A 44,315-nucleotide genomic window follows, 5' to 3' on the forward strand; every position below is an offset into this window, starting at 1 on the left:
GCCGTCGCTCACACGCTCAACAACCGGCCCCGCAAGACCCTCGGATGGAAGACACCTGCTGAGGTCTTCGAGGAGCAACTACGCTCCCTACTACAGAACGGTGTTGCATCGACTGGTTGAACCTGCCCAGTTCGGCTCTTGGGCCTTCACCGATCGCGCGAGGGCCTCCGGGTTGGTGCCGTCGATGGGCAGCGTCGAGGACTGCTACGACAACTCGATGATCGAGTCATTCTGGTCCCGGATGCAGGTCGAACTGCTGGATCGGATGAAGTGGAAGACCCGCGTCGCACTCGCCAACGCGATGTTCGACTACCTCGAGATCTGGCATGACCGGCGCCGGCGACACAGCCAGCTCGGGCGGCTCACGCCGATAGCGTTCGAACGCGTCAGCACCATCACCGTGGCATGACAGTCCAAGAATCTCGACTCCGCGGAACCCAGGGCAGGTCGAGAGCCTGAAATATCACCTCGGTCGCAACCATCTCGGCCAACTCAACCACGGTCACTGTTTCAACAAGCCGTGCCGTCCCTCGGGCAGGCAGGCCGATCGCTCGGCTTGACGGTATGTAGCGACCCGGCCGCTACCTACCGCCGAGAGGCCGCGACGCGTCGTTCCATGCCCGATGTCGTCGCCGGTGCGAACTCGTTGACCTCAACGGCAGCCGCCACCACCGCAGCCACCACCGCCGCTACCGCAGCCACTGCCTCGGCGAGTCGCTGCCGGCTCCTCGTTCAGTCGCTCCCCGCTAGCGGAGGAGGAAAGCGCGTAGGCCAGAGCGATGTGCATCAGGGGCTCGACAGCATGTTGAGCCTGGTCGAAACCCTCCTCGGCCGTCGTCCCCGTCCGCCACCGGTAGTCGATGCCAGCGGCGATCACGGCGAGCTTGTACGCCGACAGGCCCATCCAGAACTCCCAGTTGGGGAGGTCCGACCCGCTACGGGTGGCATACCGCTCCGCGAGCTCCTCAGCTTGCGGCAGACGATCGCTGGTCCATGCGGCCTCGAAGCCGAGGATGGCGTTCAGCGGTCGCTCTCGGTAGACCCCCATCAAGGCGACGTCTGCGACTGGGTCGCCGAGCGTCGACAACTCCCAGTCGACGACAGCCAACACATCGCCGGTCGTGGGTTCCAGCAGGACGTTGTCGAGTCGGTAGTCGCCGTGGACAATGCTCGTCCTTGTCTGGCTCGGCAGACCCATTGCGAGACGACGGAGGGCCTCCTCGGCTGCGGACTTGGTGAACGGCGTTGCGTGACCGCCGACGATGTCCCACTGGCCCGACCACCGGAGAAGCTGACGGGTCGCGTAGCCGTCGGGACGTCCGAGATTCTCGAGACCCACCGAAGCCGGATCCACCGCGTGAAGTCGGGTGAGCGAGTCCACGAGCTGGTCGACGACGTGAACCAGCTTGAGGTCGTCCAGGGCAGCGAGGTCGGCCTCCGAGCGAACCGCCTCCCCGTCGACGAACTCGACAATCGTGAAGGGAGCGCCGATGACGGTCAGGTCGTTGCTCGCGGCGATCGCGCGTGCCATGGGGACGTCCGTCCCCCCCAAGGCTTGGGTGACCTGGTACTCGCGCTGGACGTCGTGTGCGGAAGGAGTGGCTCCGCCGGCGGGGGGCCGCCTCAGAACCCAGGTCTCGGGTCCGTTGTCGATCCGGTACGTCAGGTTCGAGCGTCCGCCGGCGATCTGCTCGGCCGACAGGTTCGCGTCGACCCGGAGGCCCTGGGTCTCGAGCCAGCTGCCGAGGCGACAAAGCTCGGCATCTCCGAGGACCCCCGGAGCGGCAGCACCCTCGAGGGGCGCTGACAGGGAAGAGCCGGTCTGGTTGCTGGACATCACTTGGCCTCCGTGATTCGGCGTACGGCGCGGTTGGCAATCGAGTAGCGGTGGACCTCTGAGGGACCGTCGTAGATCCGGAAGGGGCGCAGCTCGCGGGCGATGCGGGAGACGGGCAGCTCGGCGGAGACGCCGAGCCCACCGCACATCTGTTGGGCACGGTCCGCGATGCGGCACAGAGCCTCAGCCGCGAAGATCTTGGCGACCGACGTCTCCTCGGATCCTCGGCCTCCATCGTCGAGGACGACGCAAGCTTTGAGCAGCAGCGCCCGTGTGGCCGCGAGATCGATCTCGTTGTCCGCGATCATCTGCTGCACCATCCCGAGATCGACCAGGCGATCCCCGAATGCCCTTCGCTCGGAGGCGACCACCACGGCGGTTTCGTGGGCTCGACGTGCGGCGCCGAGCCAGCGCATCACGTGCGTCATTCGCGCGGGCCCCAAGCGGACCTGGGCGTAGCGGAAACCGAGGTCTCGCTCGCCGAGGATCGCGGAGTCCGGCACCAGGACGTTGGTGAAGGTCATCTCACAGTGACCGCCGACCATCGACTTGTCCTGGGTGTGCATGTGGCGCCCGACATCGAGACCCTCGGTGGTGGCGGGCACCAGGAACATGGTGGCTCCGTGTCCATGCTCGCCCGGGGTCCCGGACGTCCTCGCCATCACGATGAAGAAGCTGGCGCCGTCAGCGCCGGTGATGAACCGCTTCCGGCCGTTGATCAGCCAGCCGTCGGCGACGCGCGAGGCAACGGTGGTCAAGGCGCTCGGGTCGGATCCGGCTCCCGGGGACGGCTCCGTCATGGCGAAACCGGAGCGCACCTCTCCACGAACCAGCGGGGCGAGGAACTCCTCACGCTGCGCCGAGGTCCCGACGTGGTCGAGCAGGTGCATGTTGCCCTCGTCGGGAGCCGCGATGTTCAGCGCCAGCGGCCCGAACAGCGAGTAGCCGGCTTCTTCGAAGACCGCTGCGCGGTCCACCATGCTCAGGCCGCCACCGCCGAACTCGACTGGCGCATGCGGGGCGAAGATGCCGCGCTGCCTCGCGGCCGCCTGCAGCTCTATGCGGAGCCTGTCACCGCCAGCGGCCTCGATGTCACCGTCGTGCCGGTCGTCGAGGGGCAGGACAACTTCGCGCACGAAGTCCTCGGTCGCTGCCGCGGTGATCTTGGGGTCGTACATGAGATCTTCCTCGTCTCGCTCGGCGCCGTCAGGCGCAGTAGCCGCTTGTTCCAGAGCGCGACATGACAATCCGTCCGATGACGGAGCTACTGCCGAGCCCGAGCGGCATCTCTACGACATCCACGATGTCGCTGGTCGGGATCATGGATCCGGGCTCGATGACCTCGGACACCCACGCCGCTATGTCGGTGTCGACGAACGCCGGCGCGATGGCCGTCGCCGTCACGCCGTTGCCGGCCTCCTCAAAAGACTTGCCGAGACGACGCAGGTCTGTCTGCTCCAAGGCACCTGTGGTGCCCCCACCGGCATTGAGGACGAGCGCGTCCATTGCACCGAAGCGTGCACGGTGGGCTTCTGCCACCCCCGCCACCGCGTCGCGATCGGCTGAGTCCGCAGCGACGACTTCAACCTGTGGCGCACCGGCTGCGGCCAGTTCCTCAGCGACGGCCGCAAGCTCGCCGGCACCTCGGGCAGCGATGGTCACGCCATAGCCCTTGCGCGCGAGCCGGAGAGCGATCGACCGACCCATGCCTCGGGAAGCGCCGGTGATGAGAGCAGACCGCGGACCTGAGACGACCTCGCTCTCGTGCGCGAATCGACCAGCGGCGAGGAACGTCGGGGGAATCGAAGCAACCATGTCAGGACGCCTTGTGTACACCGGGGCGGACGGCGTCGCCGGGCGGCTGGTCGCTTGCCAGGTACCAGGCGAACTTGCGCCCCCACAGGCGGTGCGTCCAGGGCCAGACGCGGCCCGCCGGCGGGTGTTGCGAGACGAACTCACCGAAGGTGAGGGCGACCAGCAACTGGCCGACACCGACGAGGACAAAGCTTCAGACCATCGGCGGGCCTGCTGTCGCCACGGCGAACGCGAGCACTGTATATACGCCGACCAGGGCGACTGGTTGGCGAATCCCAGCGAGAAGTTGGCCCTCGGGCTCTTGTCGCGGGCGACCTCGGCCTCAAGACCGAGCTCTCTCATCTGTCGCGCATCGGCGTCCAAGGGCGTGGTTGCACCCAGCTGCGCCTGCTCGGGGTTCCTGAAGTCCGTCATCGAAGTTTCCTTGCTCGTGCCGCTGGACTCCGCAAAACATACAGTGCTGACGTATTTATGGCTAGACTGCTACCGTCCGAGTTTCCAACGGCGCGAAAGGACTGCGATGGGCACGGATCACTCCATCCTCATCGCGCCTCTGGGCGCCACCGGCCGGGCCGACGAGGTCGCGGTACGCATCTCCGAAGCCATCCAGCTCGGCCTTCTCACCGACGGCGAACGCCTGCCCCCGGAGGCCGAGTTCGCTCAGCAGTTCGGGGTCTCACCGGTGACCTTGCGGGAGGCGATCGCGACCTTGCGCGAGCGTGGCTTGATCGAGACACGCAGGGGGCGCACAGGTGGTTCCTTCGTGCGCCGGGCTGCTGAACCCGACGAGAAGCCCGACGTCGCCCGGCTCCGAGGGATGTCTGCGACCGCGCTGCGAGACCTCGCTGACGAGCACTTGGCGATCGCTACGACCGCCGCGACGTTGGCTGCTGAACGGGCATCCGAAGCGAGCGTCAAACGCATCCTCCAGTTCGCACAGCAGCTTGAGCAGGCGACCAGCCGGGGCGACCGCATGAAGGCGGACAGCCGATTTCACATCGAGGTCGCGATTGCGACGAGGTCGGAGCGACTGACGCGGCGCGAGGTTGCCCTTCAAGCCGAGACCATCGGCTTGCTGTGGACCTCACACCTTCCTGAGAGCGACGTCGTGGCCCAGCACGAGGAGCACTTGGCCATTGCCACCGCCATCTCCAAGGAGGACGGCGAGGTTGCCGGGGAACTGGCGCATAAGCACGTCACGAACAACCTGAAGCGTCTCACCGCGGCGTACCTTTCCCTGACGCGACCCACCAGGAGGCAGTCATGAGCCGCACCGGATCGGTCACGCCCGAGCGCGAGCTGACGCGCATCTCGACTTGGCTTGAGCAACAGATCGACGACCGGCTGACTCCACTGCTCTCGTACGCCGAGCAGCTCGCAGCGCTCTCGTCAGCGTCCAGCAGCGGTGGACTCACCGCAGGCGACGTCGAGTCCTTGAGCCAGCATGTCGAGGCGATCATCAAGGACTCACCGGCCATCATCGGCAGCGGCTACATCGCCGCGCCGGGTGCGGTCGACGATGCGATTCGCTACATGCTCTGGCTGCAGCAGCGCGGAGACGCCATCAAGCGACTCCAGCTCAACTTCGACACGACCGACCTCGAGGCGTACGACTACGTCGAGATGGATTGGTACCTGCGAACGCGCGACCGGCTGCGTCCCACGCTGATCGGGCCGTACCTCGACTACTCGGGCTCTGACGCCCTGGTCATCACGCTGGCCGTTCCGGTGCTGTCGGGCGCTGAGTTCCTCGGTGTCGTCGCGATCGACCTGATGGCGCAAGCTGCCGAGGAGCTCATCACGAACGAGCTCTGCCAGCTCCCCGGTGACGTCGTCGTCGTCAACCGGGACAGGACCGTCGTGGCAACGAACTCAGTCCGGTGGATGCCGGGCGAACGGCTGGCGTCCATGCCCGACGAGGATGAGGCCTGCTTCAAGACCGCTCTCCAGGTCGGCGACTGGTCGGACTGGCAGATCGCAGTCGCCAAGCCCTGATCCGGTCTCGGCGGCGCCCCGGGTTCGAGTCGCACCCAGCTGCGTACATCTCTCGCCAGCCCGAGGGCGGCGCAGCCCGCAATGCGGTGACGCCTGCCCCTCGCTGGTCGCGAGGGACAGGCGTCCGCTGTTCGGACCGGAAGCCGCCCTTGGGGTCAGGAGGTGGAGGCGTGGGCGGCAGGTACCTCTTCGGTTCGGGGGCCCCACCGCGCAGCGTCGATTCCGTTGATCTCGTCCTCAGGGCTGACGCGAAGCTGCATGAACGTGCCGAGCACCGTGACGAGCGCCAGCGCCGACACGACCCCGATTCCCACCGTGACGAGAATTCCCAGGATCTGCCACCAGAGGTTGATCTCGGCGTGCTGGAAACCGTAGTCACCCTCGAGGCCGAAGTAGCCTCCGGTCGCAGTGCCCCATGCGAGCACGCCGACGATGAGGTCGCCGACGATCGCGGCACATGCCAGCGGGAACACCTTGGCGTCGTCGATGCCTCGCTTGTTCACCCAGGTGTAGGCCACTGCCACGACCACGGGGCCCGAGATCGAGACGAGCACGGTCTCCCAAGGCTTGAGGACATCGAACGCCGTGGTGTTGGCAACGTAGGCTGAGATGGGTCCGAGGATCGCATGCACGGGATTGTGCGTCTTGTAGGCGATCGCGCCACCGACGAGGCCGCCGACGGCGAACGACACAAAGACGTTGGTGTAGACGAGCCCAAGTCCGGAGGTCGTCATCGAGACGCCGTAGTAGCCGTCCTCGGGAACGAAGAATCCGCAACCCATGACGATCAGGGGAGCCGCGAACAGCAGTACAACCACACCGAAAAGCGCCAGGGGCACGTTGTGGGGAGCCCAGGTCGCCGACTGGCCCGGCTTGGGGAACAAACCGAGGCGAGGCTTCAGCTTCAGGGTCAGCACGATCCCGAAGGAACCGGCGAAGATGTAGGAGCTGTAGGCCCCGACGAAGTCGTGGGTTCCGGCGTTGGTGAGAGGGCTGGTAGAGCCCCAAGTCAGCCACAGCACCACGGGGTAGATCAGGCCACCGATGAATGCCGAGATGACGTACAGCGGCGCGCTTCTGATTCGTTCCGACGCGGCGGTGTGGACGAGCGCGCAGACGAACCCCCCGTAGACGGCGAGGAACACGAAGAAGATCTGGGAGTTGCCGGCGCCTGGCGCCACCGCGGAGTCGATGTTCTGGGCGTAGTCGTTCATGAAGTTGCCGCCGAACCACCAGTCCTTGATGGCCTGCGAGAACCCGTCGGGAACTCCGAACGCCTTGTTGTACTGATAGTTCCAGAGCGCGAAGCCGACCACCATGTACGCCGCCGTGCCGATCGCGAACGCGGTGAGCTTCTGGATCGCCGTGGAGAGGACGTTCCCCGTGCGGACGAGGCCTGAGTCGACGAGGATCAGGCCCAGCAGTCCGAGGACCACTGCCGCCGAGGACATGATGTAGAAGAAGTTCTGGGTGAAGGCGTCGGAGTTGACCTGGTCACCGAAGGTCTCTACGGCCAGCAGGACGGCGCTCATTCCGCACCCGCCTCGAGGTAGGTGTGGAACCCGAATGCCCGGTACTTGAGGCGGGGCAGCTTCTCCATCGTCACGAACCCGGGGTCGGCGTTGATCACGTCAGGGATCCGGTTGACCAACTGCGTGCAGGTGGTGATCTGGGTGGGGACGTTGCCGTTGGACAGGACCAGATCGGGCTCGCCCTTGATCTCCCAGTCGTTGATGTCGCCGTCTGTCTCGCCGTACACCCGACCGGACATCTCGAAGGTGAAGACGACACCCTCCTCGGTCTGGATCTCATCGATGTCCGTGAACCCGATGACGTCGCCGGCCGCCACGTCTAGGTTGAGGGCCTGGGAGTGCATCGGTTCGGCGGCGACGTCGGGCCGAGTGGTGGAAGTGATCGACTTGACGGTCAGCCCGGCGTCGGCCACGAGGGCGTCGAGCACGTTGCGGCCGAAGGTCGGTGGACGCTCGGCACCGCTGAGCCACTGGTTGAACTGCTCGACGGTCTTGCCGACCTGCTGGTCGCCGGCGACCTCAGGGCCGTAGTCGTCGACGTTCCAGCTGGCGCGACCTGTCACGTGGTCGATGCGGTGGGCGGTTCCCATCATCATCGCGACGATGTTGACCCAGTAGGTGTCCTGGTGGCCCGTGCCCGTGAGCGTCGCGCCGGTGCGCTTGGCGATTGCGTCGAGCTCCGCGGTGAGCTCGGGCGAGGTGTTCCACGGGTAGAGGGCCTCCTCGGAGAGGGTCACCGCGTTGACACCCGCCTCGGCACAGTTGCGAAGCTGCTCGACGGCGTCGGTCATGTAGCTGTTGACGGCGATGACGGCGACGTCGGCTCCCGACTCCGCGAGTGCTGCCTTCGCGTCGTCGGTGACGATCACACCGAGCTGCCGGCCGAGTCCGGTCAGGTCTCCCAGGTCCTTGCCGACCTTGTCCTTGCTCCGGGAGATCGCGGCGACGATCTCCACGTCCTTGTCGAGCAGCATGCGGGTGGCGATCGAGTTCATCGCGCCCACACCGTAGATGGCGGCCTTGATGCGGTTCATTCCGGGTGACTCCCTACTCGTGTTCCTGGCTGGTCGTCGGTCCGGGGTCAGGCCCCTCGCCGGCGAGGATTACTTCATCTGCGAACTCGGCGTGCACGGCGTCCAAGTGGTCCCAGCGAGCGGCCACGATCCGCTTGGTGTCCCATGTCGCCATCTTCTGCTGGTTGAAGTGCCGCCCCATGAGGTCGGGGTCCACCTCGAAGACGTGCTCGAAACGCTGGATGACCTGGTCGGTCACCCGCTCAGCCTCAGGCGGCACCTGCTCCGCAGGCACCCACCTTCCGAACCTGTACTCGCCGCTCACGCCGTCACCTCCTCGTAGGCCTCGTCGAGGCTCTGCTTGCCCGGGTTCATGATGTTGTTTGGGTCGAGGGCGCGCTTGATGGTCTTCATGACCTCCCAGGACGCTCCCATCTCGGTGGGCACCAGCTCGGCGTCACCCGCGCGCGTGGCACCGTGGCAGGACGACATGGACCCGCCGTGGTCGATGGCGACTTGGGCGATCTCACGCTTCAGGGAGACGAACGCCTGCCACGACTCCTCGTCCATGCGGTCCTCCCACAGGCCCATGTCGATCTCGACGAGGACGTCGGCCCACGGCTTGTGGGCGCCGTTGGTGTATTGGAAGGCGCCCCAGTCATCGAAGATGTCGTACTGGTCGACGTAGCGCTTGGCGATCTCGTGCCACTTGCGCAGGACCTCGGGGACCTCGCTGTAGGGGACCGCGGCGTCCTCGCAGTGCCACGACATGGGCACGACCTTGCCGTCCTTGTCGCGGCCGTGCAGCGGGTTCGCGTAGCGGTCGTGGCGTGCGGCCCAGTCACCGGCGGCGATCTCGTCGCCGATGTAGCGACCGCCCAGGCTCCTGCCGAGCTCCATGACCTTCTTGGCGCCGACCTCGACCTCGATCTTCGTGCCGAAGAGCGAAGCAGCGCAGACGGCCTTCACCCAGTCGGGCTGGATGATGTACGCCTCGTCGTCGCGACGCAGGTAGTCGACCTTCTCCGGGTCGAACATCATCACGCCGCCGAGGGTCGCGAGCCCGCTCTTGGCGATCAGCGCGAAGGTCTTGTAGGCCGTCTCGTAGTCCTCGAAGAGGAAGAACGCGGCGAACTCCGCCTCCGCGCGAGGCACCAGCTCGAGGGTGGCCTCGGTGACGATGCCGAGCGTGCCCTGGTGTCCCATGAAGAGCTGCTTGAGGTGGTAGCCGGTCGACGACTTGCGAACCTTACGACCACCGCCCTCACCGACCTCGATGATCTCGCCGGTCGGCGTCACGATCTCGAAGGAGATGACCAGGTCCCGGGTGTGGCCGTAGCGAGCACCCAGCAGCGAGAGCCCGCTCGTCCCGATGCGACCTCCGACCAGCGCGCACGCGTACGACGCCGGGTCGTCGGGGTAGATCACGCCGTGCTTCTTCAGCGACCGGTTCAGTGTCTGCATGTTGATGCCGGGACCCACCGTCACCGTGTTGTTGACCAGGTCGATCTCCTTGATCTGGTCCATCCGTTTGATGTCGACGACGATGCCGCCCTTCATCGGGACGGCGCCGTCAGCGAGTCCGGTGCCGCCGGCGCGCGGGACCACCGGGATCTTGTACTCGTTGGCAAGCTTGACGATCTGCGAGACCTGCTCGGCGGTCCGGGGAAGGACGACGATGTCGGGGATGAACTCCTCCCAGCGGTGCACCGGGAAGGGCGCAGGCACTCGAGCGCGGTTGAAGCGGCTCGACTTGTTGGTCAGAACCGCCCCGTCCTCGCCGAGGATGGCGTTGAGTCGGTCGATGACCTCGTCCTCGATGCTGATGGTGCTCACGCTCGCGTCCTCCCGCCGATCTCGATGCCCGCCGACTCCGCGACGAGCTCGATGATGTCCTTGACCTCGATGCCGGCCTCGTCGCCTGCGGCCGTCAGCGGTCGCTCCGACCACACGCAGGCGGACACGAGGGTGTCGACCTCGAGCTCCGAGGCCTTCTCCAGGCGGCGACGGCTGATCTCCGCCGTGATCTCGGGTTTCTCGATCGGGAGACCACCACCGCCGCCGGAGCAATAGGACCACTGTGTGACGCGGTCGACGTCCTTGAACGTCAGGCCCGGGATGGACCGCAGGATCTCGCGCGGCGCCTCGTGGATGCCCTTGCGCTTGTTGAGGCGGCAAGGGTCGTGGTACGTCACGACCCGATCGATGGGTTCGGTCAGCTTGAGCCGCCCGTCGCGGATCAGCTCTGCAACCAGGTCGATGATCTGGACGACCTCGAAGTCGAACTCCTCGCCGAAGTACGCGGGGTAGTCCTCGGTGAAGTGGACGTAGTCGTGCGGCTCGATCGCAATGATGCGCTTGACACCGGACTTGCGCCAGTCGTCGACGTTGTGCCGGGCGAAAGCCATTGACTGCTCGACGTAGCCCATCTCGCCGGCCGGCCCGCCGCAGCACCACTGCTCGTTCATCAGGCCGAACTCGTAGCCGGCCGCCTGGAGAATCTGTGCGGTGGCGCGCGGTACCGAGGTCCGGTAGTAGGCCGCCTCACAGTCGACGAACATGATCGTGTCGCCGCCGATGGGGATGTCGAGGCCCTCGGCCCAGTCGCGGACCTGCGCTTGGGCGTTCGGGCTGTCCCCCTCGACGCCGAGCACGGGCTCGTTCTTCAGCTCGTTCGTCAGTCGGTTCCAGACCTTCCATCCCTCCCGGTCCAGGCCCTTGTCCACCAGCATCGCCCGCATCGCGCGAACGACCTTCACCGTCTCGGTGCGGGCGCGGTAGAAGTCGCCGACCATGAGCGTGTTCGGGCACCGGACCTCACACCCGCCGCACTGCGTGCAGTGGACGTAGTCGTCGGCGACGTCCTCGACAGTGAGGTGCCCCTTCTCCATCGCGATCACGTTGGCGTGGAAGGCGGTCGGCGTGTGGTTCTCATTGCGGGTCACCTGGGTGACCGGGCAGACCTCCCGGCAGAACTTGTGCCCCGAGGAGAAGCAGCCCGTCGCGTTCTCGTGCCACTTCTCCACGAAGGCCTGCTCGACCTCACCGAGGAACTGGGGCGTGCCCAGGTCGACGGTCGTCGCGGCGGTGGCTGCCGTGGGGGCAGTGGCGCTCTCGTTGTGCTCGTGTTCGTTGCTCATCGTCGTACCCTTCAGACGGACTTCGTCATGACGTGCTTGATGCGGGTGTATTCCTCGAGGCCGTAGACCGACATGTCCTTGCCATATCCCGACTGCTTAAAGCCGCCGTGGGGCATCTCGGACATCACGGGCAGGTGGTCGTTGACCCACACACAGCCGAAGTCGAGGTCGCGCGCCGCACGAGCGGCGTGGTTGAGGTTCTGCGTCCAGATCGACGCGGCGAGACCGAAGTCGACGTCGTTGGCCCACTCGAAGGCTTGGTCGACGTCATCCGCGCGCTGCACAGAGACCACCGGGCCGAACAGCTCGGTCTGCACGATGATGTCGTGCTGGCTGGGGTTGGTGACGACGGTCGGCTCGATGAAGTAGCCCTTGCCGGGGATAGCACGACCGCCCGTTGCGATCTCGCCGTCCGTCTTGGCGAGCACGTCGAGGATCGACTGGCGGTGCGAGGCCGAGACCACCGGCCCCATGTCGAGGTCCTCGGTCTCCCCGGGGTTGCCGACCTTGAGCGCCTCGACCGCGGGGACCAGCTTCGCCACCAGCTGGTCATAGACCCCCGGCGTAGCGATGACACGACAGGCCGCAGTGCAATCCTGGCCCGAGTTCACGAAGGCGCCCAGCGTGACGCCCGCGACGACGGCGTCGACGTCCGCGTCGTCCAGGACGATGACGGGAGCCTTCCCTCCGAGCTCGAGGTGCGCCTTGGCAACATGGTCAGAGGCCACCTTCGCGATGTGCTTGCCGGTGCTGGTGTCACCGGTCACGGAGACCAGCCCGATGCGGCGGTCACCCACCAGGGAGTCGCCCATGTCAGCAGCGGAGCCCGACAGGACGTTGAAGACGCCCGCCGGGAAGATGTCCTGCGCGAGCTTGGCGACGTATAGAGCAGTCAGAGGAGTCTGCCGGGACGGTTTGAGGATGCTGCAGTTCCCGGTCGCCAACGCGGGGCCGAACTTCCACGCCGCCATGAGGAGCGGGTAGTTCCAGGGCGCGATGCCCGCGACGACACCGATCGGCTCTCGCCGGACATAGGACTCGTAGCCGTTGAGGTACTCACCACCGGCTCGACCCTCCAGCGAGCGCGCGGCACCGGCGAAGAACCGCAGGTTGTCGACGACGAGCGGAACCTCGTCGCGCGCGACCGGAAGCGGCTTGCCCACGTTGCGCGACTCCAGCATCGCCAGGTGGTCCGCGTGCTCCTCGATTGCCGCAGCGAGCGCCAGGAGCATCTCGGCGCGCTCACCGGGCGTCGTACGGCGGTAGGTCTTGAAGGCCTCGGTCGCGGCGGTCACGGCTGCGTCGACGTCCGCCGCACCGCTGGCCGGCGCCTGCGCGAGCACCTCCTCCGTGGCTGGTTCGATGACGTCGAGCAGCCGGCCGGACTGCGCGGGGACGAGCTCTCCGTTGATCAGGTTCAGTGCGCTCACGTCATTCGGGTCAAGCATCGTTCTGTCCTCTTTCGTTCTCTTGTCACGTTCTCGGTCTCGCCCCGGGTTCCTCCGGAGCGTTCTGAGGCGGTGCGGGCTACGGGGTTGTCCCTGCGGTCGTCGCGGGAGACGTGGCGAGCTGCCTCTTGAGCTCGAACTTCTGGACCTTGCCGGTCGCTGTCTTGGGCAGATCGGCGAACTCGAAACGGTCCGGGATCTTGAACTTCGCCAAGCGCCCGACGAGGTGCTCGCGCAGCTCGTCCGCCGAGGCCTCGGCTCCAGTCCGCAGGCACACGAAAGCGACCGGGCGCTCACCCCAGTGCTCGTGCGGCATCGGGACCACCGCCGCCTCCTGGACGGCCGGGTGCTCGAGGATGGCCTGCTCGACCTCGACCGAGCTGATGTTCTCTCCGCCGGAGATGATCACGTCCTTGGCTCGGTCACGGATCTCGATGTAGCCGTCGGGATGGCGCACGGCAAGGTCACCGCTACGGAACCAACCGTCGGGCACGGCGGCGGCGGTTGACTCGGGATCGAGGTAGTAGCGCGGGGTGACGTTGTTGCCGCGCAGCGCAATCTCGCCGATGGTCGCCGCGTCAGCGGGCACGTCGTCCCCGTTGCCGTCGACGACGCGGACGATGTCGGAGATGATGTTGCCGATCCCTTGGCGCGCGTTGAGTCGATCCTGGTCCTCGGCGGGCAGCTCGTCCCACTGGGACCGCCACTCGTTGATGACGACCGGCCCATAGGTCTCAGTCATTCCGTAGAGGTGAGTGACGTCGAGACCGCAGGCCCGCGCCCGCGCCAACAGTGCAGGTGCGGGCGGCGACCCCCCAGTCGCCACCCACACCCTGCTCGCGTCGAGCGGTGGAGCACTTGGGTCGGCCGTCAACGTGGAAAGCACCGTGGGTGCAGCACACATGTGCGTGACGCCATGCTCGGAAACGGCGCCCCACACGGACGCCGCGTCGACCTTCTCCAGGCACACGTGCGTGCCGCCCACGGCCGTCACCGCCCAGGTGAAGCACCACCCGTTGCAGTGGAACATCGGCAACGTCCACAAGTAGGTGGAGGTGAGGCCCATACCCGAGTGGAAAGCCATCGCGAGCGACTGGAGGTAGGCGCCGCGATGCGTGTACACGACTCCCTTGGGCTTGCCCGTCGTACCGCTGGTGTAGTTGATCGCGATGGTCGCTAGCTCATTCGCGACGTGGATCTCGAAAGGCTTGGCCTGCGCGAGCGCGGTCTCGTACTGCTCGCCGGCGACCAACACGACGGGGTTGGCCGTGGCGAGGGCGATCGCCTCACGCGCCACTGCCTCGAGCTCCGCGGAGACGATGAGGACCTGCACGTCCGCGTGCCCGAGGATGTACGCGATCTCGCTGGCGTTCAGGCGGGAGTTCAGGGGAACGAGCACCCCGCCCGCGAAGGGCACGCCGTAGTGCGCCTCGAGCATCTCCCGCGTGTTCGTCGCGATCACCCCGACCCGGCCTCCGGCCCGCAGGTCGCGCTCGAACAGGACGCCGGCCAGCCGGCGGGCCCGCTCGTAGAACTCTCCGTATGTGAAACGACGGTCACGGTCGACGACGGCGAGCTTCTCGCCGTGCACGGCTGCGGCACGGCAGAGGAACCTGACCGGGCTGAGGGGCGTGTCGTCGTGTCGTGTCATCGCTGCACGCCCGTGAGACGGGAACCCTTCGAGGCGAGCTCGCGAACCGGCAGGTCGCCCATGGAGAGCAGACCGGGCCGGGCGTCGACGACGGCGGCGGCGGTGTTGACCGCCGCCGCGATCGTGCTGAGGAACGACTCGAACCCCACCGAGGACGACAGCTCAAGGACCTGCTCCTCACCCTCGATGCGGTAGTCGTCGCCGGCCTGCACCGTGTCGCCGTCCGCGAAGAAGCCGAACACGATCTCCAGGTCGATGACCGCCTTGCCGTCCACGAGCCCGCGAGCCGCGTGGGCGACAGCGGCGATCTGCCCCGGCGCGATGCTCAGATGAGCGCCGGTGCGGAGGTCTTGGGCCAGCAGAACCGGCGTGACGTCGTCCACCTCGATCGCGTCCAACTCCCATCCGAGGCCGCTGGCGACAGCACCGATGGCCTGCTCGAACCCGTAGTGACCGACCACCTCCCCTGCTGCCTGAGCAGTCTCAAAGACGTCCGGTGTGAGACCGAGGCCGAACTTCCGCAGGATGGCTCCGTAGCGGGACATGTTGGTGCGACGACGGATCGTTATGCGTTTGGCGTCCTGAGTCAGGACCGTGAGCAGAAGCGGCAGGGTGTCCATCAGCACTCCGGGGTTCGCACCCGTGCCGAGCACCGTCACCCCGCTCGCCTTCGCTGCGTCGTCAATCTGACGTGAGACCTCCGCGTGGCTCACCCAGGGGAACGAGAGCTCCTCACAGATGCTCATCACGTTGTATCCGGCCGCGACCAGAGGGAGCACGGTCGCTGCCACCTGGTTCAGGTCCGAGGTGGTGGCGACCACGGCGAGCTCCGCCTCGGGCAGCTTCTCCGGATCGTCAACCACGACCACACCGAGCGGCTCGACTCCGAGAACGTCCCCGAGGTCGGAACCGACCGCCTGGGGGTTCCTGTCGGCGGCGCCGACGACTCGGAGGTCGTTGCGCTCCATAAACGACCGGGCCATGGCCACGCCAGTGGCTCCGAGACCCACCAGGACGACGCGCTTGGACACGACTTGGCTCCTTCAACTCACGACGGCGACAATCCGAAAACATACAAGGTAATCGGATTTAGGGGTAGCCCAGATCACACTCTTTTCTGAGGAAGAGCGCGACCCCATGCCCTCGGGCGACCCACGGCGGGCGTAGCTCCAGCCCAGACACGCATCGGGCCTACGGTCACCACGGGCACGCAACGTCGGGGGCCGACACATCAACTGCAACCACATCGGGCGCAGGGTGCCCAACCACCCCACGCTCCGCCCCCCAAGGGTCATGGTCGAGCCGCGAGGAAGTGCGTTGCTCGGTCGCCAAACGAACGAAGTGCTGGAGCAGAAGGCCCGGCGCGCAATGGGGGCCAACCCGAACGGCGATCTCCTGCTGTCCGAGGTTCATGGAGGCTCCGCATGGGAGCCACTGCGCACAGCGACCACTCTGAGGCGCACTATTCGGCGCGGGCCGGGCTGACGGGCGCCCTCACGGGAACAGGCTCTGATCAGCATTCCCGCTGGTCAGAGCCTGTTCCCAATACTTAAACCGTTCGGCCGGTCTTGCCTAGACCGGCCCACACGTGCGCGAGGGGGGAGTTGAACCCCCACGTCCTTTCGGACACACGGACCTGAACCGTGCGCGTCTGCCTATTCCGCCACTCGCGCGTGAAGCCCCGTCAGGTTAGCCCAGCAGCGACCGCTCGCCCAAAACGGGGCGTCACCGGCGAGCCGCCTCGCCGGGCGGCAGGCGGGACGGGAGCCAAGGTCCCGGGACCGGCGAGGAGCCACCGATACGATCGGGGCGACGTCGGGACAGGGGCCCGGTGCGCGACGTGTGCGGGAGGAGGGGCAGCGACGTGGGCGGACTGCAGCGGTTCGAGCAGCGGCTCGAGCAGGCGATCTCCGGCGTCTTCGCGCGCACCTTCCGCAGCGCGGTCCAGCCCGTGGAGGTGGCCGCGGCGCTCCAGCGCGAGCTGGACAACAAGGCGCAGGTGCTCTCGCGGCAGCGGCGGCTGGTGCCCAACAGCTTCGTGGTGGAGCTCTCCGAGGGCGACCTGGAGCGGCTCGCGCCGTACGACTCCGCGCTGGCGAGCGAGCTCGCCAGCCAGCTGACCGAGCACGCCGAACTGCAGTCCTACGTCTTCCCCGGCCCGATCCGGATCGTCTTCGAGTCGGCCGACGACCTGGGCACCGGACGGTTCCGGGTGCGCAGCCAGGCGGAGGCGGAGGTGACCGGGCAGAGCCAGCGGCTGAGCAGCCAGCGCACGCGCGCGGTGCTCGAGGTCAACGGCACCCAGCACCCATTGCAGGCGCCCGGGCTCGTCGTGGGGCGCGGCAGCGAGGCCGACCTGCGGATCAACGACCCCGGGGTGAGCCGGCGGCACGCCGAGTTCCTCATCACGACCCCGCCGCCCCCACCCGGTACGACGGCCCCGGGTCCCGTCCACGTCGAGGTGCACGACATGGGATCGACCAACGGCATCCGCGTCGACGGACAGAAGGTCGCCCGGGCGGCCCTGCACGACGGCTCCCGGGTCCAGATCGGGCACACGTCCCTCGTCCTCCGACTGCTCCAGGAGACCAACCAGGTGGTGGGCGATGTCTGAGCTGACCCTGTTCCTCGTCCGGATCGCGTACCTGGCGATCCTGTGGATCTTCGTGCTGTCCGCGATCTCGGTGATCCGCTCCGACATGTTCGGCGCCCGCGTGCCTTCCCCGGCCGCGCCCGGCAAGCAGCCCCGTGCCCCGAAGCAGGCCAGCCCGCGCCGGGGCCAGCCGACCAGGGTCGAGGTCGTGCAGGGCGTCAACACCGGCATCGTCGCCGACCTGTCCCAGGCCCCGGTCCTCATCGGCCGCGGCAACGACGCGGCCATCCGGCTCGACGACGACTACGTCTCCACCCGCCACGCGCGCATCGTCGAGTCCGGCGGCCAGTGGTACGTCGAGGACCTCGGCTCCACCAACGGCACCTACCTCGGCAGCCAGCGGCTCACCCAGCCCGTCCCGGTCGGCCTCGGCTCGCAGATCCGGGTCGGGAAGACCATCGTGGAGCTGAGGAAGTAGATGACCGACGCCGCCGGCACCGAACCCCAGCTCGTCCCCCAGCCCCCCTCCGAGCCTGCCTCCGAGCCTGCCTCCGAGCCCGACGCTCCGCACGACCCCCAGCCCGACACGGTCGACGTCCCCCTGCCGGTGACGCAGCCGCTGCTCCAGCTCGACGGGTACGCCGTGTCCGACGTCGGCCGGGTGCGCAAGGACAACCAGGACTCCGGCTACTCCGGCCCGTGGCTGCTGGCCGTCTGCGACGGCGTGGGCGGCGCGGCCCGCGGCGACGTCGCCTCCGGTACGGCGATCAGCGAGCTGCGCCAGCTCGACGAGGCGCCGGGCTCGGTCGACGTGATCGACCGGGTCAACGACGGCCTCCACGAGGCGCACGTGTCGATCGGCGCGCAGGTCGACCAGGACCCCGCCCTCAACGGCACCAGCACGACGGCCACGGTCGCGCTCTTCGACGGCAAGCGGCTGGCGGTGGGTCACATCGGTGACTCGCGGGCCTACCTGCTGCGCGACGGCGAGCTGTCACAGCTGACCAACGACCACACCTTCGTGCAGAGCCTGATCGACGAGGGCCGGATCACCGAGGCGGAGGCGCGGGTCCACCCCCACCGCAACCTGATCCTCAAGGCGCTCGACGGCCTCCACGACGTGGAGCCGGACCTGTTCGCGCTCGAGCTGGTGCCGGGCGACCGGCTGTTCCTGTGCAGCGACGGCGCGTGCGGGGTGCTCGAGGACGGCCGGATCACCGAGCTGCTCACCGACGGCACGCCGGAGTTCACCTCGATCGAGCTGGTCCGGGCGAGCCTCGACGCCGGCAGCTCCGACAACGTGACCTGCGTGGTCGCCGACGTCGTCGACCCCGGCGAGCGCACCCCCGCCGACGCGATGGTGGTCGGCGCCGCCGCCGACATCAGCCGGCGCCGCGCACGCAGCCTGTTCCGCGGCCACCGCGCCGGCGACACCGGCGAGCTCGAGCCCGTCCCGGCCGAGATCCCGGGCGTCGGCTACGCGATCCCCGAGGACCCGATCCTCGACCCCGAGGCGTTGCGCTATGCCCCGCAGCCGCCGCCGCGCTTCGCCTGGGCCCGGCGTCTGCTGACGGCCGCGATCGTGCTCGGCGTGGTCTGGAGCGCGCTCGGCACGGCGTACTGGTGGAGCCAGCAGAAGTACTACGTGGGCGAAGGCAGCGGTGACAGCGACGGGTACGTCGTGATCTACCGCGGCGTCGACGTCCCCGGTCTCTCCCACGTCTACGAGGTCTCCGACCTCGAGGTCGCCGACCTGCAGGAGTCCACGCAGGAGGAGGTCCGGGACGGCGCGATGATCTACGGCAGCGTCGAGCGGGCCCGCGAGGCGATCACCCGGATCGGCGCCAACGGCCGTCGGTCCGACGTCCCGCCCGCGAGCACACCCACGGCGCCCACGACGGCGCCCACCACCGCACCCGCGCCCACCGCCCCGACGCCCGGCGGCGCGGCCGACCTGACCTCCCTCGCACCGCAGGGCAGCTGAGGGCGAGCAGCGATGGCCACCAACTCCGCACTGATGGGATTCGTGCACCGCCGCCGGCGGGGCGCGGAGCTGTTCCTGCTCGTGCTCGCGCTGGTCGTCGGGATCGGCGCCTACGCCGCCGTCGGCCTCGGCGTCGACGGAGAGGTCCCCGCCAACCTGATCGGGTACGGCGGCTGGCTGACCCTGCTCGTCGTCGCGGCCCACGTCGCGGTCCGCGTCGTCGCGCCGTACGCCGACCCGGTGCTGCTGCCCGTCGTGGCGGCCCTCAACGGCCTGGGCCTGGCGGTGATCCACCGCGTCGACCTGGCCAAGGACACCGGTCTCGCCAGCCAGCAGCTGACCTGGATGACGCTCGGCGTCGCGCTCTTCGTCGGCACCCTGGTCGCGCTGCCCGACCACCGGCTGCTCGCCCGGTTCACCTACACCTCGGGCCTGGCCGCGATCGTGCTGCTGGTGCTGCCGATGGTGCCGGGGCTCGGCACCTCCATCAACGGCGCGAAGATCTGGATCTCGCTCGGCCCGTTCAGCTTCCAGCCCGGCGAGGTCGCGAAGCTGCTGCTCGTCATCACCTTCGCCGGCTACCTCGTCGTCCACCGCGACGCGCTCGCCCTCGCCGGCCGCCGCGTGGTCTTCGTCGACCTGCCCCGCGGGCGCGACCTCGGCCCGATCCTGATGATGTGGGTGGTCAGCCTCGGCATCCTGGTGCTGCAGCGCGACCTCGGCTCCAGCCTGCTGTTCTTCGGCCTGTTCCTCGTCATGCTCTACGTCGCCACCGAGCGGCCGGGCTGGCTGGTCGTCGGCGCCCTGCTGTTCTTCGGCGGCGCCACCGCGGCGTACCGGCTCTTCGGTCACGTGCAGAGCCGGGTCGACATCTGGCTGGACCCGTTCGCCGACGCCGACGGCAAGGGCTACCAGCTGGTCCAGGCGCTCTACGGCTTCGCGTGGGGCGGCCTGATGGGCCGTGGCCTCGGTGAGGGCATGCCCGAGCGGGTGCCGTACGTCGAGTCCGACTTCATCCTCGCCGCGATCGGCGAGGAGCTCGGCCTGACCGCCGTGATGGCCGTGCTGCTGCTCTACGGCCTCGTCGTCGAGCGCGCGCTGCGCGCCGCCCTCATCTCCCGCGACGGCTTCGGCAAGCTGGTCGCGACCGGCCTCGCCGCGGTCTTCGCGCTGCAGGTCTTCGTCGTCGTCGGCGGCGTGACCCGGCTGATCCCGCTGACCGGCCTCACCACACCGTTCCTGTCGTACGGCGGTTCGTCGCTCGTCGTGAACTGGGTGATCATCGCGATCCTGTTGCGCATCTCCGACCAGGCCCGCCGGCCGCTGCCCGACCTCACCCCCGACGCCGAGGACCCGGACGAGCAGGCCACCCAGCTCGTGAAGGTGGTGCCCCAGCGATGAACGCCACAAGCGCGTCGAGCGGCCCGAGCCCCTGGGCGACCTCGGGGAGGTGCGCGCAGTGAACAAGCCGATCCGCGCGGTCTCGATCTTCTGCATGTTCTTGTTCCTCGCCCTGATGGCGAACGTGACCTACGTGCAGTTCGTGAAGTCCGGCTCCTACAACGAGGATCCCCGCAACGCCCGCGTCGCCGAGGCGTCCTACAGCCGCGAACGCGGCCAGATCCTGGTCGGCGACGCACCGGTGGCGACGAGCAAGCCGGTCGACGACCGCTACAAGTACCTGCGCGTCTACCCGCCCGAGGGTGCCCGGATGTTCGCACCGGTCACCGGCTACCTCCAGCTCGGGAGCCAGACCGGGATCGAGCGCAGCCAGAACGCCGTGCTCACCGGCGAGGACCCGCAGCTGTTCGTGACCCGGCTGGTCGACCTGCTCAAGGGCGAGACCGCCCAGGGCGGCAACGTCGTGCTCACCCTCGACGCGGCCGCGCAGAAGGCAGCCTTCGAGGGCCTGCGCGACACCCTCGGCCCCCGCGGCGAGGGCTCGGTGGTGGCGATCGAGCCGAAGACCGGCCGGGTGCTCGCCATGGCCAGCTACCCGTCGTACGACCCCAACGAGCTGGCCAGCCACGACTCCGCGAAGGCGTCCGCCGCCTACCAGGCGCTCGACGCCGACGAGCGCGAGCCGCTGCTCAACCGCGCGATCCGGACCCGCCTGTTCCCCGGCTCGACCTTCAAGCTGGTCACCGCGGCCGCCGCGATCGAGGACGACAAGTTCCACGCCGGCGACCAGGTCCCGGCGGGCGCGAGCTACCAGCCGCCGGGCACGACCCACGAGATCGGCAACGACGGCCGCGGCCAGTGCAGCCCCGCGAAGATCAGCTTCTCGACCGCGATGGAGTGGTCGTGCAACACCACCTTCGCCCAGCTCGCGGTCGAGGTCGGTCCGGAGAGGCTGCGCGCGCAGGCCGAGGCGTTCGGCTTCAACAGCGACTACCTGCGCGACCTGCAGGGCCAGGTGCAGTCGGTGTACCCGACCGGCGTCGACATTCCCGAGAGCGAGGGCGGCGGCACCCGCGAGCTCAGCCTCGCCGAGACCGCGCAGACCGGCATCGGCCAGAACACCGTCCAGGCGACACCGCTGCAGATGGCCATGGTCACCGCCGCGATCGCCAACCAGGGCACACTGATGCGCCCCTACCTGGTCGAGAAGGTGCAGACCGCCGGGTTCAACGTGCTGCGCACGACCGAGCCCGAGGTGTTCAACGAGCACGCCGTGTCGGCGCAGACCGCCGGCGAGCTCACCCAGCTGCTCGAGGCGACCGTCGAGAAGGGCACGGCGTCGCCGGCCGCCATCGACGGGGTCAAGGTGGCCGGCAAGACCGGTACGGCGCAGCGCGGCGACTCGCTGTGCAGCGCGGGCGGCAAGCCGCCGTACGCCTGGTTCGTGTCCTTCGCTCCCACGCAGGACGCCGAGGTGGCGGTGGCAGTCATGATCGAGGAGGCGCCCGACCGGGCGTGCGGCGAGATCGCGGGCGGCCAGCTCGGTGGTCCGATCGCGAAGGCAGTGATGGAAGCGGTGCTGAAGAAGTGATGGCGAAGTGACCGAGCAGAGCAGGTACGCCGACCGGGCCGGTCGCTACCGCCTCGACTCCATGATCGCCACCGGCGGCATGGGCGTGGTGTGGCGCGCCACCGACACCCGGCTGGGCCGCCCGGTCGCGGTCAAGGTGCTCAAGCCCGAGTACGCCGACGACCAGCTGTTCCGCAGCCGCTTCGAGGGCGAGGCGCGCAGCGCCGCCGCGCTCCACCACCCGGGCATCGCCGGGGTCTACGACTACGGGGCCGGCCACACCGACGGGGACGGCGACCACCTGCCGCCGTACCTGGTCATGGAGCTGGTCGACGGCCAGCCGCTCTCGGCGCTGCTGGCCAACGCCCGCGCGAGCGGGCGCACCCTGGACACGGGGGTCGTGCAGGACCTGATGGCGCAGGCCGCCGAGGCGCTCGGCGTCGCCCACCGGGCCGGCATCGTGCACCGCGACGTGAAGCCGGCCAACCTGCTGGTCACCGCCGACCGCACGGTCAAGATCACCGACTTCGGCATCGCCCGCGCGCTCGACTCGGTCGCGCTGACCCGCACCGGGTCGGTCATGGGCACGCCCCAGTACCTCAGCCCCGAGCAGGCCCGCGGCAACCCGTCGACCCCCGCGTCCGACGTCTACTCGCTCGGCGTGGTCGCCTTCGAGTGCCTGTCCGGACAGCGCCCGTTCGAGGCCGAGACGCCGGTCGCGACCGCGCTGGCCCACCTCCAGCAGCCCGTCCCGCAGCTGCCGCCGAGCGTGCCGGGCCCGCTGGCGGCCGTCGTACGCCGCGCGCTGGCCAAGGACCCCGCCGAGCGGTACGCCGACGGCGCGGCGTTCGCCGAGGCGCTGCGCTCGCCCGAGGTGGCCGCGGCCTCCGCGGCGGCCGATGCCGAGGACGGCCACACCCGGGTGCTGACCGGCGTGGTGCCGCCCGTCCCGGTCGCGGCGCCGCCGGCGCAGCCGATGCACCGCCTCGACAGCCCCTCGGCCTTCGCCGGCGACACGCCGCCCGGCAAGGACGGCGACGACGAGCGCAGGTCGCCGTGGCCGATCGCGCTGGCCGTGATCGTGCTGGTCGTCCTCGCCGTGGTCGCCGCCGTGCTGCTGCTCGGCAACCGCGACGAGGAGACCCCGGTCACCGACGCCCCGCGGACGACGCCCACCACCGAGGCGACGACGGAGTCCTCCGAACCGACGACCGAACCGACGACGGAGCCCACCACCGAGGCGCCGAAGACGGTCGAGGTCGACGAGGACCAGTACACCTGCTTCAGCGACTACCACGACGCGGTCGACGACCTGCGCAACGACGGCCTCAAGGTCACCTGGGAGCAGGACTCCCGGGTCAACGACGGCGGTTGCGACGAGGACACCGTGTCCCGGTTCTCCCGCAACGGCACCCTGACCGTGGGCGACACGATCGTCGTCTACTTCTGGGGTCCCGTGCCGGAGCCGACGACGCCGCCCACGCAGCCGACCGACCCCATCACCCTGCCCACCGCTCCCACCGACCTGACAGGTGGTGCCCAGTGACCACTCCTCCGCACGAGCCCGGCACCGGCCGGCCCGTCGTCGGCGGGCGGTACGAGCTCGGCGAGCTCCTCGGCCGCGGCGGCATGGCCGAGGTCCGCAAGGGCACCGACACCCGGCTCGGCCGGGTCGTGGCCGTCAAGCGGCTGCGCACCGACCTCGCCAGCGACCCCACCTTCCAGGCCCGGTTCCGCCGCGAGGCCCAGTCGTCGGCGTCGCTCAACCACCCGGCGATCGTCTCGGTCTACGACACCGGCGAGGAGCGCACCACCCACCCCGACGGCAGCACCGAGGTCGTCCCCTACATCGTGATGGAGTACGTCGCCGGGCGGACCCTGCGCGACATCCTGCGCGAGGGCCGCAAGATCCTGCCCGAGCGGGCCCTAGAGATCACCAGCGGCGTGCTGTCCGCGCTCGACTACAGCCACCGCGCCGGGATCATCCACCGCGACATCAAGCCCGGCAACGTCATGCTCACCCCGTCCGGTGACGTGAAGGTGATGGACTTCGGCATCGCCCGCGCGATGAGCGACGCCCAGTCCTCGATGACCCAGACCGCGGCCGTCGTCGGGACCGCCCAGTACCTCTCCCCGGAGCAGGCCCGCGGCGAGACCGTCGACTCCCGCTCCGACGTCTACTCCGCCGGCTGCCTGCTCTACGAGCTGCTCACCGGACGCCCGCCGTTCGTCGGCGACTCCCCCGTGGCGGTCGCCTACCAGCACGTCCGCGAGCCCGCCGTACCCCCGTCGCGGCACGAGGACGACCTCACCCCCGAGGTCGACGCCATCGTGATGAAGGCGCTCGCCAAGCGGGTCGAGGACCGCTACCAGTCAGCCGCCCAGATGCGCGCCGACATCGAGCGCTACCTCGCCGGCCGCCCGGTGCAGGCGGTGCTGCCCGCCGAGACCAGCGAGACGTCCGTCGTCGCGCCGCGCCACGCCGCGCCGGTCGAGCACCACGAAACGGCGATCCGCCAGCCGCTGCCGCCCGACCGCGACAGCGACCGCCGCAGCCGGACCACGCTGTGGGTGCTCCTCGGCGTCCTCGTCGCCGCCCTCATCGGCACGGCGTTCTTCGTGCTGCCGCGGCTCTTCGACAACACGCCCCCCGACGTCCGGGTGCCCAACGTGGTCCGGATGACCGAGGACGACGCCCGCAGCGCGATCGGGAAGGCCGGCTTCGAGGTCGGCACCGTCAGCGTCCGCAACGACGACACCATCGAGGCCGGCCGGGTGATCGAGCAGGACCCGATCGGCGACGACTACGTCGCCGAGGGGACCCGGATCAACCTCGTGGTGTCGCTGGGCAAGGGGCAGTTCGCGCTGCCGTCGGTGCTCGAGCAGAAGCGCAAGGCCGCGATCGAGACCCTGGTCGCGGCCGGGATCGCGCAACGCAACATCACCGAGCGCGAGTGCGACACCGACGAGCCCGCGAACACCGTCGTGGAGCAGAACCCGGCCGCCAACACCATGGTCGACCAGGACGCGACCGTCGAGCTGTGCATCTCCGACGGCCCCGAGGACGTGCCGAACGTGGTCGGCATGAAGCAGGCCGCCGCGGAGCAGGCACTGCGGGAGGCCGGCTTCACCCCGATCACCCGCGACGCCCGGCCCGACGACGCCAGCCAGAAGAAGGGCCGGGTCACCGAGCAGATCCCCGGCGAGGGACCGCGCCCGAAGGGCACCGAGGTGATCATCTTCATCTCGGTCTACGAGCCCGCACCGCCCGCTCCCGACACCGACGGCGACGGCCTGACCGACACCGACGAGGCCACCCGCGGCACCGACCCGACCAACCCGGACTCCGACGGCGACGGGGTCGGCGACGGCGCCGAGGTGAGCGCCGGGACCGACCCGCTCAACCCGCTCGGGCGGGTCGGGCGCTGATCGCCCGCTGTCCCTCAGATCGTTCGATCGAACGGTCAGGGGGAGGTGGGGCGCCCGAAGTCCCCCAGATCGTTCGATCGAACGATCTGAAGGACCGGGTCAGCCCAGCGGCCGGGCGTACTGCAGGTCGACCACGCCGTCGTACGCCGGCGCCTCGATCCGGTCCTCGAACTCGAGGTCCCAGCCCATCTGGATGAGCGGGTTGTCGGCGTCGGTGCGGTAGCCGCTGACGATCGGGTCGGCGGCGACCGAGGAGTACAGCTCGCTCGGGTCGCCGACCGCCTCGATGACGTAGGGCTGGGGGAAGGGCTGGCCCTGCAGCTGCACGACCGGGCCCTTGCAGCGGATGCCGGTCGTCGAGATCACCCGCTGGCCCGCGATCGTGACGGCGGTGGCGCCGCCGCTCCACAAGGCGTTGACCAGGGCCTGGATGTCTTGTTGGTGCACGACGAACCGGTTGAGGTTGAGCCGGTCCTCGGGGTCGAGGTGCTTGTTGCGCTCGACGGCCTGGTCGAGCAGCTCGGCGGGGGCGTCGGACAGGGTGATCGCGAGGCCGGGTCCGGTGCGCGGGGTCATCCCCGCCGGGTCGCGCAGCTTCGCGATCTCGCGCCGCGCGTCGCGCACGCCCTTGTCGCCGACGGTGGCGCTCAGCTCCTCGACCTGGTCGGACAGGTCCTGGTACCGCTGCTCGACCTTGCGGTAGTCGGCCGCCTCGCCCTCGACCAGTCCCGCGAGATCGGTGTAGCGACCCGGGCGCAGGTCGGAACCCTCGCTGTTGGTGGCCGAGACGGCGAGCAGCGCGCCGCTGAGCAGCACCACGACCGGCGTACCGACCCGCCACGCACGCGAGCGCTGGCGCGCCTCGGGTCGGCGGCCCGTCGTACCTCCGGCGTGGGCACCCGTCATACTGACAGTGTCCACCACCACCGAACCTGATCGAGGAGCCACCCGTGGCGAAGTCGTCCCGCCTGTCGAAGCGCAAGGAGCGCGAGGTCTTCGGCGACCCGGAGCGCGGCCGCGTGATGAGCCTCCGGTTCGCCATCGCGCTGCTGCTCATCCTCGGCGGCATCGCCTGGATCCTCTACTACTACTTCGGGATCCGGCCCACCGACGGGTTCGGCAGCATCGGCGAGAACGGCAAGGTCCGCCAGCCCGGCGGACCGTCCTTCATCGCCGACCTCGAGGGCAAGAACTACCTGATCGGGTTCCTCGCGTTCTTCCTGGGCCTGATGATCTCCGCGCACCCCTCGACCCCGCTCGGCCGCGGCCGCGGCGTCGTGGTCGCGATGCTCGCGTGCTTCCTCGTCGGCCTGCTCTGGATCTGTGTCTTCTACATCTTCCTGACCGGCAACGACCCGAAGGACATCCCGGTCCTCAACGACCTCGGGCAGAAGAACCTGTTCGTCGGCATCGGGTTCATGGCCGTCGGCTTCGCCTTCGCCACCCGCTGGGAGTAGGTCTCCCCCACGCGTACGCCGCGCCGGCGGACCCTCTGCGGTCCCCGGCGCGGCGCTGCTTTTCCCCGGCCCCCCACCGCCCGTTTTCCCCAGGGATGTCCACAGCTGGGGAGAATTACACGGGTGTGATTCCTCCACATCGGTGGAAAAGCCTGTGGAAACCGAGGGGGAAGCCGAACGGCCCGCCCCGCTGCTGCGGGACGGGCCGGAGGGCTGAGCGGACGTCAGGTCAGGGTGAGCGTGCGCAGCACGGTGGCGGCGACGAGGACCACGCCGACCGCGGAGAGGCCGGCCACCTGGACCGGCGTACGCCGCTCCTTGGGCGCGAGCACGAGGACGGCGGCGATCACGATCCCGCCGAGCAGGCCGCCGAAGTGGCCCTGCCAGGACACGTTGGAGATGGTGAAGGTCAACAGCACGTTGATGCCGATCCACACCAGCAGGCCCTGCACGTTGCCCCCGACCTTGAGGCCGACCACGACGAGCGCGCCCATCAGGCCGAAGACGGCACCCGAGGCGCCCACGGTCGTGGTCTGCTCGGGCGAGAGCCAGTAGACGGCGACCGATCCGGCCAGACCCGAGAGCAGGTAGAGCGCGAGGTAGCGGCCCCGGCCGAGGATCGCCTCGAGCTGGGGGCCGAGCACCCACAGGGCGAGCATGTTGAACCCGAGGTGCCAGGGCTCGACGTGGGTGAACATCGAGGTGAGCAGCTGCCAGAAGGCGCCGTCACTGACGCCGGCGGCCCAGTGCGCGGTGGTCCCGGCCTCGCAGCTGGCCTGGTCCACGAACGGGTAGTAGCTGCCGTCGCTCTCCCGGCACGCCCCGCGCACCGCGAGCGCGAACAGCTCGTAGAGCCGGCTGCCGTAGCGACCGGACGCCATGATGGCCACCCACACGACGACGTTGATGCCGATCAGCGCGATCGACACCGCGCCGGGGTTGCCGGTGACCTGGCCGCCGTACGCCGTCCGCGCCTGGCGCACCGACTTGCGGCCCTCGGCGACGCACTCGGGGCACTGGAAGCCGACCGCCGCGTCGCGCATGCAGTCGGGGCAGATCGGGCGCTCGCAGCGCTGGCAGCGGATCCAGGTCTCACGGTCGGAGTGCCGGTAACAGGTCGGCACTCCGACCGGAGGGGTGCTCATGCGGGGTGGGTCAGCCGATGATCTCGACGGACTCGATGACGACCGGCTCGATCGGGCGGTCACCGGCGCCGGTCGGGACCTTGCCGATCGCGTCGACGACGTCGCGCGAGGCCTGGTCGGCGACCTCGCCGAAGATGGTGTGCTTGAAGTTCAGCCACGTCGTCGGGGCGACGGTGATGAAGAACTGCGAGCCGTTGGTGCCCGGGCCGGCGTTGGCCATGGCGAGCAGGTACGGCTTGTCGAAGACCAGCTCGGGGTGCGGCTCGTCCTTGAACTGGTAGCCCGGACCACCGGTGCCCGTGCCCTGCGGGCAGCCGCCCTGGAGCATGAAGCCCTCGATGACGCGGTGGAAGATCAGGCCGTCGTAGAACGGCTCGCCCGGACCCTTCGCCGAGTTCGCCTTCTCGCCCTTGGCGAGGCCGACGAAGTTGGCGACCGTCTCCGGCGCGTGGTTCGGGAACAGGTTGAGCGTGATGTCGCCCTTGTTGGTCTTCAGGACGGCCTGCTGCTCTGCCATGGAAGTGCCTCGTCTCCGGGGTGGTACGGGTGGTCGTTCGGAACGTCCTCGATCCTACTGAGGCGGGGCACGAGGACCACAGGCCCGGCAGGGGTTACCCCGGCGGAGGCGACGTGGTGGGATGGAGTCGTCGACCCGACCGGGTCAGGGCCCGCACGGGGCCCAACGGCGAAGGGAGCGCAGGGCATGGGAAAGCTGAAGAAGCTGGTGGTCCTCGGTGCGCTGGGGGCGCTCGTCGCCGCGGTCGCCAAGAAGCTGCAGGCCGGCGGCGACGAAGCGTCGCTGTGGCAGTCCGCCACCGAGCCGACCTCGCCCGCGGTGCCCACCCCGCCTGCCCCGCCGGCACCGCCCGCCCCGCCCGCGCCACCGGCTCCGGTCGAGGCACCCGACGAGCTGCTCGTCGACAACGCGCCCGAGCCGATCGACGAGCCCGACCAGGTCCCGCCGGTGCCGGCCGACGAGCGGCCGGACCCGCTGACCGACCCGCTCCCGGAGGAGCCGCAGGCCTGAGCGCGCGAGCGCGGCGCGCGACAGGGGCGGTGCGGACCTCCGCACCGCCCCTGTCGGACTTCTCCTCGCCGGCGTCGCCTCAGCTCGCGCTCGCGCAGAGCGCCACCAGGGTGTAGCCGTTCGTGCCCGGGACGAGGTTGGACACCCGCACGCCGATCCCGGTGGGGAAGCCGAACAGGTCGTAGCCCGCGTGCTTCGGAGTGACCGTCAAGTCGTCGATGTTGGCTGCGGAGCTCAGCGCCCAGCTGATCAGCACCTTGCCCGCCGGGCAGTTGGCCCAGGTCGTCTTCTCGGCATTGCCACCGACGGAGTCGGCGGTCTCGACCTTGGCGAGGCCCAGGATGCCCGCCGGGCCCTGCGGCCCCGCCGCGCCCTGCGGTCCCTGGGCGCCGGTCGCTCCCTGCGGCCCCGTGTTGCCCTGCGGTCCGGTGGCTCCCTGGGGTCCGGGCGCGCCGGCCGGTCCGGGCGCACCGGGGGCACCCTTCTCGCCGGCCGGCCCCCTGTCGCCACCCTTGAGCGCGGCCAGCGCCGCCGGCGACAGGTCGGCGGCGGTCAGGCTGCCGTCCTTGACGTGCTTGGAGGTGATGGCGCTCTTCGCGATCTGCTTGCCGGTGATCTTGGCGGCGGCGTACGAGCCCCCGGCGAGCGCGAGGGCCAGGATCGTGGCCAGCACGACGCCGGGCGCGAGGAGCCTGCGGACGATGGACATGAGGGGGTACTCCCTTCCGAGACCCCACGGGAGCGGGGTGGCGACGGTGCCGGACGGGATCGTCCGGCCCCACGGACGCTAGGAAGTCACGACCATCCGCGGCTTGAGTAGTGACCACTCAATTGCGGCTCAACGGCGGCTCGGGGCCAGCTCGTCGACGGCTCGTCGGCCGCTCGCTGACCGCTCGAGGCCGCAGCGCGGTCGGGCTCAGCCGCGGTGGGGCCCGCCGATCCCGGCGGCCAGTCCCGCCCGGGAGGCGACACCGAGCTTGGCGTAGACCCGGCTCAGGTGGTTCTCGACCGTGCGGACCGACAGGTGCAGTCGCTCGGCGATCTCGGCGTTCGACGCACCGTCGGCGGCCAGCTCCGCGACCGTGCGCTCTCGATGGCTGAGCGGGTCCGCCGGGAGACCCACCAGCAGGGGCGTCGACGGGTGCCCGATCCGGGCCGCGAGCTCGTGGGCACGACGACGGGCGGCCGCGGCGGGCCGGCCGCTCAGCAACCGGGCGCCCTCGGCCGCGGCCTCGGCCGCCGCGAGCACCGCGCCGAGGTCGGCGAGCTCCTCGGCCACCGTCACCACGGCCGTGCCGTCTCGCCCGTCGAGGGCGGTGACCAGCCGCAGCCGAGCAGTGGCGATCGGGGAGTCGAGCTCGAGTGCTGCCAGCCGGGCCGCCACGCCCTCGCGGTCTCCCATCCGGACCCGCTCGTGCAGGATCCAGGCCTCGGCCAGGCGGGCGTCGACCTCGCGCGACGCCTGCTCGCCGGCGCGCAGAAGGCTGCGAGCGCGGCCCGGTCGGCCGGCGCCGTACGCCGCCCAGGCGTGGGCGATCGGCATCTGGTGGCGCAGGAAGCCCACGCCCGCCGGCAGGGCCGCGAGCCGGTCCAGCAGCTCGGGCGGCACCGCCTGGCCGCGGCTTCCGGCGCACATCATCAGCATCGCGATCGCCAGCCGCTCGACGTCGACCATGCCGCAGGCGGTCGCGGCGACGAGCGCGCGCCGGCCCCACAACGCCGCCGTGTCGAGGTCGCCCACCTGTCCCCAGGCCGCCGACGCGACGACCGCGCCCCAGGCCCGGCCGACCACGATGCCGTCGGCGAGCGCACCGTCGTGGCAGCGCTCGCCGTACTCGACGGCGAGGGCGTAGCTGCCGTGCTCTCGGGCCGCGTGGCTGGCGATGGTCAGCAGCCGGTCCCGGGTGCCGGGGATGACCTCCTGCGGGTGGTCGAGCGCCAGCCGGAGGATGCTGCCGACCAGGTCGAGCGCCTCCCCGGTGCGGCCGAGGTGGGTGAGGACGTGCGCGCGCGTGGTGGCGTGCAGCATGCGCAGCACCGTCGGCAGGACCGCGAGGTCGATGCCGTCGAGGATCATCTCGGCCCGGTGCACCTCGGCGGCGTAGATCCGGCTGTCGGCCTCGGCGATGGCGAAGGACTCGCGCACCATCGGCGCGCCCTCGGGATAGCGCCGCGCCTCGGCCTGCAACGCCGCCGCCGCGGCAGCGAGGTCGAAGGTCCCCCACACGATCAGCTTGTGGACGGTGACCGCCAGGGCGATGGCGAGGGGACCGGGTTCGACCCGTTCCAGGGTGGAGCGCAGCGTCTCGACGGCCTCCGCCGAGCGGCCCAGCTCGCTGAGGGCCGCCGCGAGGACCAGCGCCGCCTGTCCCGCGACGTCGCCGTCCCCGTGCTCGACCGCGGCCGCCGCCAGTCGGCGCGCGTTCTCGGCGGAGCCGCCGGCGTTGGCCAGCCGGGCCGCGGCGAGCAGTCCCGCCGGATCCGGCGGCTCGCCCGCATCGAGGCCCAGGACGGCGATCCGTACGACGTCCGGGCTAGCCGAGTCGCGGGCCAGGTCGAGATGCCGGCGCAGCAGCCGCCGCCGGAGGAGTGGCGACGTCTCCGCCCAGAGCACCTCGGCGAACAGGGGGTGGACGAAGCGCAGGACCGGCCCGTCCCACAACAGGATCCCGTTGTCGATCAGCTCGTCGAGCGCCAGCGACGGACGCGACCGCTCCACCTCGTCGAGGGACATCCGGCCCACCGCGGCGACCAGCCGGGCCGCTTCGTGGGCCTCGGCCGAGCAGCCGGCGAGCCGGGCGAGCAGGGCCTGCCGCAGCCGCACCGGGACGCTCAGCCGGCCGTGGGACACCCAGCCCGCCGGGGCGTGGTGGAGGGTGCCTGCGTGCCGGGCCTCGCCGATGACCTGGGCGATGAACAGGGCGTTGCCCCCCGTCCGGGTCCACACCTCCTGGACGATCCCGGCGTCCACGACGTCGCCGAGCAGGTCCTGGACGAAGCGCTCGGTGTCCTCGCGGCTGAAGGCGGCGAGCGTGACCAGCTCGGTCGCCCGGTCGTGCGCGAAGGAGCCGATCGCCGGCGGCAGCTCGCCGTCGCGGGTGCGTACCGTCGCGACCAGGGTCCGGCCGTGGTCGCGCGCCACGCGCAGGGCGACCCCGAGCGAGACGTCGTCGCACTGGTCGAGGTCGTCCACCGCCAGCACGCCGCCGTCGGGAACCGCCCGGACGACGTCGGCGACCATCGCGGTCAGCGCGGCCGAGGTCGGCGCGACCAGGTGGGCCATCGCGCTGAGCGGCACGCCCGCCATCGCGGCGGTGCCGTAGGCCCGCACCGCACCGGAGTCGTGGGCGAGGACGTCGAGCAGGTGGGTCTTGCCGACGCCGCCCTCACCAGCGATCAGGACGACCTGGCACTCCGGCCGGGCGAGCGCGTCACGCAGACGCTCGAGCTCCTCCTCCCGGCCGACCGTGCGCACGACGTCAGCCCTGCGCGAGCTCCGCGTGGTCCTCGCGCAGGCGCTGCGCCACCCGGCGCTCCACCCAGAAGATCAGGCCGGGCACCAGGCCCGCGACGAGCATCAGGCCCAGCTGCGGGATCGTCCAGCGCGCCTTCTGCGTGAGCAGGAACGCGACGACGACGTACACGATGTAGACCCAGCCGTGCACCAGCCAGATCGGGGTGAGGTCGTCACCCAGGCGCTGCAGCGTGGTGCCGTCCTCGAGCAGGTACTTCAGCAGCGAACCGACGGTGCCGACGAGCAGGAGCACGCCGACCACGAGCGCGAGCACGCGATAGACGTTGAAGAGCTTGGTCACGGGTCCGAGCGTACGACGGCGTCCTCGCCCGCCTCGGCGTCGGCCTCGTCGAGCGCCCGCCCGGACGTGGCGTCGCGCACGTAGCGGAACCACAAGAAGACCGCGAACGCCGCGAAGACCCACCACTCGATGGCATAGAGGATGTTGCGCAGGCCGGTGAACCGGCTCGCCTGCGGCAGCTGGTCGAGCGTCGCACCGTCCACCCCCGCGGCGGCGTCGCCGGGAAGCGGCTCCTCGGCGACCACATAGGCGCCGTACAGGTCCTGGTCGACGCGCTGCACCAGATCCGCGATCCGCAGCTCGGGGAGCACGTCGTCGCGCGGGTCGTCGTCCGCCTGGCCGCTGCCCTCGGGCGGCTGCAACCAGCCGACCAGGTCGACCTCACCGGCCGGCGGCGCGGGCAGGCTGGCGAGATCGGTGCCGGTCGGCACCCATCCCCGCACCACGGGTACGGCGGGAGCCGACGCGTCGCCGACGGTGATCGGGGTGACCAGCCAGTCGCCGTCCCGGCCCTTCTCCCCAGCCCGCCCGGACACCAGCACGGTGCCCTCGGGCAGGAAGGTGCCGCGCACCTCCACCGGACGGCCCAGTCCGACGGTCGGGAACGGGTCGTCGGGACCGATCACCTCCGTGATCGCGACCGGCTCGGCGTGGGTCAGGTCGATCCGCTCGGCGTCGCGCCGGGCCTGCCAGGCGTCGTACTGCCACACGCCCATGCCCACGGCGATCGACACGCACACCAGGCCCAGGAGGTGGGCACCCCACAACCGCATGCTCCACCAGCGCACCACGTCAGCAGCCTACGTGGCGGGGTCGGGGCGCCGCGGTTTGGGACCAATCCGTGCAAATCAGGGGCGGAAGCGTGCAGTCTCTGACCAAAACAAAACTGGTATGACCACTTGACCACATGACCCGACGCGCCTAGCGTGGCGCCCATGGCCCTTCGTCCCGTGACCCGCCGCTCGGCGTCCGACCAGGTCTTCGACCAGCTCCTCGACGAGGTCGTCGACGGCGAGCTGACCGCCGGCGAGCCGCTGCCCAGCGAGCGCCGGCTGGCCGAGGTGCTCGGCATCTCCCGGCCGGTGGTGCGCGAGGCGCTCCAGCGGATCGCGCAGACCGGGCTGGTGGAGGTGCGCCACGGCGGCGCCACGCTGGTGCGCGACTTCCGGCGCGCGGCCGGCCTCGACCTGCTCCCGCGGCTGCTGGTGCGCGGCGGCCAGCTCGACACCGCGATCGGGCGCAGCGTGATCGAGGCGCGGGCGGAGGTCGGCCCCGGCATCGCGGCCCTCGCCGCCGAGCGGGGCGGTCCGGCGCTCGCCGCCAGCCTCGACGCCGTCACCGCCACCATGGCCGAGACCACCGACGCCCTCGACTGGCAGGTGCTCGCCCTCGACTACTGGGACCTGCTCGTCGACGGCGCCGACTCGATGGTGTTCCGGCTGATGTTCAACAGCCTGCGCGCCGCCTACGAGCCGGCGCTCCCCGCGCTCGCGAGCCTTCTCGCCGGCGAGGTCGGCCAGGTCGAGCCCTACCGGCTGCTCACCGCCGCGGTCCGGGCCGGCGACGCCCCCACCGCCCGCGCCGCCGCGGCCCGGGTGCTCACCCCGACCGCCGACACGCTGCTCGGGGCCTTCGCCGCGTTGGGGGAGGGCCGGTGAGCCCCCGCGAGGCGCACGCCGCGCGCCGCCTCGCCGACGACGAGGCCCGGCTCGCCGGCAAGCTCGACGGCAAGTACGTCGGCAAGTACGTCGGCGACCGGGCCGCCGGGCGTCGTACGAACCTCACGATGGGCGAGGTGTTCACCGAGTTCTGGCGGCACCCGAGCCCGTACCTGCTCGGCGCCTGCCTGGCCGCCGCGATCACCGGCCGCGTCCTCGCCGGTCCGGGTTCGTGGTGGGAGCTGGCCGTCCCGTTGGGTCTGGTGGCGGTGCTGCCGGTCGTGGAGTGGCTGGTCCACGTGTTCATCCTGCACTGGAGGCCGCGCCACCTCGGACCGCTCACCCTCGACCCGCTGCTGGCGCGCAAGCACCGCGCCCACCACGCCGACCCGCGGGCGATCCCGCTCGTGTTCATCCCCTGGCAGGCCCAGCTCTGGCTCGCGCCGGCGTGGACTGCGCTGGCCTGGCTGGTCACCCCGACCACTCCTGCGATGTTCACGCTGCTCACCGCGATCTACGCGATCAAGTCCGGCTACGAGTGGACCCACCACCTGCTGCACAGCGACTACCGGCCGCGATCCGCGTGGTACCGGAAGGTGTGGCGCAACCACCGCCTGCACCACTACAAGAGCGAGCACTACTGGTTCACCGTCACCACCGCGGGTACGGCGGACCGGCTGTTCGGCACCGCCCCGGACCCGAGCACGGTGCCGACCTCGCCGACCGTCCAGCGCCTCCACGACCTCGCGCTGTGACACCCTGAGCCCGTGCGGATCTCCCACCTCAACTGCGCGACCATGAGGCCCGCCCTCGCTCCCACCATGGTCGCCCACGTCCTGCTCCTCGAGCGGCCCGACGGTCTCACCCTGGTCGACACCGGCTTCGGCACCGGGGACCTCGCGGACCGCCGACGCCTCGGCCGGCCGTTCCTGGCCACCGTGCGCCCCGACCTCGACCCGGGCGAGACGGCGCTGGCGCAGGTCAAGGCCGGGGGCCGCGACCCCGGCGAGGTGACCGACATCGTGCTCACCCACCTCGACCTCGACCACGCCGGCGGCATCGCCGACTTCCCGAACGCCCGGATCCACGTCCACGCCACCGAGCACGCGGCCGCCCTGCGCCCCAGCCTGCGCGAGAAGGCGCGCTACGTGGCGGCACAGTGGGCGCACGACCCGCGGTGGAGCCTGCACGAGGAGGACGGCGACGACTGGTTCGGCTTCGCCTCTGTGACCGCCCTCGCCGACGACGTGGTGCTCGTCCCGCTGCACGGTCACACCCGCGGCCACTCCGGGGTCGCGGTCCGCCGCGACGACGGGCACTGGCTGCTCCACGCCGGCGACGCCTTCTTCCACGGCGGCCAGCTCGCCGACCCGCCGACCTGCCCGGTCTCGCTCACCGCCTTCCAGCGGCTGATGGCCGTCGACAACCGGCAGCGGGTCGCGAACCTCGAGCGGCTCCAAGAGCTCGCCCGCGGACACCACGACGCGGTCACCGTCATCTGCGCCCACGACAAGGCGCAGTACGACGAGCTCAGTCGGGGCAGACCGTGAAGGGCAGGTGTCGCTCCCGGGTCAGCCGGGCGGCCGCGGCGGGGTCGTCGAGGACGTAGCCGAGGCGCCCGCTCGCGGGGTCGGCGACCCCGCGGCTCATCACCAGGGCGAACTCCGGGTCGGTCGGCGGCATCACGTCGGCCAGCCGGACCCGATCGAAGGCGTCGCCGCGCTTCTCGCCGAGCTGGACCGTGACCAGCTCGGTGCCGAGCGCCACCGACCAGGCGTCGAGCTCGTCGAGCCCGTGCAGCGCGGCGGCCGGAGCGGCGGCGAGCTGCTCCTCCATGCCGGCCCCGAAGACCGTGTCGAAGGAGGTGCAGCCGCGCGCGACGTACGTCGAGACGGCCTCGGTCCCGGTCAGCGCGACCAGCGCGGGCTCGGCGCCCCAGGAGTCGGCGACGGCGGGGGGCTGGGCCGAGGTGACGAGGTGCCGCTTCTCGTCGACGACCGCACCGGCCAGCGGACCGGCCCCGGCCTCGACGGCCCGGCGGATCGCGCCGACCGGCACGTCCTCGTGGAACGCGAGGACCCAGCCCGTGCCGTCGGCGCTCGCGCCGTCGGCGGACCAGCTGGCCTCCCAGGCGACGTCGTCCTGGCTGATCCCGAACTGGGTGCGCAGCCGCTGGTCGGCGGGCCGCAGCAGGCCGGTGGACAGGGCCGCGCTGCGCCGGAACCGCTGCCAGAACTTCTCGCGGTCAGCCGCCGGGCTGTCGTCGTCGAGGGTCGAGAAGCCGAGCACCAGGCGGATCTGGTCGAAGTCGGTGACCTCGAGGGTGGTGGCGGCGGACGGCACCAGGGCCAGCACGGCCGCGGACGGCTCCTTCGAGGCGTCGTAGTCGGACACCACGACCTCCGGCTCCGGCACCACCTGGTGCACCGGCTTCGGGTCGCCGCTGCACGCGGTCAGGAGCAGGGCGCCCGCCAGCGCGGCAGCGACCCTCCCCACACGACTCACGCGCCGAATCTTGCCATGAGAGCCGAGCGGGCGCCGACGAGTACGCCGACGCCCGCTCGTGGGTCTGATCACCCTGTGTTTTCCGTGCCTCCTCAGCGCCCGGTGGACTGCGCCTCGAGGAGCAGCCGGCGCAGGTCGGCCGGCATCCGGTCGTCCGTGGTCAGCGGACCGGCACCACGCGTGGACACCGCCGCCGCCGGCGGCGGGACCGGGTCGCACTTGAGGTCGCTGCGCTTGTGCTTGCGGCGCGGCGGCAGCACGCCCGTGTCGAGGTAGCTGGCGATCAGGTTGTCGGTGCAGGCGATGCCGGACAGCGATCCGGAGTGCGTCGTCCCGCCCACGCCCTCGATGAGGAAGGACGTCCGGAACGCCTTGCGGGTGGCGACGGCGCCGGAGAACACCGTGGCCGCGTCGTTGGTCTCGGCGATCATCAGGATCCGCGACTTCACCTTCTTGCCGCTGACGTCGATCGCCTTGCGCGACGGGGCCGGCCAGTTCAGGCAGGGGGCGTTGTACCAGGTGTTGCCCCAGGTGAGGAACGGGTGCTTGCGGTGCACCCGCCAGGCGTCGGCCTGGGTCTTCTTCCAGTTCGGCCAGACCGCGTCCGTGCACTGCACGGCGTTGTAGACGGCGAACCCGTTGTCGTCGCCGGGGCCGGCGTACATGTCGATCAGGTCCGCGCCGTCACCGGTCTTGACCAGCTTCGCGTACGCCGCGCCGATGCTCGCCCAGTCGTAGACGTAGTAGCCGGCGCTGAGCAGCACGTCGCCGAGCTCGTCGGGGCCGAGCCGGCCGTCGGCCGCAGGCTGCTTGTCGAGCTTGCGGAGCAGCCGGTAGTAGCCCTTGCGGATCTTCTTGCCGTTGGTCCCGAGCCCGTAGACGGCGTCGTTCTGGGCCAGCCACCGGAAGTAGTGGTTGATGTTCTTGTCGAACTGGATGTTCTGGTCGACGTTCGAGAGGTAGAACGCGCGGTCGGCGTTGAGCACGCCGTCCCACACGAACCGGCCGACCTTCTTCGGGAACAGCGTCGCGTAGACCTGGCCGAGGTAGGTGCCGTACGAGAAGCCGTAGTAGTTCAGCTTCGGTGCGCCGACCGCCTTGCGCAGACTGTCGAGGTCACGTGCGACGTCGGTGGTGTGCATGTGCCGCAGCAGCACCTTGGCGTCGGACCTCGAGCAAGCCTTGGCGTACTTCTTCGTGACCCGCTGCCACCACTTGAGGTTCTTCTGCTTCGTCGGCACGTAGTTGGGGCGGTCGTAGCCCGCGCCCTTGTAGTCCGGGTTGCAGCTCAGCGACGGCGTGCTGCTGCCGACTCCACGCGGGTCGAACCCGTACCAGTCGTACTTGGCGCCGACGCCGTTCGGGATCGCCGCTCCGAGGCGGGCCATGCCGAGGCCGGAACCGCCGGGACCACCCGGGTTGGCCGCGATCATGCCCTTGTAGTCGGGATCGGTGTGCAGGACCCGGCTGATCGCGATCTGAATCTTCCGGCCCTTGGGCTTCGCGTAGCTGAGGGGTACCTCGAGCATCGCGCACTGGGCGCCCGCGTCGATCAGGCGCTGGCTGGTGCAGGCACCCCAGACGGGTGCCGGCGGGGTGTACGACGGTGCCTGCGGGGCGGCCTGGGGAACCTGCGGCGCAGCGCTGCTGCTTCCCCCGGGCACCAGCAGTGCTGTTGCCGTCGCAACCGACGCAACGATCGTCAGTGCTCTCTTCACGTCACAACCTTCCGAGATGAGTGTCCGGGATCTTCCGGCGTGGTCCGACCTTGCCGCGTCCCACCTCTCTGGTCTACCCCGACGCGCGGGAGACAGCCGGTGTCGGCCCGGGCTCGTCGATCTCGTCAGGTGCGGGTGGCGAGGGTCAGCGCGAAGTCGCCTGCGGCGTCGGTCCACACCCGGGACACCGGGAGCCCGGCCGCCTCGAGCTCCTCCGCGATCCGGCTGACCCGGAACTTGGTCGAGATCTCGATCCGGATCTCCTCCCCCATCGCCAGGTCGAGCACCAGGTCGGCGCCGGGGATGGTCACCTGCTGCGGCACCTCCGCGCGCAGCCGCAGGTCCATCCGCTCCATGTGGGGGTCCCAGAACGGCACGTAGGAGAAGGCCGCCGGGTCGAAGTCGGCGCCCAGCTCGCGGTTGACCACCACCAGGCTGTTGCGGATGAACTCCTCGGTGACGCCCTGGGCGTCGTCGTACGCCGCGATCAGGCGGTCGGCGCTCTTCACCAGGTCGGTGCCGAGCAGCACCGAGTCGCCCGGCTCGAGGACGTCGGCGAGCGCGCCCAGGAAGGCGGCACGCTCCTCGCGGTAGAGGTTGCCGATCGTGCCGCCGAGGAAGGCGACCATCCGGCGGCCGCCGCTCGGCAGGTGGGCGAGGTGGAGCGTGAAGTCGGCGACCACCGCCACCACCTCGACGCCCGGGTGGCGCGCCGCGATCTCGTCGGCCGCCTGCCGCAGCGTCCCCTCGGCCACGTCGACCGGCGCGAACCGGGTGAGCTGGCCGGTCCTCGTGAACGCGTCCAGCAGGATCCGCGACTTCTCGCTCGTCCCGCTGCCGAGCTCGATCAGCGACGTGGCGCCGCTGGCGGCGGCGATCTCGTCGGCGTGCGCCTCGAGGATCGAGCGCTCCGCGGTGAACGGGTAGTACTCCGGCAGGCGGGTGATCTCGTCGAAGAGGGCGGACCCGCGGTCGTCGTACAGCCACCGGGGCGGCAGGGTGCGCGGATAGGTGCTCAGGCCGCGGCGTACGTCGGCCGCGAGGCTGTCGCTGGCCCAGTCGGGCTCGAGCAACACCTGGACCCGGGGCGTCTGGCTCATGCCCCCTCCTCGGCGGTTGAGGTGCGAGCGCCGCGCTTGTCCTGAGGTGCGAGCGCAGCGAGCCTCGAAGGGCCGAGCCTCGAAACCCCGTCCGCGAGGCGCACGCCGCTCAACGCCCAGCGCGCACCGGGTGGGAAGAAGTTGCGGTAGCTGGCCCGGGCGTGGCCCGGCGGCGTCAGCGCGCAGCCGCCGCGCAGCACGATCTGGTTGGACATGAACTTGCCGTTGTACTCCCCGATCGCGCCGGGCGCCGGGTGGAAGCCGGGATAGGGCAGGTACGCCGAGGAGGTCCACTCCCAGCAGTCGCCGTAGACCTGCCGGAGGTGACCGGTGCTCGCCCCGGCCGCGCGCGGGTGCCAGGTCTCGGTGTCGGCGAGGTTGCCCGCGGGGTGGGTGTCCCCGGTGTCGACGCGCACGGCGTGCTCCCACTCCGCCTCGGTCGGGAGCCGCTTGCCCGCCCAGGTGGCGTAGGCGTCGGCCTCGTAGTGGCTGACGTGGCTCACCGGCAGCCCGGGGTCGACGGGGAAGGTGCCGTGCAGGGTGTGCTCGAACCACACGCCGTCGGCCTGCGTCCAGTAGAACGGGGCCGCCCAGCCGTGGGCCTTCACCTGGGCCCAGCCGTCGGAGAGCCACAGCTCGGGGCGGCGGTAGCCGCCGTCGGCCATGAACTCCAGCCACTCGCCGTTGGTCACCAGCCGGTCGGCGAGCCGGAACGGCTCGAGCCAGACCTGGTGCAGCGGCAGCTCGTTGTCGAACGAGAACCCCGCCTCGCGGTGGCCGATCTCCACCAGCCCGCCCTCGACGTCGACCCAGCCCAGCGGGCCCGCGGTGGTGGGCGCGGCCGGGGCGCCGGCGTACGTCGGGCGCAGCGGGTTGAGCGAGAGCACGTGCTTGATATCCATCAGCAGCAGCTCCTGATGCTGCTGCTCGTGGTGGAAGCCGAGCTCGATCGTGCCGGCCAGCTTGTCGATCGTGCCCTGGTCGAGGCCGGCGACCAGGTCGCGCATCCGATCGTCGACATTGCCCCGGTAGACGCCGACGTCGTGGGCGCCCGGTCGGCTGATCACCCCGCGCTCGGCGCGGTTGTAGCGCGGCCCGACCGCCTCGTAGTAGCTGTTGAAGAGGAACCAGTACTGGTCCTGGAACGGCGCGAACCCGGCCTCGTTGTCGGCCAGCACGAAGGTCTCGAAGAACCAGGTCACGTGGGCCCGGTGCCACTTCGTCGGCGACACGTCGGGCATCGACTGCACCGTCTGGTCCTCGGGCGAGAGTGGCGCGGCGAGGCGCTCGGTGTGGGACCTGACCTCGTCGTAGCGGGTCAGGAGGATGTCCGCTGTCCACTGGGTTGTGGTCATGGATCGACCCTAGGACGGGCCACCGACAACGGCCAGGGGCACGGGCGGAGCGTCAGCCGATGTTCACCGTTGCCGGGTGCGCACCTCGTCGGTGAGGATGGCCCGGTGAGCGCCGTCTCCGCCTTCTACACCGGCTCCGGCGGGCTGGTGGCGGCCCTCGCCGCGGCGCTGGACGCTGCGGGCGCGGACCGCTCTGCGCTGCGGGCCGCGGACCTCGGCCCGGTCGACGAGTTCCACATCCGGGGTCGGGCGGCCACCGTGGAGATCGCGGCAGCGCTCGACGTCGGGCCGGGCTCCCGGGTCCTCGACCTCGGCAGCGGCCTGGGCGGACCTGCGCGCACCCTGGCCGAGACGACCGGCTGCACCGTCACCGGCGTCGACCTGACCCCGGAGTTCTGCGAGGCCGCCGCTGCCTTGTCCTCGTGGACGAGACTGACCGACCGCACCGTCTTCCACACCGGCGACGCGACGAGCACCGGCCTGCCCGACGGCTCCTTCGACGCCGCCATGACCGTGCACGTCGCGATGAACATCGCCGACAAGCCCGCCCTGTACGCCGAGGCCTTCCGCACGCTGCGCCCCGGCGGCCGGTTCGTCGCGTACGACGTGCTGCAGGGCGAGGGCGGCGACGTCCACTACCCCGTCCCCTGGGCGAACGACCCGAGCACGAGCTTCCTCGCCACCACCGAGGAGATGCGGGTCCTGCTCGCTGACGCCGGCTTCGACGTCCTCGCGGAGGACGACTCGTCGGACGCGAGCCTCGCCTGGTTCCGTCAGGTGCGCGAGCGGATCGAGGCCGACGGCCCGCCGCCGGTGTCCTTCGCCGCCTTCCTGGGTGAGGCGTTCCCGGTGATGGCGGCCAACCAGGTCGCGAACCTCGCCGAGCGCCGGATCCGCACGGTGACGTTCGTGTGCAGGAAGCCCGCCTGATCAGGCAGCAGTGGAGCCTGGAGGACTCACCCGCGCCCGGCGTACGTGCTCAGCCGTCAGGCGATCCCCGTGCAGAGCAGCGCTGGGTCGCCGATCACCGGAAAGGCGTCGACGCCATCAGGTGAGGTGTCGGTCGCTCGGAGACCGAACCGGTACGGCAGCGCCAGCGGCATCTGGATCCTCATGCTCATCCCCGGCATCAGCGCGGGCGACTGGTAGATGCTCACGTCGTCCGCGGTGAGCGCGACCGTCCCACTCGAACCGTCCTCGGACTGATCGTCGACGCCCAGGACGCCCGCGAAGGCCTTGCAGTTGCGTCCCGGCGTGAAGCGGGACTCCCAGGAGCCAGCGTTCGACCACGTCGCGGCGCCCCAGGTCTTGTAGCGCGCACCGTTGATATTGGTTTGACCGAAGACGGCACCGGTCGTCGACGAGTACGTCGCGAACCTCTGTAGCGGAATCCAGCGCCACACGGTGATGTTCACGGGAGCGGACTTCAGCGGCTTGCCGTGCTTCCGGGTGACCACGATCCGGTAGCGGACGGTGTTGAGGCTGGTCGCGACCTCGGGCAACGTCGTGGTGCGCTTGCGGACCTTGACGCTCCGCACGTTCTCCCACGACGGGTTCCCGAAGTAGAGCGGGACGTCCCAGCGCTGCAGGAAGATCCGCTTCGCCCGCTTCGGCTTCTTGACGGTCGCTCGCAGGGCGACGACATCACCTTCAGTCACCTCGGCGGCGGTGGCCGTCAGAGTGACCGGGCGGACTACCCGGAGCGACTCATCCTGGCCGTCCGAAGACAACGCACCGGCAGGAGCGCCAGCACCCGCCACGAGCCCGATAGAAACGATGGCGGCGGCAATCCTGGCACGCACGGCGACCTCCTCAGCCCGACTACAAGGTCACGCCACGGTACGGGCCGAACCGCGCATGTGGCCTGGGTTTGGAGAAACTCCACCAAGCACGTCCGCGTCGCGGACCGATCCTGCGATGATCCGTTCGTGACCCCTGCTGAACGGCTTCGCGAGTTGGCAGTCCGCCACGCGGCCTTCGCCTGGCTGGACACCCAGCGAGCCGGTGGCAAGGAGACGTTCAGCCAGGAGGACACCAGCGGACTGCAGTTGGCGGGCGAGACGATCCGCCTGATGCCCACGCAGCAGGGGATCTGGAAGCCCGCGCATCTGCAGGCCGCCCTGTCCTTCCGTACTGTCTATCGGCGAGAAGGACTCGATCGTCCCTACGACGACGCGGTCGGCGCCGACGGCTTCTATCGCTACAAGATGCGCGGCCACGACCTCGGCCACTTCGAGAACCGTGCGCTGCGGGAGGCCATGATCGAGCGGCTGCCGTTGATCTGGTGGCTGGGAGTTCAAGGCGGCGGGTACAGCGCTCTGTATCCCATCTACCTCGTCGACGAGGAGCGGAGCGATCTGCAGTTCGTCGTCGATATCGACGCGGTTCCCCAGCCCGACATCACGTGGCCGTCCATCGATCTTGAGCTCGATCCGTCGTACCGCCAGCAGCTCACCAAGCGTCGCCTCCACCAGCGGCCGTTCCGCGCCGCGGTCCTGCGCGCGTACCGCACGTCGTGCGCCGTGTGCTCCTTCCGGCACGGTGATCTCCTCGACGCTGCGCACATCCAGGAGGACGGAGCGGGCGGCCGCCCCGTCGTCACCAATGGCCTCACGTTGTGCAAGATGCATCACGCCGCCTACGACCGGCGCATCCTTGGCATCACGCCCGACTACGAGGTCCGCATCAACGCAGACGTGCTGCGCGAGGTGGACGGACCGATGTTGCGCCACGGCATCCAGGAGTTTCACGCCCAGCGCTTGATGGTGCTGCCGGAGCGTCGTGCGGAACGACCCGACCGGGCGTTGCTGGAGCAACGGTTCCAGGCGTTCCTCGAGGCCGGCTGAGACGCAGCTGTCTCGGATCGGTGGAGCCTAGGGGATTCGAACCCCCTGCTTGCAAGCTGCCTCGGACGCCCCTTTGATGGCGGTTTCACGGTGAAACTGCAGGTCAGAAGCGTCCAGGCGTGGACCGATCTGGACATCGCTTGTAGGAGTCCCTGGGAGTGGTGGGGTTTGAGGGACCAACGGCGGGGCGTCAGCACGTAGACGGCCATCGGCGGGATCTTCGGTGTGAACGGCGAAATCCACGCACTGAAAGAGGTACCCACCGATGGCCTTGCCCCAGT

General features: G+C 70.1%; 40 protein-coding genes and 1 tRNA gene. 17 read left to right on the top strand and 24 right to left on the bottom strand.

The window, feature by feature from the left end; genetic code table 11:
* The first annotated feature begins 100 nt into the window (after positions 1-100).
* Positions 101-409: an integrase core domain-containing protein gene (locus KU893_RS21745; protein WP_372449731.1), complete on the top strand. Its 309-nt coding sequence runs from the start codon at positions 101-103 to the stop codon at positions 407-409.
* 243 nt (positions 410-652) lie between these two features.
* Here KU893_RS21745 and KU893_RS21750 read toward each other — a convergent pair whose 3' ends face one another.
* The 3 genes from KU893_RS21750 to KU893_RS21760 are packed head-to-tail and all read right to left on the bottom strand — an operon-like array spanning position 653 to position 3,652.
* Complete coding sequence (locus tag KU893_RS21750; protein WP_218236765.1) at positions 653-1,837, bottom strand: phosphotransferase family protein; 1,185 nt, start codon at positions 1,835-1,837, stop codon at positions 653-655.
* A complete protein-coding gene (locus KU893_RS21755) occupies positions 1,837-3,084 on the bottom strand; it encodes an acyl-CoA dehydrogenase family protein (protein WP_246593041.1) in 1,248 nt (415 codons plus the stop codon). Before KU893_RS21755 ends, KU893_RS21750 begins: the two co-directional genes overlap by 1 nt.
* Positions 3,044-3,652, bottom strand: a complete 609-nt coding sequence (locus KU893_RS21760; protein WP_218236767.1) for an SDR family NAD(P)-dependent oxidoreductase — start codon at positions 3,650-3,652, stop codon at positions 3,044-3,046. The genes KU893_RS21755 and KU893_RS21760 overlap by 41 nt, the downstream gene beginning before the upstream one ends.
* Positions 3,653-3,776: 124 nt before the next feature.
* Between KU893_RS21760 and KU893_RS21765 the strand changes: the two genes are divergently transcribed.
* Positions 3,777-4,919, top strand: a complete 1,143-nt coding sequence (locus KU893_RS21765) for a FadR/GntR family transcriptional regulator (protein ID WP_257440878.1) — start codon at positions 3,777-3,779, stop codon at positions 4,917-4,919.
* A complete protein-coding gene (locus KU893_RS21770; RefSeq protein ID WP_218236769.1) occupies positions 4,916-5,647 on the top strand; it encodes a PDC sensor domain-containing protein in 732 nt (243 codons plus the stop codon). The genes KU893_RS21765 and KU893_RS21770 overlap by 4 nt, the downstream gene beginning before the upstream one ends.
* 155 nt (positions 5,648-5,802) lie before the next feature.
* On the opposite strand, the gene KU893_RS21775 is transcribed toward KU893_RS21770, so the two are convergent.
* From KU893_RS21775 to KU893_RS21815, 9 genes are all read right to left on the bottom strand, one after another.
* Positions 5,803-7,179, bottom strand: coding sequence for a hypothetical protein (locus KU893_RS21775; protein WP_218236771.1), 1,377 nt, complete (start codon positions 7,177-7,179; stop codon positions 5,803-5,805).
* On the bottom strand, positions 7,176-8,213 hold the full coding sequence (locus tag KU893_RS21780) for an NAD(P)H-dependent amine dehydrogenase family protein (RefSeq protein ID WP_218236773.1): 1,038 nt from the start codon (positions 8,211-8,213) through the stop codon (positions 7,176-7,178). The genes KU893_RS21775 and KU893_RS21780 overlap by 4 nt, the downstream gene beginning before the upstream one ends.
* 13 nt (positions 8,214-8,226) lie before the next feature.
* Positions 8,227-8,517, bottom strand: coding sequence for a hypothetical protein (locus tag KU893_RS21785; protein ID WP_218236775.1), 291 nt, complete (start codon positions 8,515-8,517; stop codon positions 8,227-8,229).
* Positions 8,514-10,028, bottom strand: coding sequence for an FAD-binding oxidoreductase (locus tag KU893_RS21790; RefSeq protein WP_218236777.1), 1,515 nt, complete (start codon positions 10,026-10,028; stop codon positions 8,514-8,516). Before KU893_RS21790 ends, KU893_RS21785 begins: the two co-directional genes overlap by 4 nt.
* The gene (locus KU893_RS21795) at positions 10,025-11,332 is read right to left on the bottom strand and encodes a (Fe-S)-binding protein (protein ID WP_218236780.1); all 1,308 of its coding nucleotides are present in this window, start codon (positions 11,330-11,332) and stop codon (positions 10,025-10,027) included. Before KU893_RS21795 ends, KU893_RS21790 begins: the two co-directional genes overlap by 4 nt.
* A gap of 11 nt (positions 11,333-11,343) precedes the next feature.
* A complete protein-coding gene (locus tag KU893_RS21800; RefSeq protein WP_246593042.1) occupies positions 11,344-12,780 on the bottom strand; it encodes an aminobutyraldehyde dehydrogenase in 1,437 nt (478 codons plus the stop codon).
* Positions 12,781-12,859: 79 nt separating this feature from the next.
* Positions 12,860-14,431 carry an AMP-binding protein gene (locus KU893_RS21805; protein ID WP_218236782.1) on the bottom strand — a complete coding sequence of 524 codons (1,572 nt, stop codon included), beginning with the start codon at positions 14,429-14,431 and terminating at the stop codon, positions 12,860-12,862.
* Entirely contained in the window at positions 14,428-15,462 is a 1,035-nt protein-coding gene (locus tag KU893_RS21810; protein ID WP_218236784.1) for a hypothetical protein, read from the bottom strand. Before KU893_RS21810 ends, KU893_RS21805 begins: the two co-directional genes overlap by 4 nt.
* A gap of 558 nt (positions 15,463-16,020) precedes the next feature.
* Positions 16,021-16,104: transfer RNA gene (locus KU893_RS21815), tRNA-Leu, on the bottom strand.
* A 191-nt stretch (positions 16,105-16,295) separates the two neighbouring features.
* Here KU893_RS21815 and KU893_RS21820 point away from each other — a divergent pair.
* Genes KU893_RS21820 through pknB form a run of 7 tightly spaced genes read left to right on the top strand, consistent with a single transcriptional unit; the run spans position 16,296 to position 25,408 of the window.
* Positions 16,296-17,045 (top strand): FHA domain-containing protein, encoded by a 750-nt coding sequence (locus KU893_RS21820; RefSeq protein WP_218236787.1) that lies wholly within the window; start codon positions 16,296-16,298, stop codon positions 17,043-17,045.
* Positions 17,038-17,502: an FHA domain-containing protein FhaB/FipA gene (locus KU893_RS21825; RefSeq protein ID WP_218236789.1), complete on the top strand. Its 465-nt coding sequence runs from the start codon at positions 17,038-17,040 to the stop codon at positions 17,500-17,502. The genes KU893_RS21820 and KU893_RS21825 overlap by 8 nt, the downstream gene beginning before the upstream one ends.
* The gene (locus KU893_RS21830; RefSeq protein ID WP_218236791.1) at positions 17,503-19,008 is read left to right on the top strand and encodes a PP2C family protein-serine/threonine phosphatase; all 1,506 of its coding nucleotides are present in this window, start codon (positions 17,503-17,505) and stop codon (positions 19,006-19,008) included.
* Between the two features lie 12 nt (positions 19,009-19,020).
* A complete protein-coding gene (locus KU893_RS21835; protein ID WP_218236793.1) occupies positions 19,021-20,409 on the top strand; it encodes an FtsW/RodA/SpoVE family cell cycle protein in 1,389 nt (462 codons plus the stop codon).
* A 58-nt stretch (positions 20,410-20,467) separates the two neighbouring features.
* The gene (locus tag KU893_RS21840) at positions 20,468-22,000 is read left to right on the top strand and encodes a peptidoglycan D,D-transpeptidase FtsI family protein (protein ID WP_218236796.1); all 1,533 of its coding nucleotides are present in this window, start codon (positions 20,468-20,470) and stop codon (positions 21,998-22,000) included.
* 7 nt (positions 22,001-22,007) lie between these two features.
* The gene (locus tag KU893_RS21845) at positions 22,008-23,525 is read left to right on the top strand and encodes a serine/threonine-protein kinase (RefSeq protein WP_257440876.1); all 1,518 of its coding nucleotides are present in this window, start codon (positions 22,008-22,010) and stop codon (positions 23,523-23,525) included.
* Positions 23,522-25,408: a Stk1 family PASTA domain-containing Ser/Thr kinase gene (pknB, locus tag KU893_RS21850; RefSeq protein ID WP_218236798.1), complete on the top strand. Its 1,887-nt coding sequence runs from the start codon at positions 23,522-23,524 to the stop codon at positions 25,406-25,408. The genes KU893_RS21845 and pknB overlap by 4 nt, the downstream gene beginning before the upstream one ends.
* 99 nt (positions 25,409-25,507) lie before the next feature.
* Here pknB and KU893_RS21855 read toward each other — a convergent pair whose 3' ends face one another.
* Positions 25,508-26,314 (bottom strand): DUF881 domain-containing protein, encoded by an 807-nt coding sequence (locus KU893_RS21855; RefSeq protein ID WP_246593043.1) that lies wholly within the window; start codon positions 26,312-26,314, stop codon positions 25,508-25,510.
* 44 nt (positions 26,315-26,358) lie between these two features.
* On the opposite strand from KU893_RS21855, the gene KU893_RS21860 reads away from it, so the two are divergent.
* Positions 26,359-26,865 (top strand): cell division protein CrgA, encoded by a 507-nt coding sequence (locus KU893_RS21860; RefSeq protein ID WP_257440875.1) that lies wholly within the window; start codon positions 26,359-26,361, stop codon positions 26,863-26,865.
* Positions 26,866-27,089: 224 nt separating this feature from the next.
* Here the strand turns inward: KU893_RS21860 and KU893_RS21865 are convergent, their stop codons facing one another.
* Both KU893_RS21865 and KU893_RS21870 read right to left on the bottom strand, forming a co-directional pair.
* Positions 27,090-28,010 carry a rhomboid family intramembrane serine protease gene (locus tag KU893_RS21865; protein ID WP_218236800.1) on the bottom strand — a complete coding sequence of 307 codons (921 nt, stop codon included), beginning with the start codon at positions 28,008-28,010 and terminating at the stop codon, positions 27,090-27,092.
* 10 nt (positions 28,011-28,020) lie between these two features.
* Positions 28,021-28,527 carry a peptidylprolyl isomerase gene (locus KU893_RS21870; protein WP_218236802.1) on the bottom strand — a complete coding sequence of 169 codons (507 nt, stop codon included), beginning with the start codon at positions 28,525-28,527 and terminating at the stop codon, positions 28,021-28,023.
* A 186-nt stretch (positions 28,528-28,713) separates the two neighbouring features.
* Here KU893_RS21870 and KU893_RS21875 point away from each other — a divergent pair, with 186 nt between their 5' ends.
* Positions 28,714-29,037, top strand: a complete 324-nt coding sequence (locus tag KU893_RS21875) for a DLW-39 family protein (RefSeq protein ID WP_218236804.1) — start codon at positions 28,714-28,716, stop codon at positions 29,035-29,037.
* 79 nt (positions 29,038-29,116) lie between these two features.
* On the opposite strand, the gene KU893_RS23410 is transcribed toward KU893_RS21875, so the two are convergent.
* From KU893_RS23410 to KU893_RS21895, 4 genes are all read right to left on the bottom strand, one after another.
* Entirely contained in the window at positions 29,117-29,746 is a 630-nt protein-coding gene (locus KU893_RS23410) for a hypothetical protein (protein WP_281426956.1), read from the bottom strand.
* 207 nt (positions 29,747-29,953) lie between these two features.
* Entirely contained in the window at positions 29,954-32,512 is a 2,559-nt protein-coding gene (locus tag KU893_RS23750; RefSeq protein ID WP_218236807.1) for a LuxR C-terminal-related transcriptional regulator, read from the bottom strand.
* A 4-nt stretch (positions 32,513-32,516) separates the two neighbouring features.
* A complete protein-coding gene (locus KU893_RS21890) occupies positions 32,517-32,852 on the bottom strand; it encodes a DUF3817 domain-containing protein (RefSeq protein ID WP_218236809.1) in 336 nt (111 codons plus the stop codon).
* A complete protein-coding gene (locus KU893_RS21895; protein ID WP_218236811.1) occupies positions 32,849-33,643 on the bottom strand; it encodes an SURF1 family protein in 795 nt (264 codons plus the stop codon). Before KU893_RS21895 ends, KU893_RS21890 begins: the two co-directional genes overlap by 4 nt.
* A gap of 144 nt (positions 33,644-33,787) precedes the next feature.
* On the opposite strand from KU893_RS21895, the gene KU893_RS21900 reads away from it, so the two are divergent.
* Genes KU893_RS21900 through KU893_RS21910 form a run of 3 tightly spaced genes read left to right on the top strand, consistent with a single transcriptional unit; the run spans position 33,788 to position 36,060 of the window.
* Positions 33,788-34,510, top strand: coding sequence for a FadR/GntR family transcriptional regulator (locus KU893_RS21900; protein ID WP_218236813.1), 723 nt, complete (start codon positions 33,788-33,790; stop codon positions 34,508-34,510).
* Positions 34,507-35,265 carry a sterol desaturase family protein gene (locus KU893_RS21905; protein ID WP_218236815.1) on the top strand — a complete coding sequence of 253 codons (759 nt, stop codon included), beginning with the start codon at positions 34,507-34,509 and terminating at the stop codon, positions 35,263-35,265. The genes KU893_RS21900 and KU893_RS21905 overlap by 4 nt, the downstream gene beginning before the upstream one ends.
* Positions 35,266-35,277: 12 nt before the next feature.
* Positions 35,278-36,060, top strand: a complete 783-nt coding sequence (locus KU893_RS21910) for an MBL fold metallo-hydrolase (RefSeq protein ID WP_218236817.1) — start codon at positions 35,278-35,280, stop codon at positions 36,058-36,060.
* On the opposite strand, the gene KU893_RS21915 is transcribed toward KU893_RS21910, so the two are convergent.
* The 4 genes from KU893_RS21915 to egtB all read right to left on the bottom strand — a co-directional run bounded on the left by KU893_RS21915 (position 36,041) and on the right by egtB (position 41,188).
* Positions 36,041-37,015: a hypothetical protein gene (locus KU893_RS21915; RefSeq protein ID WP_218236819.1), complete on the bottom strand. Its 975-nt coding sequence runs from the start codon at positions 37,013-37,015 to the stop codon at positions 36,041-36,043. The genes KU893_RS21910 and KU893_RS21915 overlap by 20 nt on opposite strands.
* 92 nt (positions 37,016-37,107) lie before the next feature.
* The gene (locus tag KU893_RS21920; RefSeq protein WP_218236822.1) at positions 37,108-38,733 is read right to left on the bottom strand and encodes an alpha/beta hydrolase; all 1,626 of its coding nucleotides are present in this window, start codon (positions 38,731-38,733) and stop codon (positions 37,108-37,110) included.
* Positions 38,734-38,858: 125 nt separating this feature from the next.
* The gene (gene egtD, locus KU893_RS21925) at positions 38,859-39,833 is read right to left on the bottom strand and encodes an L-histidine N(alpha)-methyltransferase (protein ID WP_218236824.1); all 975 of its coding nucleotides are present in this window, start codon (positions 39,831-39,833) and stop codon (positions 38,859-38,861) included.
* Complete coding sequence (egtB, locus tag KU893_RS21930) at positions 39,830-41,188, bottom strand: ergothioneine biosynthesis protein EgtB (protein ID WP_218236827.1); 1,359 nt, start codon at positions 41,186-41,188, stop codon at positions 39,830-39,832. The genes egtD and egtB overlap by 4 nt, the downstream gene beginning before the upstream one ends.
* A gap of 105 nt (positions 41,189-41,293) precedes the next feature.
* Here egtB and KU893_RS21935 point away from each other — a divergent pair, with 105 nt between their 5' ends.
* A complete protein-coding gene (locus KU893_RS21935; protein ID WP_218236829.1) occupies positions 41,294-42,118 on the top strand; it encodes an SAM-dependent methyltransferase in 825 nt (274 codons plus the stop codon).
* Positions 42,119-42,174: 56 nt separating this feature from the next.
* Here KU893_RS21935 and KU893_RS21940 read toward each other — a convergent pair whose 3' ends face one another.
* Complete coding sequence (locus tag KU893_RS21940) at positions 42,175-42,846, bottom strand: hypothetical protein (RefSeq protein WP_218236831.1); 672 nt, start codon at positions 42,844-42,846, stop codon at positions 42,175-42,177.
* Positions 42,847-43,116: 270 nt separating this feature from the next.
* Between KU893_RS21940 and KU893_RS21945 the strand changes: the two genes are divergently transcribed.
* Positions 43,117-44,034, top strand: a complete 918-nt coding sequence (locus KU893_RS21945) for an HNH endonuclease (RefSeq protein WP_218236833.1) — start codon at positions 43,117-43,119, stop codon at positions 44,032-44,034.
* The last annotated feature ends 281 nt before the right edge of the window (positions 44,035-44,315 follow it).

Origin of the sequence: Nocardioides daeguensis (assembly GCF_019192965.1) — a bacterium.
Classification (GTDB): domain Bacteria; phylum Actinomycetota; class Actinomycetes; order Propionibacteriales; family Nocardioidaceae; genus Nocardioides; species Nocardioides daeguensis.

Bases quoted from the DNA above. Each gene is read 5' to 3' on its own strand.
- KU893_RS21775 (WP_218236771.1), bottom strand. From the start codon at position 7,179: ATGAGCGCCGTCCTGCTGGCCGTAGAGACCTTCGGTGACCAGGTCAAC.
- egtD (WP_218236824.1), bottom strand. From the start codon at position 39,833: ATGAGCCAGACGCCCCGGGTCCAGGTGTTGCTCGAGCCCGACTGGGCC.
- KU893_RS21900 (WP_218236813.1), top strand. From the start codon at position 33,788: ATGGCCCTTCGTCCCGTGACCCGCCGCTCGGCGTCCGACCAGGTCTTC.
- KU893_RS21750 (WP_218236765.1), bottom strand. From the start codon at position 1,837: ATGTCCAGCAACCAGACCGGCTCTTCCCTGTCAGCGCCCCTCGAGGGT.
- KU893_RS21760 (WP_218236767.1), bottom strand. From the start codon at position 3,652: ATGGTTGCTTCGATTCCCCCGACGTTCCTCGCCGCTGGTCGATTCGCG.
- KU893_RS21800 (WP_246593042.1), bottom strand. From the start codon at position 12,780: ATGCTTGACCCGAATGACGTGAGCGCACTGAACCTGATCAACGGAGAG.
- KU893_RS21825 (WP_218236789.1), top strand. From the start codon at position 17,038: ATGTCTGAGCTGACCCTGTTCCTCGTCCGGATCGCGTACCTGGCGATC.
- KU893_RS21805 (WP_218236782.1), bottom strand. From the start codon at position 14,431: ATGACACGACACGACGACACGCCCCTCAGCCCGGTCAGGTTCCTCTGC.
- KU893_RS21855 (WP_246593043.1), bottom strand. From the start codon at position 26,314: ATGACGGGTGCCCACGCCGGAGGTACGACGGGCCGCCGACCCGAGGCG.
- KU893_RS21835 (WP_218236793.1), top strand. From the start codon at position 19,021: ATGGCCACCAACTCCGCACTGATGGGATTCGTGCACCGCCGCCGGCGG.
- KU893_RS21780 (WP_218236773.1), bottom strand. From the start codon at position 8,213: ATGAACCGCATCAAGGCCGCCATCTACGGTGTGGGCGCGATGAACTCG.
- egtB (WP_218236827.1), bottom strand. From the start codon at position 41,188: ATGACCACAACCCAGTGGACAGCGGACATCCTCCTGACCCGCTACGAC.
- KU893_RS21770 (WP_218236769.1), top strand. From the start codon at position 4,916: ATGAGCCGCACCGGATCGGTCACGCCCGAGCGCGAGCTGACGCGCATC.
- KU893_RS23410 (WP_281426956.1), bottom strand. From the start codon at position 29,746: ATGTCCATCGTCCGCAGGCTCCTCGCGCCCGGCGTCGTGCTGGCCACG.
- KU893_RS21830 (WP_218236791.1), top strand. From the start codon at position 17,503: ATGACCGACGCCGCCGGCACCGAACCCCAGCTCGTCCCCCAGCCCCCC.
- KU893_RS21870 (WP_218236802.1), bottom strand. From the start codon at position 28,527: ATGGCAGAGCAGCAGGCCGTCCTGAAGACCAACAAGGGCGACATCACG.
- KU893_RS21865 (WP_218236800.1), bottom strand. From the start codon at position 28,010: ATGAGCACCCCTCCGGTCGGAGTGCCGACCTGTTACCGGCACTCCGAC.
- KU893_RS21795 (WP_218236780.1), bottom strand. From the start codon at position 11,332: ATGAGCAACGAACACGAGCACAACGAGAGCGCCACTGCCCCCACGGCA.
- KU893_RS21875 (WP_218236804.1), top strand. From the start codon at position 28,714: ATGGGAAAGCTGAAGAAGCTGGTGGTCCTCGGTGCGCTGGGGGCGCTC.